A 57,671-nucleotide genomic window follows, 5' to 3' on the forward strand; every position below is an offset into this window, starting at 1 on the left:
GAGAAGCCCCGACCCCTACCCCCCGACCTCAACCCACCCGCTTCAACCCGGTGCGAGCGCGCCAGCGCGAGCGTGCGGGCGCGAGTGCGCCCGCCAACCAGGCGCGAAGCGCCGGCGCGCTTCGCGCAGCGAAGCGCCTCCCTCGCGGAGCGGCCCCTTGGGGCCCGACGCGTGGGAGGAAAAAGAAAGAGCGTGGGAGGAAAAAAAGAAGAGCGTGGGAGGAAAAAAGAACAGCGCGGGAGAAAAAAGAACCAGCATGGGAGGAAAGAAAAGAGCGCGAGCGTGCGGGCGCGGCTGCGCCCCGCGGCTTGTCATCGCGGCACGGAAACCGGAAGGATCGACGCATGAACCTGGAACGCGTCTCCCTCGGTATCGCGGCTGCGGCCGGTCCCGACATCGCCCGCCGGATCGCGCCTGCGATCGAGGCCGCCGGGATGCGGGGGCTGTGGGTGAACGAGACGCCGGGTCACAGCGCGCTCGAGGTGGCGGCGGCCGCGGCCGAGGCGACCGAGCGGATCGTGGTGGCGACCGGTGTCATCGCCGTCGACCGGCGTCCGGCGAACGAGATCGTCGCCGAGGTCGATCGGCTCCGGGTGCCCCGTGAGCGGCTGGTGCTGGGCATCGGTTCGGGAGCTGCGCGCACCGGCGTGCTCGGGCTCGTCCGCGGCGCCCTCGACGACCTTCGTCCCGTGGGCGCGGCGGGCGTCGTGGTGGGCGCGCTCGGCCCGCGCATGCGTCGGCTCGCCGCCGTGCGTGCCGACGGCGTGCTGTTGAACTGGCTCACGCCCGAGCACGCGGCCGAGCAGGCGCGCGAGCACCGCGAGATCGACCCGGACGGGCGCGTGACCCTGTACGTCCGCACCGCGACCGAGCCCGAGGCGATGACCCGGCTCACCGAGGAGGCGCGCCGGTACGGACGCTTCCCCACGTACGCCGCGAACTTCGCCCGCCTCGGCGTGGATCCGCTGGACACGACCATCGCGCCCGCGCGCCTCGCCGAGCGGCTCCCCGCCTACCTCAACGCCGTCGATGAGGTGGTGCTGCGAGCGATCGTGCCGTCCGACGACGCCGACGCCTACGTGCGCTTCGTCGATGCCGTCGCAGGCGCCGTCGCCGGGGCCTGACGCCGCGGCTCAGGGCTCGGGAGCGGCGTCGTCCTTGGTCGGCGCGTCGGCGATGGGGACATGGGGCATGACGGCGGCGGTCGCGAGCATCAGCACGGCGGCGATCCCCGCGCCGATGTAGACGCCCGTGCCGCCTGCGCCGACCGCTCCCGGGACGTCCGCCCCGCCGCGAGCGGCGACCATCGCGGTCGCGACCGCACCGAACACCGCCACGCCTAGCGAGCTCCCCATCGAGCGGGAGAGCGAGTACGTGCCCGACACGACGCCGCGGCGCCGCGTGGCGACGGACGACTGGGCCGCGATGAGGGACGGTCCGGCGCTCAGCCCCAGGCCGATCCCGACGATGAAGCAGCCGATCGCCGTCAGCGGGATCGACGGCCAGGAGGAGGCGACGGCGAGCCAGATCGTCCCGATGATCACGATGGCCGCGCCCATGACGATCGTCCTGCGGAAGCCGACGCGCAGGTAGACGCGCCCGGCGAGCGCGCCGGCGAGCGGCCAGCCGATCAGGAGCGTCGCCACCGTGAGACCCGATGCGACCGGCGGCACGCCGAGCGTCCCCGCCAGGAACGTCGGCGTATACGACACGATCCCGATCGTCACCATGCCCACCGTCATCGACACCAGTGCCGCGCTCCGGACGATCCCGCTGCGGACGACCCACGGCGCGATGATCGGGTCGGGTGCCCGCCGTTCCACGAGCACGAACGCGGTCAGCAGCACGGCGCCGCCGCCGAACACGGCGACGGTCTGCCAGGATGCCCACTCCCACGCGTTGCCGCTCTCGAGCACGCCGACCGCCAGCAGCACGAGCGCGGCGGTCAGCAGCAGAGCCCCCGGGGCGTCGATGCGGGCGGGGCGCGGGGTGAACGACTCGCGGTAGTTCCGCCACAGCATGAACAGCGCGAGCAGACCGAGCGGCAGGTTGACCCAGAAGATCCACCGCCACGAGAGGAACTGCGCGAAGAGCCCGCCGATCGTCGGGCCGGAGACGGCGGCGATGGCCCACATGCTCGACAGGTACGCCTGGACGCGGGCGCGCTCCCTCACCGTGTAGATGTCGCCCGCGATCGTCAGCGCCATGGGCATGATGGCGCCCGCGCCGAGGCCCTGCAGCGCGCGGAAGGCGATCAGCGAGCCCATGTCCCATGCGGTCGCGCACAGCACGGACGAGACGATGAACAGACCGATGCCGGTGAAGATGACCGGTCGTCGGCCGAGCGTGTCGCCGAGCTTGGCGTAGACCGGCACGGTCGACACCTGCCCCAGCAGGTATGCCGAGAACAGCCAGGGGTACGAGGCGAAGTCGCCGAGCTCCCCGACGATCGTCGTCACCGCGGTCGAGAGCACCGTCGCGTCGATCGCGAACAGGAAGATGACGAGCATGAGTGCGAGAAGGATGGGCCCGCGCTCGGATCGCAGGCCCACGTCGCTCATCCGCACCAGTAGATCACATCCGGCGCCCTCGTGGCCGCGCAATCCGCGGGGTGGAAGGCGGCTCGCTGCGGGTCAGCGTCGCGCGGCGTACTGCTCGCGGATCACCGGCCGGGTGTCCCGCGCGGGCTCGGCCGCCAGCGCCACGGGCCAGGCGGGGCGGCGGTCCGTGAGAGCCCACGCCGCCTGCGCCGCCGCGCCGGCGGCCACGTACTCGTCCGGCTGCGGGACGACGACGGGCGCGTCGAACACCTGCGCCGCGACGGTCGCGACCGCCTCGCTCTGCGCCGCGCCGCCGATGAGGAGCACGCGCTCGGCCGCGACACCGTGGGCGCGCACCGCATCGAGCCCCTCGGCGAGCCCGCACAGCACGCCCTCGATCGCCGCGCGGGCGAGGTTCTCGCGCGTGGTGGAGGCGAGCGTCATCCCGAACAGGGTGGCCGTCGCATCCGGCAGGTTCGGTGTGCGCTCGCCCTCGAACCACGGCTGCAGCACGAGGCCGCCCGCGCCGGGCGCCGCGGCCAGCGCGAGCTCCGAGAGCCGGGCGTGGTCGACGCCGAGCAGTCCCGCCGTGGCATCCAGCACCCGCGCCGCGTTCAGGGTGGTCACGATCGGGAGGTGCCCGTCGGCAGCGTCGGCGAAGCCCGCGACGGTCCCCGACGCGTCCTGCACCGGCACGTCGGTCACGGCGAAGACCGTGCCGCTCGTGCCGATCGAGACCACGACGTCCCCCGTCGCGGCGCCCAGCCCGAGTGCCGCGGCCGCGTTGTCTCCGGCCCCCGCCGACACGATCATGCCGCCGAGGCCGGCGACGGATCCGCTCGGCGCGAGGACCCGGGGCAGGACGATGCCGGACGCCGGGCGGCGCAGCGCGTGCGCCAGCAGACCGCGGTCGTACGCGTCGTGCGACGGATCGAAGTACGCGGTGCCGCTGGCTTCGGAACGGTCGGTGATGAGCTCGTCGAGCACCGGCCCGAGCGCCGATTCGCCCGCCGGGCCATAGCCGCGCAGGCGCCAGGTGAGCCAGTCGTGGGGGAGTGCGATCGCGGCGATGCGGGCGGCGTTGTCCGGTTCGTGATCGGCCAGCCAGCGGAGCTTGCTCGCCGTGAACGACGCGACCGGTACGACGCCTGTCCGGCGCGCGTACTCGGCGGCGCCGATCTCCTCGGCCAGGGCGGCGGCCGCCGCGGCGGACCGCGTGTCGTTCCACAGCAGTGCGGGGCGGATGACGCGACCGTCCGCGTCGAGCGCGACGAGGCCGTGCTGCTGGCCCGCGACGCCGACCGCGGCGACGTCGTCGAGCCCGCCCGCGTCGGCGATCGCCGCCTGCATCGCGTCCCACCAGTGCCGAGGCTCGACCTCCGTGCCGTCCGGGTGTGCGGCGCGGCCCCGGCGGGCCGCACCGTCCGACGCGCGTGCAATCTCGCCCGTATCGAGATCGCGGACGACGACCTTGCAGCTCTGCGTCGAGGAGTCGATGCCTGCGACGAGCGTCACGTCGGCGCCCCGCTCAGCGAGCGCCGAGCAGGTGCTCGGTCGCGAGCTGCTGCAGGCGCACGAACCCGAAGCCCTTGCCCCCGAAGTAGGCGTCGGCGTCGAAGTCCTCGAACGCGCTGCGGTCGGCCAGCAGGTCGGCGACAGTCTCGCCTTCGCCGAGCGTGGGCTGAGCGAGCTCACCGAGCTTCGCGGCGGCCAGAGCCTCCTGCACCTCGGGGTCGGCGCGGAACGCCCGTGCGCGCTCCTTGAGGAGCAGGTAGGTGCGCATGTTCGCCGCCGCCGACTCCCACACGCCCGACTCGTCCTCGGTGCGCGAGGGCTTGTAGTCGAAGTGGCGGGGGCCGTCGTACGCGGGGCCGCCCGCGGGCCCGCCGTTCTCGAGCAGGTCGACGAGCGCGAAGGCGTTGTGCAGGTCGCCGTGTCCGAACACCAGGTCCTGGTCGTACTTGATGCCGCGCTGGCCGTTCAGGTCGATGTGGAACAGCTTGCCGTGCCACAGCGCCTGGGCGATGCCCGCCTCGAAGTTCAGGCCGGCCATCTGCTCGTGGCCGACCTCGGGGTTGAGGCCGACCAGCTCGGGGTGCTCGAGCTCGTTGATGAACGCCAGCGCGTGACCGACGGTCGGCAACAGGATGTCGCCGCGCGGCTCGTTCGGCTTCGGCTCGAGCGCGAAGCGCAGGCCGTAGCCCTTGTCGAGCACATACTGGCCGAGGAGGTCGACGGCCTCCTTGTAGCGATCGAGGGCGAGGCGGATGTCCTTGGCCGAGTCGTACTCGGCGCCCTCGCGGCCGCCCCACATCACGAACGTCTCGGCGCCGAGCTCGGCGGCGAGGTCGATGTTGCGCAGCACCTTGCGGAGCGCGAAGCGGCGGACGTCGCGGTCGTTGGACGTGAAGCCGCCGTCCTTGAACACCGGTGCGCTGAACAGGTTCGTGGTGACCATGGGGACGACGAGGCCGGTGGCGGCGAGCGCCGCCTTGAGGCGGTCTATCTGGGTCTGGCGCTCCGCATCGGTCGAGCCGAAGGCGAACAGGTCGTCGTCGTGGAACGTCAGGCCGTACGCGCCGAGCTCGGCGAGCTTCTCGACGGCGTGCACGACGTCGAGCGCGGGCCGGGTCGGGCCGCCGAACGGGTCGGCGCCGTTGTAGCCGACGGTCCAGAGACCGAAGGAGAACTTGTCGTCCTTGGTGGGGGTGAGCGACATGGGACTGCCCGCTTTCAGCGTCGTCGGTGAATTGTTGTGACACCAAACATATCAACCGCGGCCCGGCTGCGCAACGCACGCGCGCGACGCGTTCGCCCACTATCGTCGGGGGATGCCCGACGCGCCCCATCCGATCCCGCACATCCGCAGCGCGCGACCGGAGGGCGACGCCGCGGTCGCCGCGCTGACGTTCGACGACGGCCCGGAACCCGGCACGACGCCGCAGCTGCTCGAGCTGCTGGCCGAGCACCGCATCCCCGCGGTCTTCGCGGTCGTGGGGGAGCGGGTGCGGGCTCCTGGCGGTGCCGACCTGCCCGCCGACGTGTGAGCTCGGTCAGGCGATCACGAGGTACAGCGCCCCGGCGACCGTCAGGGCGATCACGATGCGCTCGAACGTGCGCTGGTCCAGACGCGACAGCAGCGACCTGCCGAGGAACGCGCCGGCGACGACGCCGGGCACGAGCAGCAGGTCCATCAGCAGCGTCTCGGGCACGATGATGCCGAGGCCGACCGAGAACGGGATCTTCGCCAGGTTGATGCCGGCAAAGAACCACGCCGCCGTCCCCAGGAATTCGCGCATGGGAAAGCGTGCAGCGAGGAAGTACATCGACATCACGGGGCCCGCCGCGTTGGCGACCATGGTCGTGAAGCCGCCGAGCGTGCCGTACGTCGTGGCCGCGACCAGGCCGCCTCCGGCCGTGGCAGGATCCGCGCCGCGGCGGCGCCACAGCGTGACCCCCACGACCAGCAGCAGGATGATGCCGATCACCCTGCGCGTCCACGCGTCCGAGGCGAAGGCCAGGAAGGCGGACCCCAACACGAGCCCCACGAGCACGGCGGGAATGAGCGGCACGAGCGCCCGTACGCGAGCGTGCCGTCGATGCATCCACAGCGCGAAAGCGTCGCCCACGATGAGCAGGATGAGCAGCGCACCCGTCGACTCCTTCGCCGGCAGCACGGCTGCGAACAGCGCGATCGCGAGCGTGTTCGCGCCGGGAAGCGCCGCCTTCGACACGCCGACCGCCACGGCGGCGAGCGCCAGCGCGGCCCACGCGATGCCGCTGAGCTCGGTCATCCGCGAGCCTCAGTCGTCGTCGCGGCGGTGGTCACGAGCGACCACGCTATCCGTCCCGTCCTCGGCGGACGGGACGCCGCGCCCGGCTCGCCGCGCCCCGGCGCGCGTGTCGGATCAGGTGAGCGCGACCGTCGCCGTCGCAGCGTTGCCGAGCGCGAACGCCGCCGCCGCGCCGTCCGCGCTCACGCGGTAGTCGCCGCGCCAGCCCTCGACGCGCACGAGTCCGGCCTCGTCGGTGCGCAGGCGCGTGGGGGAGAGCCACCACTCGCCCCGGATCAGCGCCCGCAGGCGGTCGTACGACGGTTTGCGAGTGCCGTCCGAGCGCAGCAGGCCGATCGGCGCGCCGAGCCACGCGCCGGCGTCCGTGATGCCCCAGTACGTGATCGCCTCGACCGCCGGGTGGCTCACGAGCGCGCGGTAGTGGCGCTCGATCTCGTCGGCCTGCCGGGCCTCACCCTCGGGCGTGCTCGGCCACGACTCCGGCTGGAAGTCGTTCAGGTCCTCGATCTCGGGCGGCATGAGGGCGCCCGACACCAGGCTCGTCTCGGTGAAGTGCAGCGGCAGCCCGAACCGCGCGAAGCGATCCGCGACCTCGAGCAGCTGCTCCTCGCCGCGGAAGCCCTGGTGCATGTGGGTCTGCAGGCCGATCGCGTCGATCCGCACACCCGCGGCGAGCGCATCCTCGATCACCCGCTCGTACCGCTCCGACAGGTCGAAGTCGTTGATCAGCAGCGTCGCAGCGGGGTTCTCGGCCCGCGCGGTCTCGAACGCCAGTCGCACGATCTCCGTGGGTCCGAGCGTCCGCGCGAGCCGGGAGACGGCGTTCGGCACTCCGTCGGGCTCGTTCGTGAAGACCGGCATGATCGCCACCTCGTTGATGGCGTCCCACGTGTCGACGAGGCCGGCGAACTCGCGCACCTCGCGCGCGACGCGTCCGCGCACGATCCGCTCGACGTCGTCGGCCGGCAGCGCGTCCAGCCATCGTGCCTTCACGGTGTGCCACACGAGCGGGTGACCCTTGACGCGCACTCCCCGCTCGGCGAACCAGCGCGCCGCGGTGCGCAGTCGCGTCGTGTCCGGGCGTCCCTGCTCCGGCTCGAAGTCGCCCCAGTAGAACGGCAGCGTCGCGGTGTCGAACAGCGCGAGCCAGTCGTCGGCGAGCTGCGACCGATCGACCTCGCCGTTCGCGTGAGGCACCAGGTCGAACCCGATGTTGCCGAACGCGAACGCGTGCCTGGTCTGCTCGACCACGACGTCACGATGCGCGAGCGGGCTGCCGTCCGCCGCCGTGAGCTGGAGGTCGGCGACACCCGTGCGGTGCGCGAAAGCGGAGGTCATGTGTGCTCCGGGAGGGGACGGGTCGAGCCGCGGACGATGAGCTCCGCGGGCATGCGGTGGTGCCCGGCCTCCCCGCCGTCCAGCATCGTCAGAAGCAGCTGGACCGCCGCGGCGCCCATGCGGTGCAGCGGCTGGCGGACGGTCGTGAGGCTCGGCTCGCACGCGGAGGCCTCGGGGATGTCGTCGAAACCGACCACGGAGAGGTCGTCGGGGATGCGCAGGCCCCGGGTGGCCGCCACGCGCACGGTCTCGATGGCGGAGAGGTCGTTCGCGGCGAACACGGCGGTCGGCCGGTCGGCGAGGTCCAGCAGCGTCGCCGCGCCGCGCGAGGCCTCGGGCGCGCGGTAGCCGCCCTCCGCGATCAGCGCGGGGTCGAACGGGATCCCCGCATCCGCCAGCGCGTCGCGGTAGCCCTGCTCGCGCAGTCGCGCGGACTCGAGGTCGCCGCGCCCGCGCAGGTGGGCGATCCGGCGGTGGCCGAGCGCGATGAGGTGCTCCGTGGCGAGGCGTGCGCCCGCCAGGTTGTCGGTGTCGACGGTGGCGGGGCCCGCGGAGCCCGTGTGGGGATCGATCGCCACGACGGGCACGGAGGCGCTCGGCAACGCGACCGTGGGCGTCACGAGGACCGCGCCGTCGATCAGCGTGCCGGCCAGGCGCGAGAGGGAGCGTCGTTCCCAGCCGACGTGATCGCCCGCGGACACGCTCCCCGCGTACGCGAGCACGTCGTAGGACGTGTCCGCCAGGGAGTCGGAGACGCCCTGCAGCAGCTGGAGCGCGAACGGCTCGAACTCCGCCACGAGCACGCCGATCACGTGCGTGCGCCGACGGCGCATCGAGGCAGCCACGAGCGAGCTCTCGTAGCCGAGGTCCTCCACCACGCGCAGGACGCGTGCGCTCGTCGCCTCGGCGATCCCATCCCGCCCGTTGATCACCTTCGAGACCGTCGCCACCGACACCCCCGCCGTGCGCGCGACGTCCCGGATGGTGACCCGGCTGGCTCGCCGAACGCTCCGCTCCGGGTGCGCGGAGGCCGGTTCGGGGGTGGGGGTCGTCCTCAGCTCGGTCATCGTGCTCAGCGTACCTTCTGTTTCGAAAACGATATCGATATCGATTGACATTTGTTGGCGACGGTGACAAAGTCGTGCTCGGCGCCCCGGAGGCCTCGGTGACTGGAGCCGGGCGGTGCGCATACTCGACGAGGAGGATTCACGCCCATGAACGTTCGCAGGACATGGATGGCCGCGGGGGCCGTCGCGATGGCCACAGGCCTGGCGCTGACCGGCTGCGCCGGGACGGGTAACACCGGCGGGACCGCCGACGGTGACGACGACACCATCGTGTGGTGGCACAACTCGAACACCGGCGAGGGCAAGGAGTACTACGACAAGGTCGCCGCCGACTTCGAGGCCGCGAACCCGGGGGTGACCGTGCAGGTCGAGGCCATGCAGCACGAGGACATGCTCACCAAGCTGCAGGCGGCCTTCCAGAGCGGCAACCCCTCGCAGATCCCCGATGTCTACATGAGCCGTGGCGGCGGCGAGCTGCGGGCCGAGGTCGAGGCCGGCCTCGTCCGCGATCTGACCTCGGACGCGGCCGACACGATCGACACGATCTCGGCGTTCACGGATCAGTACACGGTCGATGACAAGGTCTACGCACTGCCGTACTCGATCGGGCTCGTGGGCTTCTGGTACAACAAGGACCTCTTCGCGGAGGCCGGCATCGACGAGGTTTCGCCGAGCCCCACGATCGAGGAGTTCACCGGGTACATCGAGCAGCTCAAGGCGGCCGGGACCACCCCGATCTCGGTCGGTGCGGGGGACAAGTGGCCCGCGGCGCACTACTGGTATTACAACGTCGTGCGCCAGTGCGACTTCGACACCGTGGAGAACGCCATCGAGACCGCCGACTACTCGGACGAGTGCTTCATCACGGCCGGCGAGAAGCTCGAGGAGATCATCGCGCTGGAGCCGTTCAACGCGGGCTTCCTGAGCACCCCGGCGCAGTCGGGTCCGACCTCCGCGTCCGGCCTGCTGGCGACCGGCAAGGTCGCCATGGAGCTCGCGGGCCACTGGGAGCCCGGCGTCGCCGGCGGCCTCACGGAGGACGGCAAGGTGCCGCCGTTCCTCGGCTGGTTCGCCTACCCGACGTTCAGCGGCCAGGCGGGTGACCCGGCCGACCAGATGGGCGGCGGCGACGCGTGGTCGGTGTCCGCGGCGGCCCCGGACATCGCCGTGGACTTCGCCGAGTACCTCCTCTCGGACGAGGTGCAGATCGGCTTCGCGGAGCTCGACATGGGCCTGCCGACCAACCCGGCCGCAACCGACTCGCTCGCGAACGAGACGCTGGCGCAGCTCATTCCCGTGCGTGACAGCGGCGGCAAGGCGCAGCTGTACCTCGACACTCGCCTCGGGCAGTCGGTCGGCAACGCCATGAACGATGCGATCGCCCTCGTGTTCGCCGGTCAGGCGGGCCCGCAGGACATCGTCGACGCCATCCAGTCGGCAGCCGAAGCGCAGTGACCGGCGTGGCAGACGACGTGGCCGCCCCCGCGGCCGCCTCGCCTGCGGCGTCCCTCCGTACGGCGCCCGCCCCGCGTGCCTCGACGCGTGGGGCGGGCGCCGCCCCGGGCGGGCGGCGCAGAGGTGCGGGCGCCCGGTGGCGCAAGCGCGCGGAGATCGCCTTCTTCGTGACGCCGGCGCTGGTGCTGTTCGCACTGTTCGTGGTGTGGCCCATCGTCACCGCCGTGCAGATGTCGCTGTACCGGTGGCGCGGCTTCGGGCCGATGGTGGACTTCGTCGGCCTCGGCAACTACGTGTCGGTGCTCACGAACCAGGTCTTCACCGACGCGCTCATGCACAACCTGATCATCGTGGTGGGGTCGATCGTGCTCCAGCTGCCGCTGGGGCTGGCGATCGCGCTGCTGCTCAACCGCAAGATGTGGGGCCAGGGGCTGCTGCGCACGATCATCTTCGTGCCGTATGTGCTCGCCGAGGTGATCGCCGGCGTCGTCTGGTTCCAGATGCTCCAGCCCCAGTACGGCGTGATCGACACGGTCCTCCAGGGCATCGGCCTGTCGGGCCCCCCGCAGGGCTTCCTCGGCACGCCGGACCTCGCGCTGGGGACCGTGCTGATCGTGCTCACGTGGAAGTACCTCGGCCTCGCCGTGATCCTGTTCCTCGCCGGCCTGCAGGGGGTCCCGGAGGAGCTCTACGAGGCCGCCCAGCTCGACGGCGCCTCCTGGTGGCAGGTCCAGCGCAGGATCACCATCCCGCTGCTGGGGCCCACCATGCGCACCTGGGCGTTCCTGTCCATGATCGGGTCCCTCCAGCTGTTCGACATGGTCTGGATCCTCACCCGGGGCGGACCGGCCAACGCCACGACGACGATGGCGACGTTCCTGATCGACCAGGGCACGCGGAGTCAGAACTTCGGCATCGCCGGCGCGGCCTCCGTGGTGCTGTTCGTCGTGGCCCTGGTGCTGGCGGTCGCCTACCAGCGCTTCGTCCTGAGCCGCGACACGCGACCGGACGACGGCCGAGCCGGCGGGACCGCGAGATTCCCCCGTCTCCCGTGGATCGCCAGGAAGCCCGAGCCGGCGCAGCAGCCGGACAAGGAAGGGGTTCTCGCATGACCGCGACGCACTCCGTGACCGTGCCCGCGAAGGGCACGCACCGTCGGCGGCGCGGCGGGCACTCCGGCGGAAACCCGCTGGTGTACGCGGTCGGCCTGCTGGTCGCCGCCGTCACGCTCGCCCCCGTGCTGTACGGCGTGCTGGGTGGGTTCCGCACGAACGCCCAGCTCGCGGCCGACCCCGCCGGCATGCCCGATCCGTGGGTGTTCTCGAACTACGCGGGGGTCCTTGCTTTCGAGTCGCCGTTCTGGCGATACGCCCTCAACTCGACGATCGTCGCGGTCATCACCACCGCGATCGTCGTGGTGTTCGGGATCATGGCGGCCTACCCGCTCGCGCGCTACCGGTTCCGGGGCCGCGAGGCGCTCTTCATGGTCTTCGTGGTGGGGCTGCTGTTCCCGGCCACCGTCGCCATCGTGCCGCTGTTCATCCTGCTGACGCAGAACTTCGGCATGGGCAACACGTGGTGGGGCGTCGCGCTCCCGCAGGCGGCGTTCGCGCTGCCCATGACGGTCGTGATCCTGCGCCCGTTCCTCATGGCGCTGCCGCAGGAGCTGGAGGAGGCCTCGATGCTCGACGGCACCAGCCGCATCGGGTTCTTCTGGCGAATCCTGCTGCCGCTGTCCGGCCCCGGCATGGTGACGGTGGGCGTGCTCGCGTTCGTGGGCTCCTGGAACGCCTATCTGCTGCCGCTGCTGCTGCTGCAGAGCGACATGAAGACCCTGCCGCTCGGCGTGGCGGACTTCTCGTCGCAGCACTCCGCCGACACCGCCGGTGTCTTCGCGTTCACCACGCTGGCGATGATCCCGGCTCTGGTGTTCTTCCTGGCGATGCAGAAGCGCATCGTGAACGGTCTGCAGGGCGCGGTGAAGGGATGACGCGCGGGGCACCGACCCACACGCAGACGACCCACACGCAAGCAAGGAGGGGCGCGGCATGACGCTCGCACACACGGATACCCACGTGCCGGCCGCGCCGGTCGTCTCGGAGCGCGTCGCGGCGCTCGTGGGGCGCATGACGCTCGAGGAGAAGGCCGCGCAGCTGGTCGGCTACTGGCTCGATCAGGGCGGCGAGGTCGTCGCCCCGATGGCCGACGAGATGGGCACCGCGAAGGACGGTCGCTCGCTCGCCGACATCACGAAGGACGGCATCGGCCACTACACGCGCGTGTACGGCACGCGGCCCGTGGATCCCGCCGAGCGCGCGGCGTGGCTGTGGAACGAGCAGCGCCGGCTCAAGCGCGACACGCGACTGGGGATCCCCGCGCTCGTGCACGAGGAGTGTCTCACGGGCCTGGCGGCGTGGAAGGCGGCCACGTTCCCGACACCTCTGGCCTGGGGAGCGTCGTTCGATCCCGATCTCGTCGCGGAGATGGGAGAGGCGATCGGGCAGTCGATGCGCGCGCTCGGCATCCATCAGGGGCTGGCGCCCGTGCTCGACGTCGTCCGCGACCCTCGCTGGGGTCGTGTCGACGAGTGCATCGGCGAGGATCCGTATCTGGTCGGCACGGTCGGCACCGCCTACGTGCGCGGGCTGCAGAGCACGGGCGTGCACGCCACGCTCAAGCACTTCCTGGGCTACTCCGACTCGCGCGCCGGACGCAATCACGCGCCGGTGCACGCGGGCCCCCGCGAGCTGGCCGACGTGTTCCTGCCGCCGTTCGAGATGGCGATCCGCGACGGCGGCGTCAGGAGCGTCATGAACAGCTACACCGAGATCGACGGCGTGCCCGTCGGCGCGGACCCCGCGCTGATGACGACGCTGCTGCGCGAGCGACTCGGCTTCGACGGGGTGGTCGTCTCGGACTACTTCGCGGTCGCGTTCCTCGAGGTCATGCACGCCGTCGCGGCGGATCGCGGCGAAGCCGCGAGCCTCGCGCTGCGGGCGGGCATCGACGTCGAGCTGCCCTCGGGCGATGCATACCTGACGCCGCTCGTCGAGCGGATCCGCTCGGGCGAGCTCGACGAGGCGTACCTCGACCGCGCCGTGCTGCGTGTGCTGTCGCAGAAGGAGGAGCTCGGGCTGCTCGACCCGGGCGCGTTCGAGGACGAGCCCCCCGCGGAGGTGGAGCTCGACACGCCGCGGCACCGCGACATCGCGTTCCGGCTCGCCGCCGAGTCGCTGGTCCTGCTCTCGAACGACGGTGTGCTGCCGCTTGCGGGCGGTCCCGACTCCGGCGGCACGGTTCGGCCCGGTCCGGACCGCATCGCGCTGATCGGCCCCAACGCTGATCGCACGGCCGCCCTGCAGGGGTGCTACTCGTTCGCGAACCACGTGCTCGCGCACTTCCCCGACCACGAGGTCGGGTTCGCGATCCCGACCGTGCGCGAGGCGCTCGCGGCCGCGCTTCCGAGGACCGAGATCGTCTACGAGCCGGGGTGTGAGGTCGAGGGCGACGACCGATCGGGATTCGACGCGGCGGTCGCCGCCGCCCAGAGCGCCGACGTCGCGGTCGTGGTGGTGGGAGACCAGGCCGGCCTGTTCGGCCGCGGCACGGTGGGCGAGGGCAACGACGTGGAGTCGCTCGAGCTGCCGGGCGTCCAGCGGGAGCTCCTCGATCGGCTCACGGCGACGGGCACGCCGGTCGTGATGGTGCTGCTCACCGGCCGTCCCTACGCGATCGGCTGGGCGCTCGACGGCGAGGGCGCCGACGGTGCGGGCGGCACGACGACGCCTCCCGCGGCCGTGCTGCAGGCCTTCTTCCCCGGCGAGGAGGGAGGAACCGCGATCGCCTCGCTGCTGACGGGCCGCACCGCGCCGTCCGGCCGGCTTCCGGTCAGCCTCCCGAGGTCGTCCGGATCGGCGCCGTACAGCTACCTGCACCCGATCCTGGGCGGGCCGTCCGACGTGACGTCCACCGACTCCACGCCGTCACGTCCCTTCGGGTTCGGCCTGTCGTACACGTCCTTCGCGTACGAGGGCCTCGAGGTCGATGCCGAGGCCCCGACGGACGGAGCGATCACCGCGGCCGTGACGGTCACCAACACGGGAGAGCGGGACGGCGTGGACGTCGTGCAGCTGTACGGCCGCGACGTCGTGGGGTCCGTGACGCGCCCCGTCGCGCAGCTCCTGGGCTACGCGCGCGTGGCGCTCGCCCCGGGCCAGTCCCGCCGCGTGACGTTCACGGTGCCGACGCAGCGGCTGTCGTTCACGGGGCGCGATCTCGTGCGGATCGTGGAGCCGGGCGACGTCGAGATCTGGGTCGGCGCGCACGCCGAGGCCTCGGCACCGACCGTCGTGGCGGAGGACGCGACCGGCGGGGCGATCTCGAACGAGAAGGGACGGGGCGGGCGCGTGCTGCCCGGTGCGGCGACCCCGCGCGCGACGGTGACGCTCACGGGTGGCGTGCACGTCGTGACCCCGACCGATCCGCGCACGGTCGCCGTCTCGATCGCCTGAGCCGTCGCGCCCGAGGTCCCGGTGCGGCGGACTCCGGCGCGCGTGCCGTCGCGGGCGAGCGCGCGACGATATGGTGAGGCTCGCAACATAGGCGGGACGACGGGACGGGCATGAGCGCGACGAGCGTCGAGGGGGTGCGTCGCGCCAACCTCGGAGAGGTGCTTCGGCTCGTGCACCACGAGGGGCCGCGCTCGCGGGCCGTCATCACGAGCGAGACCGGCCTGAACCGGTCGACCGTCGCCGACCTCGTGGCCACGCTCGGCGCGCAGGGGCTGGTCGTGGAGCGCGACCCCGATCCCACGCGGCGGGTCGGGCGCCCCTCGCCGATCGTCGCGCCGAGCGACGACGTCGTCGCCATCGCGGTCAACCCCGAGGTCGACGCGATCGATGTCGGCGCCGTGACGCTGGGTGGGCGCGTCCGCCTGCGTGCGCGAGAGCCCGTGCGCGGCGCGGTCTCGGTGGCCGACGTCGTCGCGGTGGTCGCGCGCCTGGTGGACGAATGGCGCTCGGGGCCGCTCAACGGCTGCCGACTGGCCGGGGGAGGCGTGGCGGTGCCGGGCCTGGTGCGGGCGAGCGACGGCATCGTGCGTCTCGCGCCGCATCTCGGCTGGCGGGACGAAGACCTCGGCGGCCGCCTGGCGCACGCCACGGGGCTGTCCTTCGCGGTCGGCAACGACGCGTCCCTCGGCGCGCGCGCCGAGCGGCTCTTCGGCGCCGCGCGCGACCACGCCGACGTCGTCTACCTCAACGGCGGCGCGAGCGGCATCGGCGGCGGCCTCATCCTGCACGGCGTCGCCATCGGCGGGGCGGGCGGCTACGCCGGGGAGTGGGGGCAGAACCGGCCCAGCATCCTCGCCGAGGCCGACCGGCGCACGCACGACGGCGTGCTCGAGGACGAGGTCAACCGGGCGCGTCTCCTGGCGGCGGCCGGGCTCGAGACCGCGGACGACACCACTCTCGCGCGGGCGCTCGCCGCGTCCGCCGACCCGGCGGCCCAGGCGGAGGTCGCGCGCCAGCGCCGGATCCTCGCCGCGACCCTCGCCAACGCGGCCAACGTCCTGAACCCGTCCGTCATCGTGCTCGGCGGGTTTCTCGCCATCCTGCGCGACGGTGACCCGGAGGGCCTCGCGGAGGCCGTCCGGAGCCAGGCGCTCGCGGCGCCCGCGGAGGACCTCGAGATCCGCGCCGCGGCGCTCGGCGAGAACCGCCTCCTCATCGGCGCCGCCGAGGCCGCGTTCGGGCCGCTGCTGGCCGACCCGCTGTCGCGCTGAGAACACGTGTCCTCAGCGGCGACCCGCCGTTTGAACACGCGGATCGCGTGCCGGCGTTGAGACCACGTGTTGTGGACGGCGGCAGGGACCACTCGTGCACAGGCCGCCGGCGGGGCGCGATTGTTCGCGAGGGGCGGCCGTGCCGCGCTCGCGGGGGGCCCGGCGCGGGAGAGTCGGCGCTATGGCGACGATCGGCGAGCTCACGCAGTTCCTCATCCCGCGCGCGGCCCTCGAACGTGACGGGGATGTGCGCCCGGGGCGCACGGTTGACGAGGGAGCCTTCCATCGCGTGCGCAAGGGCCGCTTCGTACGCGCGAGCATCTGGCAGAGGCTGTATCCGGAGGACCGACATCGGCTGGAGGTCGCCGCCGCGGCGCAGGATCTCGCGGACGGTGAGGCGGTGTTCTCCCACGAGTCCGCCGCGGTGATCTGGGGCCTCCCGCTGTATCGCCACGTGCCGGATCGGGTGCACGTCACAGCTCCGGAGGGACATCGCGGTACGAGCAGCGCGGTGGTGCTCCGCCATCGGCTGGAGCTGCCGCCGGAGGACATCGCCGAGGTGCACGGGCTCCGCGTGACGTCGCTCGAGCGGACGGCGTTCGACGTCGCACGCACGCTGCCGACGACCGCGGCACTGAGCTGTCTCGATGCCGCCATGGCGATCGCGTGCGTGCGGGAGCACGACATGGATCCGGATGAGGCGGAGAGCTGGCGCAAGGGCCTACGCGATCGCGCCGCGGCAGCGCCCGGCGGACGCGGGATCCGGCGGGCACGCGCGCTGATCGAGTTCGCCGACGGCCGGGCGCAGCTGCCTGGCGAGAGCGTGAGCCGGCTCTTCCTGCACCGCCTGGGATTCGCACCGCCGCGCCTGCAGGTGCGCCTGTCGGGTCCGAACGGGGGCTGGATCTGGGTGGACCTGGGCTTGGACGACGTCGGGTGGTGGGGGGAGTTCGATGGCAAGGGCAAGTACGTCGACGAGGCCCAGCGCAGCGGTCGCTCGATGGAGCAGGTGATCTACGACGAGAAGCGGCGGGAGGACTGGATCCGCGCGCGCACCTCGCGAGGCGTCGCCCGATGGCGCTCCGAGGACATCCGCAGCCTCGACGCCTTCGCCGCACGCCTGCGTGCGTTCGGCATCCGGCCTCCGACGGCGGTGGGCTCCCGCCCGGTCATCCTGCTCTGACCGGCGCACCGACGCCCCGGACACGTGTTCTCAGCGTGGACACGCGATTTGAGCGCGCAGGCGACGTGTTGGCGTTGAGAACACGTGGTGTGGGAGAGGGTCAGTCCTTCAGGCGCACGAGCCGCTCGTGCCCGCTCTCCTGCACTTCGGCGATCGCGTCGCGCGACTTGACGAAGTCCGTGAACGAGCGGAAGCCCAGCGTCTTCTCGCTGAACGACGGATCCATGCGCCGCATGTGCTGCTTGACGGCGGAGGTGTGCAGCCACTCCGCATCGTCGCCCTTGTCACGGCCGAGGCGCAGTGCGCGCTCGAGCAGGCGCGTGGCGGCGGCGTGCAGATCCTCGGGCGGGATCTCGTCGAACGGCACCCCGCTGTAGAGAGGGGCGTCCGGCTCCTCCGCGGGCTGCTTCGCGCGCGACGCGCGCCGGCTGCGCTGCTTGGCCTCGGCGGCGGTCGCGGGCACCGGTTCATCGCTCTCCGGCGCGGCAGTCTTGGCCGGTGCGGCGGCCGGTGCCTTGTCGGGGAGGGAGATGCCCGGCAGGGTGTCGTAGGCCTCGAACTCGTCGCACGCGGCGGCGAGGGACTTCGCGGTCGACCCTGCCACGCCCATGCCGATCACGTACCGGCCGAGGCGCTTGCAGCGCTGGGCGAGGGGGACGTAGTCGGAATCGCCCGCGACGATCACGACGTGCGTGAGATCGGGCAGTCGGAACATGTCCTCCACGGTGTCCACAGCGAGGCGGATGTCCGCGCCGTTCTTCGCGTAGGCGGCCGCGGGGAACAGCTGGACGAGATCCACCGCTCGTCCCACGAGCTGAGACCGGTACAGCGCGTTGACGGGGGAGGACCAGTCGGCGTAGGCACGCGTCAGCACGAGCGTGCCGAAGGACGCCGCGTAGTCGATGATGGCCCCCACGTCGATCGCGGCGCGGTGCAGCCGCTCCGCGATCTCCGGGTCCTTGGGGTCGTCCGCGATCCGCTGGCGGTCCTTGCTGTAGGCGTTGCGGCCGTGCACGCGGTCGTACCAGCTCATGACGATGTTGTCGAAGTCGAGGTACACCGCCACGCGGGCGTCGGGGGCGTCGGCCATGCTGAGTGCTCGTCCTCTTCCGGGTCGTGATCGTGCGCGGGCTCCGCCCGCGCGCTCGACGGTCGTTAGCTCACCGGTCGTCGGCGCGGATGTGCCGCCAGGGCGAGCCTACGCCGCCTCGACTGGGGGCGGGATGGGCGCGGCGCGCCGCATGCGCGAAGAGGCTCAGGGGACGACGATGAGCTTGCCCGGGGCGCCCTCGCGGCTCGCGCGCTGCGCGTCGGCCGCGCGCTCGAGCGGGTAGTGCTCGCCGAGCTCGACCGAGAACCGCCCGGCGGCGATGAGGGCGAGGGCCACGGGGACCGCCTCGAGGCGCCACGCGTTCTGCTGATCCGTGAGGGGCTCGGGCGATCCGCCGCCGAACGCCCGGATCCCGAGGCCCGCGGCGTCGGCGCCCCGGACGATCGTCGCGATGCGGCTGCGGTCCTCCAGCAGCTCGACCGAGGTCTCCAGCGCCTCGTCCGTGCCGGCGCAGTCGAGGATCACCGTCACGCCATCGGGCGCCGCGTCCCGCACGCGGCCCGCCAGGCCGTCGCCGTACGCGACGGGATCGGCGCCCAGGTCGGCCACGCGCGGTGCTCGGGCCTCGCTCGTCGTGGCCAGCACGCGGGCGCCCGTGAGCAGTGCGAACTGGATGGCGGCCTGGCCGACGGATCCGGAGCCGCCGTGGATGAGCAGCGTGTCGTCGGCGCGCACGGCCAGGGAGCGCACGGCCTGGTACGCCGTGCCGATCGGCACGCCCAGCGCCGCACCCTGGGAGGCGGTGACTCCCGCCGGCCGGCCGAAGACCTTGTCCGCGTCCACCGCGATATCCGTGGCGTACGCCCCGAGCCGGCCCGTGAAGACGACGGGGTCGCCCGGCCGGAAGCCGTCGACGCCCTCGCCGGTCGCGACCACGTGACCGGCTCCGTCCGTCCCCGTGCCGCGCGGCTTCGTGATCTCCGCGGAGGCGCGGATGCCCTCACGCAGCTTCCAGTCGATGGGGTTCACCCCGGCCGCCTCGACGCGGATGTGCACCTGGCCCGGCCCCGGCTCGGGATCCGGGATCTCGTTGAGGGTGAGCACCTCGGGGCCGCCGAACTCGGTGTACTGGATCGCCTTCGCCATAGTGCACAGGGTAGCGGCCCCAGACGCCGAGCGCCCCGGTCCTCCGCGGAAGAGGACCGGGGCGCTCGGCGGGGTCTCGCTCAGAGGGACGCGAGGGCGCCGTTGAACGTCGCCGACGGGCGCATCACGGCCGCAGCCTTGTCGGGGTCGGGGCGGTAGTAGCCGCCGATGTCGACGGGGTTCCCCTGCACGGCGATCAGCTCGTCGACGATCGTCTTCTCGTCGTCCGCCAGCTTCTGCGCGAGTGGGGCGAACGCCGCGGCGAGCTCGGCGTCGTCCGACTGGCGGGCCAGCTCCTGCGCCCAGTACAGAGCGAGGTAGAAGTGCGAGCCGCGGTTGTCGATCGTGCCGATCCGGCGGCCGGGCGAGCGGTCCTCGTTCAGGAACGTGCCGGTCGCGCGGTCCAACGTGTCGGCCAGCACCTGCGCCTTGCCGTTGCCCGTGGTCTGCGCGAGGTGCTCGAACGACGCCGCCAGCGCGAAGAACTCGCCCAGCGAGTCCCAGCGCAGGTAGTCCTGCTCGACGAGCTGCTGCACGTGCTTGGGGGCGGAGCCGCCCGCGCCCGTCTCGAACAGCCCGCCGCCGGCCATGAGCGGCACGATCGAGAGCATCTTCGCCGACGTGCCGACCTCGAGGATCGGGAACAGGTCGGTGTTGTAGTCGCGCAGCACGTTGCCCGTGACCGAGATCGTGTCGAGGCCCTCGCGGATGCGGGCCAGGGAGAACAGCGTCGCCTCGGCCGGAGCCATGACGTGCAGCTCGAGACCGTCCGTGTCGTGCTCGGGCAGGTACTTCTCGAGCTTCGCGATCAGGTTGGCGTCGTGCGCGCGCTGGGCGTCGAGCCAGAACACGGCGGGCGTCTCGGACAGCCGCGCGCGGGTCACGGCGAGCTTGATCCAGTCGCGGATGGCGGCGTCCTTGGTCTGGCAGGCGCGCCAGATGTCGCCGGCTTCGACGTCGTGCGACAGGAGCACGTCGCCCGCGGCGTTCACCACGCGCACCGTGCCGCGCGCGGCGATCTCGAACGTCTTGTCGTGCGAGCCGTACTCCTCGGCCTTCTGCGCCATGAGGCCCACGTTCGGCACGGTGCCCATCGTGGTGGGGTCGAGCGCGCCGTTGGCCTTGCAGTCGTCGATCACGGCCTGGTAGATGCCCGCGTAGGACGAGTCGGGGATGACGGCGAGGGTGTCGGCCTCCTTGCCGTCGGGACCCCACATGTGGCCCCCGATGCGGATCATGGCGGGCATCGACGCATCGACGATGACGTCGCTCGGCACGTGCAGATTGCTGATGCCCTTGTCGGAGTTGACCATGGCGAGCGCGGGACCCTCGGCCAGGACCGCGTCGAACGCGGCCTTGATCTCGGCGCCGTTCGGCAGCTGGTCCAGCCCGGCGTAGATCGCGCCGAGACCGTCGTTGGGGGAGAGGTCGGCCGCCGCGAGGTCCGCACCGTACTTCTCGAAGACGGGCTTGAAGAACGCCTTGACCACGTGGCCGAAGATGATCGGGTCGCTGACCTTCATCATCGTGGCCTTGAGGTGCACGGAGAACAGCACGCCCTCCGCCTTGGCGCGCGCGACCTGCTCGTCGAGGAAGGCGTCGAGGGCCTGCGCGCTCATGAAGGTCGCGTCGACGACCTCGCCCTCGAGCACGGGCAGCTTCTCCTTGAGCACCGTGACCGTGCCGTCCTCGCCGACGTGCTCGATCCGCAGCGTGTCATCGGACGGCATCACGACCGACTGCTCGTTGGAGAAGAAGTCGTCGTGGCCCATCGTCGCCACCGCCGTCTTCGAGTCGGCGCTCCACTCGCCCATCGAGTGCGGGTGGGCCTTGGCGTACGCCTTCACCGAGGCGGGTGCGCGGCGGTCGGAATTGCCCTGGCGCAGCACGGGGTTCACGGCCGAGCCCTTGACCTTGTCGAAGCGGGCGGCGAAGTCCTTCTCCTCGTCCGTCTCGGGGTTCTCCGGGTAGTCGGGGATGTCGTAGCCGAGGGCCTGCAGCTCGGCGATCGCGGCCTTGAGCTGCGGCACCGACGCGGAGATGTTCGGCAGCTTGATGATGTTCGCCGACGGGTCGTGCGCGAGCTCGCCCAGCTCGGCGAGGGCGTCCCCGATCCGCTGCTGCTCGGTCAGCCGCTCGGGGAACTGCGCGATGATGCGCCCCGCGAGCGAGATGTCGCGCGTCTCGAACTCGACGCCCGCCTTCGCCGCATAGCCGGCGATGATCGGCAGGAGCGAGTACGTCGCCAGGAGCGGCGCCTCGTCGGTGTGCGTGTAGATGATCTTGGACATGCGGAAGAAGCTCCAGGGATCGCGGGACTTCGACGACGAGCGCGCCGACTCTCTCGATATGAAGATACCCGAGCGCCCGCGCGCCGCGAGCCGCCGAGGGGCGGGCGTCAGCCGCGCAGAGCCTTCTGCAGACGCTGCACCGAGACCGCCTCGGCCGTGCCGAGACGCTGCGCGAACAGCCCGACGCGCAGCTCCTCGAGCAGCCACCGCGCGCGCACGAGGCGCTCGGGGGCGTCGGCGGGCAGGGGGATGACGCCACCGGCCTCCTCGAAAGCCGTACGCGCGCGCTCGTACTCCGTGAGCCAGGCGCGGTCGCGGCCGGGATTGTCGGGCAGTGCCTCGAGGCGCAGGCGCGCCCCCTCGAGGTAGCGCGGCAGGTGCTGCAGGCGGGCGAGGCCCGTCGCGGACACGAATCCGGGGTGCACGAGCCCGGCGAGCTGGGCGCGGATGTCCCCGAGCGGACCGAGCAGGGCCATGGAGCTCGAGGTCTTCAAGCCTCGCTCGATCTCGCGGGCCGCGGTCAGGATGCGCGCGACGAGCGACACGCACGCGAACACGTCGTCGACCGAGCCCCGCGACACCTCGTCTCGGAGCCGCTCGAACGTGGCGCGCGTGCGCGGCAGCGCCCCGGTCCGCTCGATCACGCCATCGGCGACGGCGGCGCGGCAGTCCTCGATGAGCGCCTTCGCGGACGGATACGGGGAGGCCGCGAGGGCGAGCTTCTCGTTCGCGGTGAGGTGCTCCTGCACGTACCCGGCGGGCGACGGCACCTGCAGCAGCAGGAGGCGCCGCACGCCGCGGCGCGTCTCGAACGCGGCGCGATCGGGGGTGGCCTCGACGCGCAGCGCGACCGAGGAACCCTCGTCGACGAGCGCGGGATAGCCGCGCACCACGCCACCGGCGACCCGGGTGTCGACGACCTCCGGAAGCTCCTCGAAGTCCCAGGACGTCAGGCCCTGGCGCTCGCGGACGTCCGACCTCGCGGGCGCGGCGGCGACGTCCGCGGGGTCGGACGTCCGCGCGCGACGGTCGAGCGAGCGGGCCACGCTCTGGCGCGCCCGTCCCGCGAGGCGCTTCTGGAGCGCGCGCAGGTCCCGGTCCGCCCCGAGCGTGCGGCCGCGCTCGTCGACCGCGCGGAACGACATCGTCAGGTGCGGCGGGACGCGCTCCAGCTCGAAGTCGCCGGCCGTGACCGGCTGGTTCGCGACCCTCTGGATGCGTCGTGCGAGCGCCTCGGCGAGGGGCAGCGGCGGACGGCCCGCATGGTCCTCGGGGCCCGCGCCCTCCAGCTCGGCCGAGAGCCTGTCCGCCCAGTCCGCCGCGGGCACGACGTGCCGGCGGATCGCCTTGGGCAGCGCGCGCAGCAACGCCGTGATCAGCTCCGGCCGCATCCCCGGCACCTGCCAGTCGAACCCCACGGGCTCGAGCGACGCCAACAGCGCGACCGGGACGACGACCGTGACGCCGTCGTCGGGAGCGCCCGGCTCGAAGCGGTACGCGAGGTGGAGCGTCTGATCGCCCTGCGTCCAGCGCGTCGGGAAATCCCTCGCGTCGGCCGTGGCCTGGCCTTCGACGAGGTCCGCCTCGCGCATCGTCAGCAGCTTCGGCGTGCGCTCGAGCGCGTCGCGCCACCACGCCTCGAACGAGCGGACGTCGAACACGTCGGCGGGGACGCGTGCGTCGTAGAACGCGAACACGGCCTCGTCGCCGGCGAGGATGTCGCGCCGCCGCTCGCGCTCCTCGAGCTTCTCGAGCCGGCGGCGCAGCTCGGCGTTCTGCCGCAGGAACGCCGTGACCTTCGACGGCAGCCGCGAGGGGTCCCAATCGCCCTCCACGAGCGCGTGACGGACGAACAGCTCCCGCGCGCCCGCGCGATCGATCCGCGCGAACTGGATGCGTCGGCGCGGCACGATCTCGACCCCGTAGAGCGTCACCTTCTCGTAGGCCACGGCGGCGCCCGCGTCCTTCGACCAGTGCGGCTCCGTCACCTGCCTCTTCGCGAGGTCGCCCGCCAGCTGCTCGGCCCAGGCCGGGTCGATCTGCGCGACCGTGCGCGCGAACAGGCGCGACGTCTCCACCAGCTCTGCCGCCATGACGGCCTTCGGTCGCTTCTTGCGCAGTCCCGATCCGGGGAAGATCGAGAACCTCACGCCCCGCGCGCCGCGGTACTCGGCGCCGCGCCGGGGGTCCTTCGCCTTCTCCCGCTCGTCCTGCACCCCGATCTGAGACAGCAGGCCGGCCAGGAGCGCGCGGTGGAGGTCCGCCGGATCCGCCGCCGCCCGGGGTTCCGCGCCGCGGCGATCCTGCTTCCGATCCCGCCCCCCGAGACCGGAGGCCAGCCCGCGCAGCTGGCGGTGGACGTCGAACCACTCCCGCACGCGCACGTAGTTCAGGAACTCCGCGCGGCACAGACGGCGGAACGCGCTCGATCCCAGCTCGGACTGCTTCTCCTGCAGGTGGTTCCACAGGTTCAGCAGCGTCACGAAGTCGCTCGTGGGATCCGTGAAGCGCGCGTGCGCCTGATCTGCCTGCTCGCGGCGGTCCTCCGGTCGCTCCCGCACGTCCTGGATCGACAGCCCCGACACGATCGCGAGCACCTCGGCCACGGTGCCCGTGCGGTGGGCCTCGACGAGCATGCGGGCGAAACGGGGGTCGATGGGCAGCCGCGCGATGTCGCGGCCGATGCGCGTGAGCCGCGGCGATCCGTCCCGCGTGAGCACCACGGCGCCCAGCTCGACGAGCAGGTCGAGCGCCGCCTTGACGCCGCGCGAGTCGGGCGGGGTGAGGAAGGGGAAGTCGTGGATGTCCCCGAAATCGAGGGCGAGCATCTGCAGGATCACCGACGCGAGCGAGGTGCGCAGGATCTCGGGCTCGGTGAACTCCGGCCGGCGCGCGAAGTCGTCCTCGCCGTACAGGCGGATCGCGATGCCCTCGCTCGTGCGGCCCGCCCGGCCCGAGCGCTGCTGCGCCGACGCCTGCGAGATCGCCTCGATCGGCAGCCGCTGCACCTTCGCGCGGTTGCTGTAGCGCGAGATGCGGGCCGTGCCCGTGTCGATCACGTACTTGATGCCCGGCACGGTGAGGCTCGTCTCGGCCACGTTCGTGGCGAGCACGACGCGCCGTTTGAGGCCGGGCACCGTCGACCGCTCGAACACGCGGTGCTGCTCGGCGGCGCTCAGCCGCCCGTACAGCGGCAGCACCTCGGTCGGGGACCGCTGGTCCGAGAACGCGCCGCGCACGGCATCGGCGGCATCCCGGATCTCGGCCTCGCCCGGCAGGAACACCAGCACGTCGCCCGGCGCCTCGCGGTCGAGTTCGCGCAGGGCCGCGACGATCCCGGAGACCTCGTCCTCGGCCTCGTACCCGGCACGGGAGGGGGCGCCGTCGGGCGCGGCGTCCTCGGACGCTGCCGTAGCGGCGTCGGCGACGAGGGGACGGTAGCGGATCTCGACCGGGAACGTCCGGCCCGAGACCTCGATGATCGGCGCGGGCGTGCCGTCCGGCTCGGCGAAGTGCTTCGCGAACGACTCGGGGTCGATCGTGGCCGAGGTGATGATCACCTTCAGGTCGGGACGCTGGGGGAGCAGCTGCCGGAGGTACCCCAGCAGGAAGTCGACGTTGAGCGATCGCTCGTGCGCCTCGTCGACGATGATCGTGTCGTAGCGCGAGAGCGTTCGGTCGCGGTGGATCTCGTTGAGGAGGATCCCGTCGGTCATGAGCGCGATCCGGGTCTCGTCCGACACGCGGTCGGTGAAGCGCACCTTGTAGCCCACGACGCCCCCGAGGGGCACCTGCAGCTCGTCAGCGACGCGCTCGGCGATCGTGCGCGCCGCGAGTCGGCGGGGCTGCGTGTGCGCGATCCGCTCTCGCCCCAGCTCGAGCGCGATCTTCGGCAGCTGCGTCGTCTTCCCGGATCCCGTCGCGCCCGCGACGATCACCACCTGATGCTCGCGCACGGCGCGCGCGATCTCGTCCCGTGCGCCGCTGACGGGCAGCTCGGGAGGGTAGGAGATCACGGGGGAGGGCATAGCCCTCCAGTCTACGGGCGCGGCCGAAACGCCCGCCGCCGACGGCGTCGCCGATTGTTTCACGAGCGTGTGTTCTGGGCGACATATCCATCGCGTACTATCGCCGCACCGCACAGGGAGCGCCGCCGTGGCGCGACCCGCCGACAGCCTGTCAAGAGGAGCCGACATGTCCCGCCGACTCGTCATCGTCGTCCGCGCCGATCCCGTGATCTGCGGGCATTCGGGCGAGGGTCGCAACCTCGCGGAGGCGGCGTTGCAGCGCGGCTTCGACGAGGTGCGCATCGTGACGTGGCCCATCGAGCGCCTCGAGGCCGCCGGACTGCCGCTCAAGCCGCTCGAGTCGGTCCTGCCGTACAGCGACGGCATCCACGTCGAGCGCCCGGAGCCGGTCGGCGACTACAAGGTGGTGGACGGGCGGTACATCCAGGGGCTCGTGGGCCGGCTCGTCGAGCTCTTCACGGACGGCGTGCCGACGGTCGCGATGTCGCTCTATCTCAGCCCCCACACGACGGCCGTCACCGACGCGGTCGCGGTCGCCCGCAAGACCGGGCTACCGGTCGATGTGGTGACGATCGCGGAGGCGGTCGGCTCGGACGTCACGAACGTCGTGCGCCAGTGCGTCACCGAGGGGCGATTCGGGGCCGCCGCGCACGTGCTGGAGTCGTACCTCGCGAACGATGTCTGCGTCGCCGTGTCGCAGTACACGAAGGACCTGATCGTCGAGGAGGCCCGCCTGCTCGACGCGGAGCACGGCACGCGCTACGCCGAGCGCTGCGCAGAGCGGATCACGGTGTCGTACCCGGCCATCGACGCGTCGCTGTTCCTCGGGCTCGACGACCGCGACATCGATCGTCACCTGTCCGCGCGCGGCCTGGTGCGCGACGGCTACGTCTTCTACCTCTCCCGGCTCGCACGGGCCAAGGGCGTGGAGGATCTGATCGCCGGATTCGCCGCCTCCGAGGGCGCCGCCGGCCGGCAGCTCGTGATCGCCGGCCGCGGCCCCGAGGAGCAGGAGCTGCGCGGCATCGCGGCGGCGTCGCCCGCGGCGGACCGCATCCGCTTCCTCACCGACGTCGACGACGCCGAGAAGCCGTTCCTGTTCGCGGGCGCCGCCGCGTACGTCCTGCCGACGAAGCCGCGACCGGAGTTCATCGAGACGTTCGGGATCGCGCTCGCCGAGAAGGCGCTGTCCGGGGGAGGGCCCGCGATCACGACGCTCACGGGCGGCGTGGGCGAGGCGGTCGGCGACACCGCGATGATCATCGACGTCGACGCGCCCGAGCAGATCGCCGACAGCATCGACCGTGCCCTCGCCATGGGCCCGGAGGAGCGCCGGGAATGGGAGGACCGGGCGCGCGCCCACGCGCTGCAGTTCGACCGGCTGAGCGTGTTCGATCGGCTCTTCGCGCGGGTCGACGCCCTCGAGCGCGTGCCGGTGTGACGATCCACGGACCTCCCGCGGACCCGGCGCCCTAGGCTGAGAGCATGACCGTACCCACCATCACGCTCAACTCCGGATTCGAGATCCCCCAGCTGGGCTTCGGCGTCTTCCTGGTACCGCCGGCCGAGGCGGAGGCGGCCGTCAGCGCCGCGCTCGAGGCGGGCTATCGCCACATCGACACGGCGGCGATCTACCGCAACGAGGAGGGCGTGGGCGCCGCGATCGCGAAGAGCGGCATCCCGCGCGAGGAGCTGTTCATCACGACCAAGCTCTGGAACGACCGCCAAGCGGGAGACGAGCCGAAGGCCGCGATCGCCGAGAGCCTCGAGAAGCTGGGGCTCGACTACGTCGACCTGTACCTGACGCACTGGCCGACGCCCGCCAAGGACACGTACGCGAACGCGTGGCAGAAGCTCGTCGAGATCCGTGACCAGGGGCTCGCGAAGAGCATCGGCGTGTCCAACCACCTCGTCGAGCACCTCGAGCGCATCGTGGCGGAGACCGGCGTGACCCCGGCCGTCAACCAGATCGAGCTCCACCCCGCCTATCAGCAGCGCGAGGTCACCCAGTGGGCCGCGGACCACGGCGTGTTCATCGAGTCGTGGGGCCCGCTCGGACAGGGCAAGTACGACCTGTTCGGCGAGAAGGCCGTGGCCGACGCCGCGACCGCGCACGGCAAGACGCCCGCGCAGGTCGTCATCCGCTGGCACCTGCAGAAGGGCTTCATCGTCTTCCCGAAGTCGGTGCGCCCCGAGCGCATGGCCGAGAACCTCGACGTGTTCGACTTCGAGCTCACCGAGGCCGAGCTCGCCGCGATCGACGCCCTCGACCCGCTGGACGGCTCCCGTCGGGTCGGCGCGCACCCTCTCGACGTCAACTGAACCGGCCCACCTTGCGCGTTGACGAGCGCTCGTGTGCCGTTGACTAGCGTTCGTGCCGTTCACTAGCGCTCCCCGCGCTAGTGAACCGCACGGCGGCTAGTCAACGCCGCTTCGGCCGGGGCGTGCGGCCGCTACATGCGAGCGTTACACCCAGCCGGGCAGCCAGTTGTGCAGGCGCCACAGGGGGTACGGCTCGAGGATGCCGGTCGACAGCGGCAGGAAGAACAGCGCCGTGAGGACCGCCACGACGAGGAAGACGAACACGACGGCACGCCAGGCGCGCGCCTGCGCGTCGGCCGCGCGTGTGCCCGCGGCGAGCTCGGCAGGACTGGGATCCGGAAGCGTGATCGGGTCGCGCGGACGCGTCAGCCGCCCGAGCACCAGCGCGAGCACGATCACCAGGAACGGCAGCATCGCGACGGTGTAGAACTGGAACACCGTGCGCTCGGGGTACAGCAGCCACGGCACGTACGTCGCCGCGAGCCCCGTGAGGGCCAGAGCCAGCCCGGACGCGTCGCGGCCGGCGCGGCGTGCGATCAGCAGGACGGCCGCGAGGATCACCGCGGCCCACGCTGCGTACCAGGTGACGGGATTGGGATGGCTGCCGATCACCGCGATGCAGTCGCCGGGATCCCACAGCGGCGCCCAGCCGCAGTCCGCGGCGCCGTGCTCGGGGCGGTCCACCCACATCGCCGTCGGGCGCAGCAGCAGCGGCCACTGCCACGCCGGACTCGCGTACGGATGCGGACTGGCCAGGCCCACGTGGAAGCCGTAGATGGACGTGTGGTAGTTCCACAGCGCCGCGAGCGGGTTCGGATCGGATCCGCGGTCGTAGCCGCCCGATGTCGACAGCCACCCGGTCCACGACGCGAGATAGACCGCGAGGGCGGCGGGCACGAGCAGCAGGAACGTCACGGGCCCCTGCCGCAGGGTCGCCGCCGGGAGCCAGCGTCGGACGCCGGCGCGGCGGCGCTCCAGCGCGTCCTGCACCACGAGCAGGATGCCGACCGCCGCGAGCACGTACAGCCCCGACCACTTCACGGCGGAGGCCGCGCCGAGCGCGACGCCCGCGGCCAGGATCCAGGGACGTCGCCACAGCACGGGGCCGCCGGGGCCCGCGGATGTCGCGAGGCGCCCCCGGGTCCGTTCGCGGTCGAGCAGTACGAACCAGAACGCGAGCGTGACGAAGAACGCCAGGAAACCATCCAGCAGCGCCACGCGGCTCAGCGCGATCGCGAGCCCGTCGAGCGCGAGCAGCCCGCCCGCGACGGCGCCCACGGCGACCGAACCCGACAGCCGCCGGGCGATCCCGTACACGAGCGGCACGAGCAGCGTGCCGAACAGGGCCGCCGAGAACCGCCACCCCCAGCCCGACTCGGCGCCGAAGACCGCGAGGCCGACCGCGATCAGCCACTTGCCGAGCGGCGGATGGACCACGTACGCCGGATCCGTGCCGAACGCGCCCGTATCGCCTGCGAGGAAGCGTGCGTCGGCCTCCTCCGGCCAGCTGCCCTCGTACCCGAGGTGCAGCAGCGTCCAGGCGTCCTTGACGTAGTACGTCTCGTCGAACACGAGCGTGTGCGGGTGCCACAGCGCCGTGAAGCGCGGGACGGCGGCCAGCACGGTCAGGGCGAGCGGGACGAGCCACCGCACGAGCGACTCCGGCACCGCGTACCGGGGAGTGCGGACGGGGGCGTCGTCGCCACCGCGAGGGGCCCCGGTGCGTCGTTCGCGCGTCACCCCACCAGCGTAGGGGGCGGCGCCGCGCGGACCCGTCGGCGTCGGGGCATCGGGGACCCGCGCCGCTGGGCCGGGCTGCGCGGCGCCGGGCTACGCTGGGCCGGTGATCATCCTCGCCGGCACGCCGATCGGGAACCTCGGCGATGCCTCCCGGCGCCTGGTGGAGGTGCTGGAAGCGGCCGAGGTCGTCGCGGCGGAGGACACCCGCACGGCGCAGCGGCTGTTCGCGGCGCTGGGGATCGGCAACCGGCCGCGGCTGGTCGCGATGCACGATCACAACGAGCGGCAGAAGGCGGCCGAACTCGTCGAGCTGGCGCGCGAGCGAGACCTCGTCGTGCTGACCGACGCGGGCATGCCCACCGTGAGCGATCCCGGATACGGCCTGGTGGCCGCGGCCGCCGAGGCCGGCGTGCTCGTGACCGCCATTCCCGGGCCGAGCGCCGTGCTGACCGCGCTCGCCGTCGCGGCGCTCCCGACCGACCGCTTCACGTTCGAGGGCTTCGTGGCGCGCAAGCCGGGGGAGCGGCGCCGCGCCTTCGAAGCGCTGGCGGCCGAGGCTCGCACGATGGTGTTCTTCGAGGCCCCGACGCGCGTCGCGCAGACGCTGGCGGACATGGCCGCGGCGTTCGGCGACGACCGCCGCGCCGCGGTGTGCCGGGAGCTGACCAAGCTGCACGAGGAGGTCGCGCGGGGCACACTCGCCGAACTGACCGCGTGGGCGGAGGCCGGCGTGCGCGGCGAGCTGGTGATCGTGGTCGCCGGGGCGTCCCGTACGGCGGTGCCGCTGGCCGATGCGGTCGCGCGGGTGCAGCAGCTGGTCGCGAGCGGTGCCCGGCTCAAGGAGGCGGCCGCCGAGGTGTCCGCACGCACGGGCCACTCGTCGCGCGAGCTCTACCAGGCGGTGCTCGCCGCCCGCTGAGGCGCGCAAGGGGAAGGCCGCCGGGAGAACTAGACTTCCAGGGTGACTTCCGGCCGATCCTTCTACATCACCACGCCGATCTACTACCCGAGCGACGTGCCGCACATCGGCCACGGGTACACGACCGTGGCGGTGGACGCGCTCGCGCGCTGGCACCGCCAGGCGGGCGACGACACCTGGATGCTGACGGGCACGGACGAGCACGGTCAGAAGATGATGCGCGCGGCCGCCGCGAACGGCGTCACGCCGCAGGAATGGGTCGACAAGCTGGTCGCGGAGTCCTGGCAGCCGCTGCTGGAGACCCTCGACGTCGCCAACGACGACTTCATCCGCACGACGCAGGAGCGCCACGAGCGCAGCGTGCAGCTGTTCCTGCAGGCGATCTACGACAGGGGCTTCATCTACGCGGGCGAGTACGAGGCGCTCTACTGCGTCGGCTGCGAGGAGTTCAAGCCCGAGAGCGAGATCGTCGACGGCACGGGGGCGTTCGAGGGGCTCAAGGTCTGCGCCATCCACTCGAAGCCGCTCGAGCTGCTGCAGGAGAAGAACTACTTCTTCAAGCTGAGCGAGCTCCAGGACCGCCTGCTGGAGCTGTACCGGGATCGTCCGGACTTCGTGCAGCCCGAGTCCGCCCGCAATGAGGTCGTCGCCTTCGTCCAGCAGGGGCTGAAGGACCTGTCGATCTCGCGTTCCGCGTTCGACTGGGGCATCCCGGTGCCGTGGGACGACAAGCACGTCATCTACGTGTGGGTCGATGCGCTGCTCAACTACGCCACCGCCGTGGGCTTCGGATCCGACCCCGACAACTTCGCGCGCCGCTGGCCCGCCCACCACATCGTGGGCAAGGACATCCTGCGCTTCCACGCGGTGATCTGGCCGGCGATGCTGATGGCGGCGGGCATCGAGGTGCCGCACCGCGTCTTCGCCCACGGCTGGCTGCTGGTGGGCGGGGAGAAGATGTCGAAGTCGAAGTTGACGGGCATCGCGCCGAACGCCATCACCGACGTCTTCGGCTCCGACGCCTACCGCTTCTACTTCCTGTCGGCCATCGGCTTCGGCCAGGACGGCTCCTTCTCGTGGGAGGACCTGTCGGCGCGCTACCAGGCGGAGCTCGCGAACGGCTTCGGGAACCTCGCGTCGCGCACCATCGCGATGATCGGCAAGTACTTCGACGGCGCCGTGCCCGCCCCCGGCGCCTACACGGACGCCGACGCGGCGATCCAGGCGGTCGTGTCGGACGCCGCTTCCCACGCGGATGCCGCGATCGAGCGGTTCCGCCTGGACGAGGCGATCCGGTCCGTCTGGACGATCGTCGACGAGCTGAACGGCTACATCACCGACAACGAGCCGTGGGCGCTCGCGAAGGACGACGCCCAGCGAGAGCGGCTCGCGACCGTGCTGTACACGTGCGCCGAGGGACTGCGCGCCCTTGCGGTGCTGCTGTCGCCCGTCGTGCCGCAGGCGACCGCGAAGCTCTGGACGGCGCTGGGCGCCGAGGCGGCGCTGGGCGCGCTCGCCGACCAGCCCATCCGCGAGGCGGGGACGTGGGGTCTGCTGCCGGCGGGCACGCCGACGTCCGCGCTCGTGCCCCTGTTCCCCCGCATCGAGCAGGCCGACTGACCGTGAGCGGGTTCGCGCCCGGAGGCGAGGGTCCGAGCACGTACGTCCGCGAGCGGGCGAGGGACGGGCGCAAGGATCTGCGCTACCCCGCCGCCCCCGAGCCGCTCGCGGTGCCGGTGTACGACAACCACTGCCACCTGGAGATCACGGACGGCGACGAGCCGCTGGACCTGGCGGAGCACCTGGACCGCGCCCTCGCCGTCGGCATCGCCGGCGTCGTGCAGGCGTCGGGCGACATCGAGTCGTCGCGCTGGGCCGTCGCGGCGGCCGAGGCCGACCCGCGCGTGCTGGCCGCCGTCGCCGTCCACCCCAATGACGCGCCGGTCTATGCCGCGGCCGGCCGGCTCGACGAGGCGATCGCGGTCATCGACGAGCTCGCCGCCCACCCTCGCGTGCGCGCGATCGGAGAGACGGGGCTCGACCACTTCCGCACGCCCGACGCCGCCGAGGAGGGGGCGCCGGGCCGGCGGGCCCAGCACGCGTCGTTCGAGGCGCACATCGCGCTCGCGAAGAAGCACGGCATCGCGATGCAGATCCACGATCGCGACGCGCACCGCGACGTGCTCGACACCCTGCGGCGCGTGGGCGCGCCCGACCGCACGGTCTTCCACTGCTTCTCGGGCGACGCCGACATGGCGCGGGAGTGCGCCGACGCCGGCTACTGGCTCTCGTTCGCCGGCAACATCACGTTCAAGAACGCGCAGAACCTGCGGGACGCGCTCGCGGTGACGCCGCTCGCACGGATCCTCGTCGAGACGGACGCTCCGTTCCTGACCCCCGTGCCGCACCGTGGCCGGCCCAACGCGCCGTACCTCGTGCCGGTGACGGTGCGCTTCATGGCCGCCGAGCTCGGCATCGACGTCGACGAGCTGTGCGCGCGGATCGCCGCCAACACCGTCGAGGTGTACGGCGAGTTCTGAACGCCCGATGCCGGTCGCCGCGGTAGGCGGACGTCGTACGAACGGCGACGGTGGAACGGCGACGGTGGAACGGTGACGGTGCACTCCGCTCGCGTTTCCAGGCGCACTCCGGACCGGATCGTCCCCAGGCGCACTCCGGACCGGATCGTCCCCAACGGGTCGGGGATCCGCCGTGCCGGAGGCGTTCGCCTCCTAGCGTTGGAGGCGTGTCCCGGTGACAATGAGGAGGTGATCCCGATGGACAGCGCCCAGGTGTGGACGGTGATCGGCGTGCTCAGCGCCGGCCTGTTCGGCATGATGACGCTCATGTCCACCATGTTCCTGCGGGTGCTTCGTGCCGAGATCGGCAGCGTGCGGGCCGAGATCGGCAGCGTGCGGACCGAACTCGGTGGCGAGATCGGCAGTCTCCGCAATGAGATGAACGCCCGTCTCGACGGGCTGGATCGCGACGTGCAGTTCCTGATGAGGCGCGAGGCGGACCGGGGCTGACAGCACCCTGCCGGACACCTTGCGGTTACCTGGCGTTCATCCGCCCCTGTGAGCGTGACGGCGAACCCCCCATCCTGACCCGAGGGAATGCCATGTCATCTGCTCGCAGCCGAGGCCTCCTGGGCCTCGGCGTCATCGCGGCGCTCGTCGCCGCCCCGCTTTCCGCCCTGCCCGCGGCCGCCGCCGGCGGGGCGAAGGTCGTCGTCAACGAGGTCGAGACCTCCTCCGACTGGGTCGAGCTGACCAATGTCGGCGACGTCGCGGCCGACCTCAGCGACTTTGTCCTCAAGGACGACAACAACTCCCGCAACCTCCGCATCCCGGCCGGCACCGTGCTGGAGCCGGGCGCCTTCCTCGCCATCGACGTCGATGTGCCGGGAGGCTTCGGGCTGGGGCGCGCGGACGAGATCCGCCTGTTCGAGCCGGACGGCTCGACGCTCGTCGACGGTCACCGCTGGACGGAGCACCCGTCGCCGACATACGGGCGCTGCCCCGACGGGACGGGCGAGTTCGTCACGACCGTCGCGGCGACTAAGGGCGCCCCCAACGCGTGCACGGTCGATCCTGCCGACGTCGTCGTCGTCAACGAGGTCGTCTCGACCGGCGGTCAGCCGGGCGATTGGGTGGAGCTGAAGAACACCGGCACCGTGGACGTGGACGTCTCGGGACTCGTGCTGCAGGACAACAATCCGAGGAACCGCTACACGATCCCGGCAGGGACGACCATCGCCGCGGGCGGGTACCTCGTGCTCGAGGAGGCGGCGTTCGGCTTCGGACTCGGAGGAGCGGACTCGGCGATCCTCTATGCGGCCGACGGCACGACCGTGATCGACCGCCACGACTGGACGGCACACGCGCCGACCAGCTGGGGGCGCTGCGCCGACGGCGTGGGCGAGTTCCGCCAGACGGTGCAGACCACCAAGGGCGCCGTCAACGACTGCCCGGCCAGCGAGGCCGGAGCCGTGGTCGTGAACGAGGTCGAGTCCAACGGCGACGCGACCGATTGGGTCGAGCTGTACAACACCGGCGACACCGCCGTGGACGTGTCCGGTTTCCTCTTCCGCGACAACGATGTGACGCGCGCGCCGTACGCGTTGCCCGCCGGTTCGATCATCCAGCCCGGCGGCTTCTACGTGATCGACCAGGCCGTGGGCATCCAGCCCGGCTTCGACTTCGGCCTCGGCGCGAACGACGAGGTGCACCTGTTCGAGCCGGACGGCGCGACGCTCGTCGCCTCGTACGCCTGGACGACGCATGCCCCCGTCACCTACGGTCGCTGCCCCGACGGCTCCGGCGACATGGTCGCCACCTCGGTGTCGACCAAGGGCGCGCCGAACGACTGCGCGCTCCCGGTGCGGATCAATGAGGTCGAGAGCCAGAACGGACAGCCCGGAGACTGGATCGAGCTGGTGAACGTGGGCGCGACCGTCGCGGACCTCGGCGGACTGACCGTCACCGACAACAACCCCGCCAACCGCTACACGATCCCGGCCGGCACGACGCTCGCCCCCGGCGCCTACCTCGTGCTGGACGAGGTCGTGGCCGGCGCGGGCCACTTCGACTTCGGTCTCGGCGGGAACGACGCCGTGCGCCTGCTCGACGGCGACGTGGTCATCGACGAGTTCGCGTGGACCTCTCACGCCGCGACGACCTACGGTCGCTGCCCCGACGGCACGGGCGCGTTCGAGACGACGCTCGAGCCCACGAAGGGCGCCGCCAACCGCTGCGAGGGCGTGCTGCTGCCGCAGCCGTGGCCCGGCGGCACCGGCGTCGAGCCGCTCGACGCCCCCGGGACGTTCAGCGCCGACCTGAGCGGGCTGGACTTCGAGGGCTTCGACGCCACGGGCGGCGTGCTGTGGGCCGTCGAGAACGGCAACGGCCTGCTCTTCCGCATCGTCCCTGACGGCCAGGGCGGATGGGCTCCCGATACCGCCGAGGACTGGGCCGCCGGTGCTGTCCTGCGCTACACCGACGGCACCGGCACGCCGGACGCCGAGGGCGTCACGGTGACCGACGCGGGTGCCGCCGAGGGCGTCTACGTCGCGACCGAGCGCAACAACGCCGCGAGCAGCGTCAGCCGCCCGGCCGTGCTGCGGTACGACGTGACGCGCGGCGGCGGCGAGCTCACCGCCACCGCCGAGTGGAACCTCGCCGCCGACTTCCCCGGGCTCGGCGCGAACCAGGGCCTCGAGGGCATCACGTGGATCTCCGACGAGTTCCTCGTGGAGCGCGGCTTCGTCGATCACTCCGGCGACGCGTATGACCCGAACGCCTACCCCGGCCACGGCGACGGCCTGTTCTTCGTCGGAGTCGAGGGCACGGCCGCGGTCTACGCATACGCGCTGATGGCGGACGGCTCGTTCGAGCGCGTCGTCACGATCGAGACCGGCTTCTCGGTGGTGGCCGACGTGCAGTTCGACCACGAGCGGTCGGCCCTCTGGATCGTGTGCGACAACGCGTGCGACGGCCGCACCGCCATCTATGAGATCGCCATGGATGGGGAGGACGCCGGCCGATTCGTGGCCACGGCGATCTACGAGCGCCCGTCCGGAACGCCGAACTACGCGAACGAGGGCTTCGCGATCGCGCCGCAGGCGCAGTGCGTGGACGGCCTGAAGTCGACGTTCTACGCCGACGACAGCGACACCGGCGGTCACTCGTTGCGACGCGGCACGATCGAGTGCACGCCGCTCGAGGAGCCCGGCGAGCCGGGTGGCGAGAATCCGGGTGGCGAGAATCCGGGTGGGGAGAACCCGGGTGGGGAGAACCCGGGTGGGGAGAACCCGGGTGGCGAGAATCCGGGTGGGGAGAACCCCGGTGGCGAGAACCCGGGCCAGCAGCCGGGGGAGCAGCCGGGTCCGGGTCAGCAGCCCGGCGGTGAGCTGCCCGGCACGGGCGGTCCGGCCGAGCCTCGACCCGCCGACGAGGGGGATCTCACGGACGCCACGCGCGGCTCGATCCTGGTCGACGAGACGGTCGTTGCCGGCTCCGCGGTGACGATCCGGCTCGGTGCGGAGCTCGCGGGCCAGGACGTGCACGTGTGGCTGCACTCCACGCCCGTGCTGCTCGCCTCCGTCACGGTCGGCGCCGACGGGGTGGTGAGCGTGCGGATCCCGGCCGATACCCCGCTGGGTGCCCACCGGATCGTGGTGACCTCCGCCACCGACGGATCGGTGCTCGCATGGGCCGACGTCCGGGTGGTGGCGCCCGGACCGGCCGCGCTCGCGGCCACGGGCGGCGCTCCCGCCGGCATCGTATGGGTCGGCGGCGTACTGGGGCTGCTGGGGCTGGCGGCCTTCGCGGCGACGCGCGCGCGACAGCGCGGCCGTCAGGTCGGTCGCCAGGGCGCGATCGGCTGATCCGCCGCTCACTCCGCGGGCGCGCGACGGACGGGGAAGCCCTCCGTTGCGCGCCCCGCGGGCGTCGGGATGCCGGCGCCCTGCCATGTGCGGGTCAGTTATCGACGCCCACGGCCGCTACTCGACGAGCTTGCCGGTCGTGGACACCTCGCGCATGAGCGCCGCGATCTCGGCGGGCACGGGCGGGATCTCCTCGCGCGTGACCGTGCCGTCGGCCGACCAGACGAGGTTCACCTGCAGCGTCGGGTCGAGCTCCGGGTAGTCGCTGCGATTGTGAGCGCCGCGGGTCTCGCGGCGCTCGAGGGCGCTCTGGAGCGTGGCGCGGGCCGCGAGCGCCGAGGCCTTCAGGTCGAACGCGTGCGCGAGGTCCTGGAACCCGGCGATGTCGGGGTGGACGCCGACGTCGTCGATGCGGGACTCGATCGACGCGATCTCCTCGAGCCCGCGCAGCAGGCCCGCCTCGTCCCGGACGACGCCCGCGTGCTCGGTCATGGTGTCGCGGATCGCGCGCTGCAGGACGCGCACGTTCTCCGCGCCGTCCGCCGCGAGCAGCTCGTCGACCTCTGCCCGCGCCTCCGCCACGGCCTGCGCCGAACGGCGGTGCGCGTCGAGACCGGCCGCGTACTCGGCCGCGGCCTGCGCCGTGATGCGCCCGTATACGAGCAGTTCGATGAGCGAGTTCCCTCCCAGGCGATTGGCACCGTGGAGCCCGCTCGACGCCTCGCCGATGGCGTACAGGCCGGCCACGTCCGTGGAGTGGTCCTCGGGGCGCACCGAGACGCCTCCCATCGAGTAGTGGGCGGTGGGCGCGATCTCGATCGGCTCCTGTGTGATGTCGCGCATCTGCAGCTCGAGCATCGTCTGATACACGCGCGGCAGCCGTCGCATGATCGTCTCGCGGGGCAGGTGCGAGACGTCCAGCCAGACGCCGCCGTTGGGGGTGCCGCGGCCCTCCCTGATCTCCGTGAACGCCGCCAGGGCCACGCGGTCGCGCGTGGACAGCTCCATGCGCTCGGGGTCGTACCGCTCCATGAACCGCTCCCCGAGGCCGTTGCGGAGGATCCCGCCCTCGCCCCGCGCGGCCTCCGAGATCAGCGTGCCGGCGGCGCTCTCCGGCTCGATGATGCCCGAGGGATGGAACTGCACGAGCTCCGCGTCGCGCAGCCGCGCGCCTGCGAGCACCGCGAGACGGAACGCGTCGCCGGTGTTCTCGTCGCGGCGTGACGACGTGCGTCGCCAGATGCGGTTGTGCCCGCCCGCGGCGAGGATGACGGCGTCGGCGTGGATGACGTACCGGGTGCCGTCCTCGATGTCGAACCCATACGCGCCGAACACGGCGCCGTCGCGGGTGAGCAGACGCGTCACGTAGAGCGAGTCGATGACGGGGATGCTCAGGGCGGCGGCCCGCGCGACGAGCGTGCGCTGGATCTCCAGGCCCGTGTAGTCGCCGCTGAACGCGGTGCGCCGATAGGTGTGCGCGCCGAAGAACCGCTGCGAGATGCGGCCGTCCTCCTCGCGCGCGAACGGCATGCCGTACCGCTCGAGGTCCTCGATCCCGCGGGCGGCGTTCCTGGTGACGGTCTCGACCGTGCGCGGATCGGCGAGGAGGTAGCTCTCGGTGATGGTGTCCGCGGCGTGCTGCTGCCAGGAGTCGTCCGCGTCCATCGTCGCCAGCGCGGCGTTGATTCCGCCTGCCGCGAGGCTCGTGTGTGCGTCGGAGCGCGGTCGCTTGCTCGTGACGAGCACGTCGACGCCCGCCTCCGCGAGCTCGATCGCGGCGCGCAGTCCCGACCCGCCGGCCCCGATCACCAGGATCGTGGTGGCCAGGCGCCGCTCCGTCGGCTTCGTGGTGCCGGTCATGTCTCCCCTTCTCGTCGGCCTCTCGCAGGCCCGTCCCGCCATCGTGCGCGATCGCGAATTGATCGTCAACCTTGATCGGATCAAGTAGGTTGATCAGATCAAGTAGACTGGCGCGCATGGACGAGGGGCTCACGGCGGCGCAGGCCGCGGCCCGTCTCGGCGTGAAGGTCGAGACGCTGTACGCGTACGTCAGCCGCGGGCTGCTCCCGCGGACGCTCGACGACGCGGGTCGCAGCCGCTTCGCGGCTCTCGACGTCGAGGCGCTGGCGCGCAGGTCGACGCGGCGGGCCTCCGTCGCTCCCGAGGGACGGCCCCTGCCGATGATCGACACGGAGATCACGCTCGTGGACGACGCGTCGATCGCGTACCGGGGCGAGGACGTCGTGGCCCTCTCGCGGCAGCGGACGTTCGACGCCGTCGCCTGGTGGCTGTGGACGGGATCGTGGGACACCCCGCCGCTGCCCACGTGGCAGGCGCCGCTGCCCGAGTTCCCGCCCGCCGCCCGCCTGATCGACCGTCAGCGCGTGGCGCTCGCCCTCGTCGCGGCGGCCGATCCGCTGCGCGGCGACCTCTCCCGGCATGCCGTCGCGCGCGCGGGGCAGCGCGCGGTGGCGGCGCTCGCGGACGCCCTGCCGCGCACGCGTCCCGGCCCGTCTGACGTGGCGGCCAGCACCGCCGAGCGCCTGTGGCACGCGCTGAGCGCAACGGAGGCGACGCCGGAGCGGGTCGCGACGATGGATGCCCTGCTGGTCCTGTTGGCCGACAGCGATCTGGCCGTCTCGACCGTCGCGGCGCGAGTGGCGGCGTCGGCCCGGGCGGCTCCGTACGCGGCCGTCTCCGCCGCGCTCGGCGCGTTGGACGGGCCGCTTCACGGTGCTGCGAGCACGCGCACGCACCAGCTCGTCCGCCGACGGCTCGAGGGCGAGGCCGTCGAGCGGATCGTCGACGAGACGCTGCGCGTGGACGCGACCATCCCCGGCTTCGGACACGCCGCCTTCCGCGGCGAGGACCCGCGCGCGACGCGGCTGCTGGAGCTGCTCGACCGTGATCCGGAGACGAGCCCGGCCGCCGCGGCCGTGCGCGAGCTGGAGGCGATCGTGACGGATCGCACGGGCCGGCATCCGAACGTCGACCTCGCGATCGGCGCCATGACCGCCGGGTACGGCATGACGCCGGACGCGGGCGAGGCCGTGTTCGCCGTCGCGCGGGCGGCGGGCTGGATCGCGCACGCGATCGAGGAGTACTCCGCGCCACCCCTCCGCTGGCGTCCCGCTGCGCGCTACGTCGGCGCCCGCCCCGCCTGATCCCGGCACGGCGGCCGTCGTCGCGCCGGGGATGCCGGATGGGAGAATGGGGGGATGGTCACTCTGCTCGGGCCCGCCGAGATCCGCTCCCTCGCCGCGGCGCTCGACGTCACCCCCACCAAGAAGCTGGGGCAGAACTTCGTCGTGGACGCCAATACGGTGCGCCGCATCGTGAGCGTCGCGGGCGTCACGGAGGGCGACCGCGTGGTGGAGATCGGTCCCGGCCTCGGGTCGCTCACGCTCGCGATCCTGGAGAGGGGCGCGCGGGTGACGGCGGTCGAGATCGACCACCGCCTCGCCCAGCGCCTGCCGGCGACGGCCGCGGAGCACGGCGTGCCGGAGGGCGCGCTCACCGTCGTCGACGCGGACGCCCTGCGCGTGACGGAGCTACCGGGCGACCCTTCCGTGCTGGTGGCGAACCTGCCGTACAACGTGTCGGTGCCCGTGTTGCTGCACTTCATGCAGACGTTCCCCGGTCTGCGGCGCGGCGTCGTCATGGTGCAGGCGGAGGTGGGAGAGCGCCTCGCCGCGGCCCCCGGCGGGAAGGTCTACGGGGCTCCGAGCGCCAAGGCCGCGTGGTACGGCGCCTGGCGACTCGCGGGCAGCGTTTCGCGTCACGTGTTCTGGCCCGTGCCGAACGTCGACAGCGTCCTGGTCGCGTTCGAGCGGGACGCCCAACCGCGCGGCACGGAGCAGGAGCGGGCGCTGACCTTCCGGATCGTGGACGCCGCGTTCCAGCAGCGGCGCAAGATGCTGCGGCAGGCGCTCGCCGGCGTGCTCGGCGGATCGGCGGGGTCCGCGTCCGAGGTGCTCGAGGCCGCCCGGGTCGCGCCGACGGCGCGCGGCGAGGAGCTCGGCATCGAGGACTTCCTGCGCGTGGCGCGCCTCGTCCTGTCCCGTGGCGGCGCGTGACGCGGATGCTCGCCGGGCGAGCCGGCGGTGGGTAGCCTGAAGGCGTGATCGACGCCGCGTCCCGCCTTCCCCGTCCCGTCGCGCGCTCGGGAAGATGACGGGCGCCCGGGGATCCGCGTCGGTGCGCGTTCGCGCCCCGGGAAAGATCAACCTGTACCTGGAGGTCGGGGCGCTGCAGCCCGACGGCTATCACGAGCTCGCGACGGCCTTTCAGGCCGTGTCGCTGTTCGAGGACGTCGTCGCCCGGCACGCCCCGGACTTCACGATGGACGTGTCGGGAACGGTCGACCTGTCGGGCGTGCCGTCGGACGATCGCAACCTGGCACTGCGCGCCGCGCGCCTGCTGGCGCGGGAGACGGGGTACACGGGCGGCGTGCATCTGGACGTGCACAAGCAGGTGCCCGTCGCCGGCGGCATGGGCGGCGGGTCCGCCGACGCTGCGGCTGCCCTCGTCGCCTGCGACGCGCTGTGGGAGACGCGCCTGTCGGGCGCCGAGCTGCACCGGCTCGCGGCGCAGCTCGGCGCCGACGTCCCCTTCGCGCTCAAGGGCGGCACGGCGATCGGCACGGGGCGCGGTGACGTCCTGAGTCCGGCCCTCGCGCGCGGCCGCTTCGACTGGGTGCTCGTCACGAGCGACGAGGGCGTGTCGACGCCGAAGGTGTACGGGGAGCTCGACGCGCACCGCGACCGGCATCGCCTCGACATCGGGCCCGTGCCCGCGCGCCCCTCCGTGGCGACCGAGGTGCTCCACGCCCTGCGCGCGGGTGACGCGGACATGCTGGCGGCAGCCGTGCGGAACGACCTCCAGGTCGCGACCCTGCGCCTCCGGCCCGACCTGGCGGAGGTGCTCGAGCTCGGCGAGTCGTCGGGCGCGCTGGTCGGCATGGTCTCCGGCTCCGGGCCGACGCTGGCCTTCCTGTGCCTCTCGCCGGAGCACGCGCTCGAGCTGCGGGCGACGCTCGCGGCCGCCGGTCACCGGGCGCGCAGCGTCCACGGGCCGGTCCCGGGCGCACGCGTCGTCGCGTGAGCCGCGGCACCCCCTCCCGTTTCGCGGCGCGGGGGGTTACCCTCGCAGCATGCGCGCACTCTGGCGAGACCACGTGGTCGCAGACTCCCCGGACGACCGGGTCGTCGTGATCGAGGGGAACCGGTACTTCCCGCCGGACACGCTCGACCGCTCGCTGTTCCTGGCCAGCCCCACGCCGTACATCTGCCCCTGGAAGGGGGAGTGCCAGTACTGGACGCTCCGCAGCGGGGACGACGAGGCGGTGGATGCGGCGTGGAGCTACCCGACGCCGCTGCCGAGCGCGATCGAGCGCGTGGGCGCCGACTTCTCGGGTTACGTCGCCTTCGGCGAGGCCGTCACGGTGCTGCCGTCCTGAGCCACGCCGCGCTCGCGGCCGCGGGTGTCCGCGCCTCGCAGTAGAGTCCGGGGAGGCGCTCGCGCGTCCGCGCGCCCGAGCGACGAACGGAGGCGCCCATGATCGAGTTCCGAGCCGTCCGCAAGACGTACCGCGACGGCGCCGGCGAGAGCGTGGCGGTCGACGATGTCAGCCTGATCGTGCCCTCCCACCGGACGGTCGTGCTGGTCGGGTCGTCCGGCTCGGGCAAGACCACGCTGCTGCGCATGGTGAACCGGATGGTGGAGCCGACGTCGGGTGCGGTCCTCATCGACGGGGAGGACGTGCGCCAGCGGGACCCCGTGAAGCTGCGCCGCGGGATCGGATACGTCATGCAGCAGGCGGGCCTCCTGCCGCACGTGCGCGTCATCGACAACATCGCCACCGTCCCGGTGCTCCGAGGCACGCCGCGCCGCGACGCGCGCGAGCGGGCCCGCGAGCTGATGGAGACGGTCGGCCTCGACCCGCGGCTCGCGTCCCGCTATCCGGCCCAGCTGTCGGGCGGGCAGCAGCAGCGCGTGGGCGTCGCGCGGGCCCTCGCGGCCGACCCGAACATCCTGCTCATGGACGAGCCGTTCGGCGCGGTGGACCCCATCGTGCGGCGGGAGCTGCAGCAGGAACTGCTGCGCCTGCAGGAGCGCCTGGGCAAGACCATCGTGTTCGTGACCCACGACATCGACGAGGCTCTCCTGCTCGGCGACGAGATCGCGATCCTCTTGCCGCGCGGGCGGATCGTGCAGCACGGCCGACCGGAGGAGATCCTCACGGCCCCCGCCGACCCGTTCGTGGCGGAGTTCGTCGGGCTCGCGCACGGCCGGCGCGAGCTGCGCCTGCGCAGCACCCCCGCGGGCACCGTGATCGTCGACGCGGCGGGCCGGGTGCAGGGCGTGCTGCGCGAGCCGGCGGAGGACTCCGGATGAGCTGGGTGCTCGACAACGTCGGCCTGATCGCGGCGCTGACCGTCGAGCACGTGCGGCACAGCGTCGTCCCGATCGCGTGGGCGCTGGCGCTGTCGCTCCCGCTCGGCTGGGCCGCTCATCGCTGGCGCGTCGCGTGCGGTCCGCTCGTGGCCGTCACGGGCGTGCTGTACACGCTGCCGTCGCTCGCGCTCCTGCCGCTGCTGCCGACGGTGTTCGGGATCAGCGCCCTGAGCGAGCTGAACCTGATGCTCGCGCTCGCCGTGTACGCGGTGGCGATCCTCGTGCGCGCGGTCGCGGACGGATTCGGGTCCGTGGACCCGGAGGTGCGGCGCGCGGCCGTGGCTGTCGGCTACGGGCCGCTGCGCCGGTTCTGGGGCGTCGAGCTGCCCCTCGCCGGTCCCGTCATCCTTGCGGGCCTGCGGGTCGTGGCCGTGAGCACCGTGGCGCTCGCGACCGTGGGCATCCTGATCGGCGTCACGAACCTCGGGTACCTGTTCACGAACGGCTTCCAGCGCCGGATCGTGGAGGAGATCCTCGCGGGCGTCGTCGCGGTGGCGCTCGTGGCGCTCGTGCTCGATCTGGTGCTCGTGCTCGCGGGCCGGATCCTGATGCCGTGGGCTCGGGGCGTGCCGGCCGGAGGCCGGGCGGGGAAGGGCGGCGTGCGGTGACCGTGTTCCTGGACGCGTTCGGCTGGCTGCTCGCGCCCGAGCGTCTCACCGGGTCGAACCCGCTGCCAGGCGCGATCGGGGTGCACCTGGCCTACACGTTCGCGGCCGTGGCGATCGCGGCGGCTGCGGCGATCCCGGCCGGGTGGGCGATCGGGCACACGGGCCGCGGTCGCGAGATCGCGGTGGGGCTGTCCGGCACTGCGCGTGCCGTACCGGCGTTCGGACTCATCCTGCTGCTCGTCCTGCTGCTGGGGGTCACGCGGAAGCCGGAGGCGGCGCTCATCGCGTTCGTGCTGCTCGCGATCCCGCCCGTCCTCGCGGGCGCCTACGCCGGAGTGGAGGCGATCGACCGCAGCGTCGTGGACGCGGGGCGCGCGCAGGGGATGACCGAGTGGCAGATCCTCTGGCGCATCGAGGTCCCGCTGGGCCTGCCGCTGCTCGTGGCCGGACTGCGCTCGGCCGTGCTGCAGGTTGTGGCGACCGTGACGCTCGCGGCCTACGTGGGCCTCGGCGGGCTGGGCTTCGACATCATCCAGGGCATCCCGTTGCGCCGGTTCGAGCAGGTGCTGGGCGGCGCGATCCTCGTCGCGCTTCTCGCGCTGGCGCTCGACGGCGCGTTCGCCCTGCTCCAGCGGGCCGCGGTGCCGGCCCACCTCCGTGGGGCTGACCGCCGGAAGGCGTTCCGCCCCGGTGTCGGCGAGGCGGCGTAGGCTCGTCACCGGTCGGGCGCGTCACGACGTCCGAGAGCACGCAGCGGCGGGAGGGCGGGCGTCATGAGGCTCGAGCGGCAACGGTGGATGAGACGGGGCGTCGCCGCGGCGGCGCTGGCGAGCGTCGCGGTAGCGCTCGCGGCCTGCGGCTCGAACGATCCGCTCGCGGCTCCCGGCGACGAGCGGGCACCGGACGACACGATCGTCGTGGGATCGCAGGCGTACCCGTCGAACGAGATCATCGCGGAGATCTACGCGCAGGCGCTCGAAGGCGCCGGCTTCGCCGTGGATCGTCGGCCCAGCATCGGCCAGCGCGACGCGTATCTGCCCTCGCTGGAGAGCGGCGAGCTCGATCTCTTCCCCGAGTACACCGGCAACCTGCTCCAGTACTACGACCCCGACACGACCGCGCGCACGGCGGACGACGTCTACGCGGCGCTCGCCGCGGCGCTGCCCGATGGGCTGACGGTGCTGGAGCAGTCGTCGGCCACCGACCAGGACTCGTACACCGTGACGGAGGCCTTCGCGGCGGAACACGGCCTGGAGACGATCGCCGACCTCGCGGACGTCGACGGGCCGCTCACGCTCGGCGGGCCGCCCGAGCTCGAGGAGCGCCCCTACGGTCCGCGCGGCGCGCGCGAGGTGTACGGCGTCGAGCTGGACTTCTCGGCCACGGGCGACACCACGGTCGAGGAGCTGCTCGCCGGGACGATCGACGTCGCGAACGTGTTCACGGCAGACCCCCGGATCGAGACCGAGTCGCTCGTGCCGCTCGCGGATCCGGAGGGGCTCTTCCTCGCGTCGCACGTCGTGCCGATCGCGCGAAGCGACGTGGCGGAGGAGATCCGCTCCGTCATCGATCCGGTGAGCGCCGCGCTGACCCCCGAGGGGCTCGTCGCGCTCAATGTGCAGAACACGGTCGAGCGCCGCTCTGCGCGCGACATCGCGGCGGACTGGCTCGCGGAGCACGGCCTGTCCTGACCGTCTCCGCCCCGTGTCGTGGGCGCCCGCGCGACGGCCCTATCCTGAGCATTATGCGCACTGTGCCCGACAGCCCGTCGCGCACCGAGTCGCGCGCCCTGACGGTGGCGCTCGTGACCGGTCTGATCGCTGCGATCGCGGGGCTGCTGATCTTCCCGAACGAGGGGATCCCGCTCTCGTCGCAGCGCACCGGGAGCGTGCCGTCCTCGCTGCTGCCGGTCGGGGAGGTCTCGATCGGCGGCATCTCCTCGCTCGCCGCCGGAACTCTCGGCGCGGCCTCCTTCGCGCTGGCGTATCTCCACGGCAATCGCCGGCACGCGCGCTGGCGCCGCCAGGGAGCCCTGCGGCGGCTGATCGACACGGTCGGCGTGACGCTCGCGGGCAGCGTCACGGCGGCGCTCCTGATCGCGTCGACGTACACCGTGATGGCGATGGCGTTCCAGGACCTGCTGCTCGATCGCATCGCCGCGGCGGGCCTCGTGGCTGCCGGGACGGCGGTGGCCGCCTACGTGCTGCATCTCGTCGCGAGCGAGCTCGACACCCGTCAGCTCGCGTCGCTGCTGGCCCTCTTCCTGGTCGCCGGCGTGGTCGCGGCGATGCTCACGGCCGAGAACCCCGGCTGGTGGCAGGACAACTTCTCGGCGCTGGGCATCGGGACGGCCCCCTCGGCGCGCACCTTCAATCTGACGATCGTCATCGCCGGCGTCGTACTCATGACCCTCGCCGACTACCTCACGATCGACCTGCACCCGCGCGGGCATCACGGGCGCACGGTCGACGACATCCGCATCGTGCGCTGGATCCTCGTGGTGGTGGGGCTGGCGCTCGTCGGCGTCGGCGCCGTGCCGATCAACACGCTGGAGACGCTCCACAACGCCTTCAGCATCGTGGCGCTCATCGGCTTCGAGGCGCTGTTCCTCGTCACGCCGATCGTAGTGCGGGATCTTCCCCCGGTCTTCACCGCGACGAGCTTCGGGTTCGCGGTCGGGCTCGTCCTGGTCGTCGTGCTGTGGGTGCCCGTGGGCTACTACAACCTCACGGCCACCGAGCTCATCGCCATGCTCATGCTCTTCGCGTGGCTCGTCCTGCTCGCCCGCAACGCCGCCGCGACGCCCGAGGCCGCAGCGGAGCGTGCCGAGCACGCGATCGCGCAGGCGGAGGAGGCCGCGGCCGAGGCCGCCGCGCACGGCGAGGCCGAACGCCGTGACGGAGCGGCCCTCGACCCCGGTCACGACGGTCCGGTCCTGAAGGCGGGCTGAGCCGCTCGGGCCGCTCGAGACGGATCAGTACGCGCCGCGCGGCCGCACGACCGCGAGGACCGTGCGCAGCAGGAGCAGCAGGTCGCCCGGGAGCGTGCGGTTCTCGACGTAGTGCAGATCCAGCCCGACGGCCTGCTGCCAACTGAGCTCGCTGCGCCCGCTGACCTGCCAGGGGCCGCTGATCCCGGGGCGGATGGCCAGGCGCCTCGCCTCGTGCGGCCGGTAGGCGGCGACCTCCTCGGGGAGTGCCGGACGGGGACCGATCACGCTCATGTCGCCCCGTAGGACGTTCCAGAACTGCGGCAGCTCGTCGAGCGAGTAGCGCCGCAGGATTCGCCCGACCCGCGTGACGCGAGGATCGTCGCGCACTTTGAACAGCGGCCCCGCGCCCTCGTTCGCGTGCGACAGGAGGGCGCGATCGCGCTCGGCCGTGACGGTCATCGAACGGAACTTGAGCATCCGGAACGGCCGGCCTCCCTCGCCGATCCTCACCTGGCGGAACAGGACGGGCCCGGGCGAGTCCATCCGGATGGCGATGCCGATCGGGACGGCCGCGAGGGCGACGGGGACGAGGAGGACTGCCGCCACCAGGATGTCGAAGGCGCGCCGGACGAACCGGTCGGCGCTGTCCTGCAGGGGCATCGTCACGCGCAGGAGCGGCGTGTGCCCGCTCCAGCGCACCCGCAGCCGGGGCGCCGAGAGGCCGGACAGCCCGGTCCACACGACCGTCTCCGCCGCCACGCCCTCGAGCGCCCACGACAGCTGCCGCAGGAACTCGGGGTCGCCCTGCGGCGAGCCCGCGACGATCACCGTGTCGGCGCCCCGCAGCGCGCAGGCGTCCGCGACGCGGCGGGTCACGCCGGCGGGGGCCTCGTGGTCTTCGAAGCCGATCGCGTCCGCCACCTCCACCGCGTGGATGCGACCGAGGGCGTCTCCGACGGCGGCGAGCTGCTGCTCGCGGGCGAGCACGACCGCTCGCGACACGTGTTCGCCCGCGCGCGTCCGCGTGCGCAACCGGTGCCTCCAGGCGGCACGCGCACCCGCCATCGCCACCAGCCCGAGCGGCGCGGCCGCGAGCAGGGGACGGTACTGCTCGGGGGAGAGCAGGAGCGCGCCGATCGCCAGCGTGCCGAACGCGGCGCCCGTCGCCATGCACACGCGGCCCACCTCGTCCGCGAACGACAGCAGCGGGTCGCGCGACCTCGCGGTGGCGAGGGCGAGCAGCCAGACCGACGCCGTGACGACGGCCGCGGAGAGCGTCGCGGCGTCCACGGCGGCGGTGCCCGCGACCGACGCGAGGAGCGCCGCGGCGGTTGCGATCACGGCGTCGGAGGCGAACACGCGCGTACGGTGGGCGGCCTCGCGGCGTCGCCGGAGGGACAGCGGCGACTCGGCGATCGCGGGGGACCCGGCGGCGGGCGTGGTCACCGCCCGCAGGGGGCGCCGGGCGCGGCCGATCGGCCGCGTCAGGATCCGGGTCGCGCTGTGGTCGATCGCCATCTGGTCTCCTCGAACGGGCCGCGGGACGTTCCCGAGACGCCCCCGATCGGGCCGTGATCCCGACGACGCGGTCCCGACGAGGCGATCCCGACGAGGCTGTCCCGACGAGGCTCAGGAGCGCGCGCGGCGTGAGGTGATACACCCGAGGCCGCGGCGTCGTGGGCCGCGCCCGGTTACCACATCGGCCGTCGTCATCCCATCCCCTGGAGGGCTCCGCGGGCCTTTGCGACAGTGGGTGCATGACTCGCATCCTGCGTGAAGACTCGATCTCGCTGCTGGCTCGCGGTTACGACTTCGGCGCGCACGTCTGGCGTCGGGCGCGAGAGGGGGCGAGGGCGGCGCCCATGCGGCTGCTCGCACGCGACGCGCTGTTCGTGCGCGGAGCGGAGGGCGTCGCGCTCTTCTACGACGGCGACCGCATCGCGCGGCACGGCGCCATGCCTCTGATCGTGCAGGACACCCTGTTCGGTCGCGGATCCGTGCACAGCCTGGACGGCGAGGAGCACCGCCATCGCAAGGCGACCTTCGTCGAGGCCCTCTACCGCGACGAGCACGTCGACCGGCTGCTTCCGCTGCTCGAGCGCGAGTGGCGCGGCGAGCTTGAGGAGTGGATCGCCGGCGGCGACCGGTCGGCCTACGACGCCGCGGTGGGCGCGCTCGGCCGCGCCATCATGCGCTGGGCAGGCCTGCCCGGGACGCCCGCGGCCAAGACGCGGTGGGCGGCACGCCTGGCGCAGATCGTGGACGGGTTCGGGGTGTTCTACTCGCCTGAGTACGTTCTCGCGACGGTGAACCGGATATGGTCGGACCGACACGCCAAGCGGCTGATCGAAGCGGTGCGTGAGGGTAGCCTCGACGCGCCCGAGGGCACCGCGCTGCACGCGTGGGCCTGGCACCGCGACCTCGAGGGCGAGCTGCTGCCGCCTCGACTGGCGGGTGTCGAGCTGCAGAACAGCTTCCGGCCGATGATCGCTGTCGCGCGCTTCGTGGCGTTCGCGGCAAAGGAACTCCACGATCGCCCCGAGTGGCGGGAGCGGATCGCCGCGGAGACCGAGGCGCGCGGGTCGCTCGTCGGGGGCGAGCTGGCGACGATGTTCGCTCAGGAGGTGCGCCGCACCGCGCTGTTCGTGCCGATGCTGCCCGGATGGGCCACGACCGACGTCGAGCTGGACGGCGAGCGGCTGGGCAAGGGCGGCCGGGTGGTCCTCGACATCCTCGGCACGAACGTCGACGAGCGCTCGTGGGAGCGCGCCGAGGAGTTCGACCCGGAGCGGTTCCGCGGCGTCGACTACGAGGCGCTCGCCGCTTTCGTGCCCCACGGCGGGGCGGATGTCGCGACCGGGCACCGCTGCCCGGGGGAGAAGGAGGCCATCGCCGGGCTCGCGGCCGGCATCGCGGCGCTGAGCGATCCGCGCGTGACCGTCCTCGGCGACGGGCTCGAGATCAATCGGCGCCGGCTCCCCACCATGCCCACCTCGGGTGGGCGCGTGCGCGCGGCCGGTGCCGGGGCGCGCTGTCCGTTCCACTGAACCCCGCCGGTCGGCGGGCCGGGCAGGCCGGCCCCGGCCGGGCTGTGCGCGTCGCCGGTCAATAGGCTGTGCGCATGCGCTCGCCTCTCAGCGTCAACGCCGACGACCTCCGGCTCCTCATCGCGGTCGCCCGCACCGGGCGGATGGTCGCGGCGGCGGCCGCCCTGGGTCTCGACCACACGACGATCGGCCGGCGCATCCGACGTCTGGAAGCCGATCTCGGGGCGACGCTGCTCGTGCGTTCCACCGACGGGTGGGAACTGACCGAGCTCGGCCGGATGATCGCCGACCGTGCGAACGAGATCGACGTCATCGTCGACGAGGTGCGCGGGATCGCGGCCGGAGAGGCGGGCGCGCTGAGGGGCACGGTCCGCATCGCGGCGCCCGACGGCTTCGGCACCGCGTTCGTCGCGCCCGTGCTCGCGCGCGTGCTGCGGGAGCATCCGGGCGTCACCCCCGAGCTCGTGACGAGCTCGCGTCCGGTCTCCGCGCGGGGGACGGGTTTCGATCTGTCCGTCAACATCGGCGCCCCGCCCTCGGGGCGCGTCGCGAGCGAGCATCTCACGCGGTACACGTTGGGTCTGTTCGCCAGCCGGTCGTACCTCGCCGAACGCGGGCCGGTGACCGCCCAGGCCCACCTGAGCCGCCATCCGCTGGTCTTCTACGTCGAATCGCTGCTCTCGGTCGAGGAGCTCGACCTGCTGCGGTCGTTCTCCGGCCCGCGCATGGGCCTCGGATCGACGAATGTCCTGGCCCAGGTGGCGGCGACGCGGGCGGGCGCCGGCATCGGGCTGCTCCCGCACTTCCTCGCGGGGGACGGGACCGGCGCGGGCACGCCCCAGGAGGCCGGGGACGAGCTGGTGCCCGTGCTGCCGCGCGAGGTGCGCTTCGATCTCGAGTTCTCCCTCAGCGTGCGGCGAGAGAGCCGGGACTCGGATGTGGTGGCCGTGGTCCGGCGGGAGCTGCATCGAGAGGTCGCGGAACGCCGCGGCGAGCTCCTGGGTCCCTGAGCCCGTCGGCGCGGTCGGCGGGGTCGGTCCGTCGCAGTGTGCGTTTCTGCACATCCGCTGTGCCGGTCTGGACGTTGACCGCACAGCCTTCGGGCCCGGAGACTGGCGTCGACGACGCGAGGAGGCTGTCATGCCCGTGCCCCCGATCATGCGCGCCGCCGTCCTGGTGACGGACGAGCCGCGACTGCAGGTGATGGAGATCCCGACGCCCGTGCCCCGCGCGGGGGAGGTGCTCGTCCGGGTGATCGCCTGCGGCGTGTGCCACACGGACCTGCACGTGATCAAGGGAGAGGTCGCGTTCCCCCGCCCCGCGGTCGTCGGGCACGAGGTGAGCGGAGTCGTCGTCGCCCTCGGAGGAGGGCTCGACGCGAGCGGTCTGGCCGTGGGCGATGTGGTGGTCAGCGGCTTCATCATGCCGTGCACGACATGCGACGCGTGCCGCCGAGGGCGCGACGACCTGTGCGCGAACTTCTTCGCGCACAACCGGTTGCGCGGCACGCTCTACGACGGCGAGAGCCGCCTGGCCATGCCGGACGGGTCCTTCCTCGCGATGTACTCGATGGGGGGACTTGCGGAGTACTGCGTGATCCCCGCCGCGGCCGTCACACCCCTGCCCGCGGGACTGAACGAGCAGAATGCCGCGATCCTCGGCTGCGCGGGGCTCACAGCATACGGCGCGACGTTCCGGCAGGCGGCCCTGTCGCCGGGTGCACGCGTGGCCATCGTCGGCGTGGGAGGCATCGGATCGAGCCTCATTCCGATGGCGCGGGCCGCGGGCGCGGCGCAGATCATCGCCGTCGACATCGCGGACGAGAAACTCGACCGCGCGCGCGAGCTGGGGGCGACCGACACCGTCAACGGCCGCGCGCTCGACGCGGTCGCGGAGGTGCGGAGCCTCAGCGGAGCGGGCGTCGATGTCGCGTTCGAGGCGCTCGGCAACCCGGCGACCTTCCGCCAGGCGGTGGACATGCTGGCGGACGGCGGGCGCATGGTGGCGATCGGCATCGCGGCGGGGCGCGCCGAGGCCGCCGTCGAGATCACCCCGCTCGTGCGCCGCGGCTACGAGATCGTCGGCTCGTTCGGCGGCCGCACCCGGACCGATCTGCCGGAGGTGGCGCGGCTCGCCGCCGACGGGACCTTCCGCACCGACGAGCTGATCACCCGCCGCTACGGCCTCGATGACGCCGACCAGGCCTACCGCGACCTCGCCCGCGGCGCGATCACCGGGCGCGCCCTCATCACCATGCAAGGAGCCGCATCATGAGCGACACCCTCCCCGTCGTCCCGCACTGGATCGGCGGCGCCGAGCGCGCCTCGTCCGGAGGCCGTCTGGCCGACGTGTTCGATCCGGCACGCGGCGTCGTGACGAAGCGCGTCTCGCTCGCGGACGGCGACGATGTCGCCGCCGCCGTGGCCGCGGCCAGGAGCGCCTTCCCGGCGTGGCGGGACCTGTCCCTCGCACGCCGCCAGGCGGTGCTGTTCCGCTTCCGCGAGCTGCTCGAGTCGCGCAAGGGAGAGCTGGCCGAGATCATCACGAGCGAGCACGGGAAGGTCCTGGACGACGCGCTGGGCGAGATCACGCGCGGTCAGGAGGTCGTCGAGTTCGCGTGCGGGCTCGCGCACCACCTGAAGGGCGAATTCAGCGAGCAGGTCTCCACCGGGGTCGACGTGTACTCGACCCGGCAGCCGCTCGGCGTCGTCGGCATCGTCTCGCCGTTCAACTTCCCCGCCATGGTGCCGATGTGGTTCTTCCCGATCGCGATCGCGGCCGGCAACACGGTGGTGCTCAAGCCCAGCGAGAAGGATCCGTCGGCGGCGAACTGGCTCGCCCTGCTGTGGCGCGAGGCGGGGCTGCCGCCGGGTGTGTTCAACGTGCTGCATGGCGGCAAGGAGGCGGTGGACGGGCTGCTCACGAGCCCCGACGTGGCGGCCGTGTCGTTCGTGGGTTCCACGCCCATCGCGCGGTACGTGTACGAGACGGGTACAGCGCACGGCAAGCGCGTGCAGGCCCTCGGCGGCGCGAAGAACCACATGCTCGTGCTGCCGGATGCGGACCTGGACCTCGTCGCGGACTCCGCCGTCAATGCCGGCTTCGGATCCGCGGGGGAGCGCTGCATGGCGATCTCGGTCGTGGTGGCGGTGGACCCGATCGGCGACGACCTCGTCGAGCGGATCGCCGCTCGGATCGCCGGGCTCCGCGTCGGCGACGGCCGGCGCGGCTGCGACATGGGGCCGCTCGTCACCGCGCAGCACCGCGACCGCGTGGCCTCGTACATCGACGTGGCGGAGGCCGACGGCGCCACGGTCGTGGTCGACGGCCGGAAGGTGCGGGCCGACGGCGAGCCCGAGGGCTTCTGGCTCGGCCCGACCCTGATCGACCGGGTGCCCGCCACGAGCCGGGTGTACACCGAGGAGATCTTCGGCCCCGTGCTCGCGGTCGTGCGCGTCGACTCGTACGAGGAGGGCGTCGCGCTGATCAACGGCGGCGCGTTCGGCAACGGCACCGCGATCTTCACCAACGACGGCGGCGCGGCCCGCCGCTTCCAGCACGAGGTGCAGGTCGGCATGATCGGCATCAACGTGCCCATCCCGGTGCCGGTGGCGACCTTCTCCTTCGGCGGATGGAAGGACTCGCTGTTCGGGGACACCAAGGCGCACGGCGCCGAGGGCGTGCGCTTCTACACGCAGCTGAAGGCCATCACCGCGCGCTGGCTGGATCCGAGCCACGGCGGCGTGAACCTCGGGTTTCCGCGCCACGACTGAGCCCCTCGCGCGGTTCCGGCTCCGTGGAGCGGGGCGCCAGGCGCGCGCCCTACGCTGGAGGGGATATGGCGCATCTCCTGGGGGCCGAGGCCCTGCACCTCGAATACCCGACCAAGGTCGTCTTCGACTCCGTCTCGCTCGGTGTGAACGAGGGCGACCGGATCGGCATCGTCGGCCGCAACGGCGACGGCAAGTCGAGCCTGCTCGCGATGCTCGCGGGCCGGCGCGAACCGGACGGCGGCCGCGTCACGGTGCGCGGCGGCGTGCGCATCGGCGTGCTCGATCAGGGCGACACGCTCGACGACGGCGACACGATCGGCGGGGTCGTGGTGGGCGACGCGGCCGAGCACGAGTGGGCAGGCGATGCGCGGGTGCGCGACGTGATCGCGGGGCTGCTGGGCGACCTGCCGTGGGACGCGCCGCTCGGGACGCTCTCGGGCGGACAGCGTCGCCGCGTGGCGCTCGCGCGGCTGCTGGCGGGCGACTGGGATGTGCTCGCGCTCGACGAGCCGACCAACCACCTGGACGTCGAGGCGATCGCGTGGCTCGCCGACCACCTCAAGCGGCGCTGGGCCGCGAACGCCGGCGGCCTGCTCGTCGTGACGCACGACCGCTGGTTCCTCGACGAGGTCTGCACCGTGACCTGGGAGGTGCACGACCGGATCGTCGAGTCGTTCGAGGGCGGCTACGCCGCGTACATCCTGCAGCGCGTGGAGCGCGACCGGCAGGCGGCGGCGATCGAGGCCCGCCGTCAGAACCTCGCCCGCAAGGAGCTCGCGTGGCTGCGCCGCGGCGCGCCCGCCCGCACGTCCAAGCCGAAGTTCCGCATCGACGCGGCGAACCAGCTGATCGAGGACGTCCCCGAGATCCGCGATCGCGTGGCGCTTCAGTCGCTTGCCGTCTCGCGGCTCGGCAAGGACGTCGTAGACCTGCTCGACGTGTCCGTCGCGTACGACGACCGTCAGGTGCTGCGCGACGTCGAGTGGCGCATCGCGCCGGGGGAGCGCACGGGCATCCTCGGCGTCAACGGCGCCGGCAAGTCGACGCTGCTGGGACTGATCTCGGGGGACGTCGAGCCGACGGCCGGCCGCGTCAAGCGCGGCAAGACCGTCAAGGTCGCCACGCTCACGCAGCGGCTCGACGAGCTCGAGGAGCACCTGGACGAGCCGGTGCGCGTCGTGATCGGGCGCCTGCGCACGACCTACACTTTCGGCTCCGGCTCCAAGGCGCAGGAGCTCACGCCCGGTCAGCTGCTGGAGCGCATGGGCTTCTCCAGCGCGCAGCTGTCGACCCCGGTGCGGGACCTGTCGGGAGGGCAGAAGCGCCGGCTGCAGCTGCTGCTCATCCTGCTCGACCAGCCCAATGTGCTGATCCTGGACGAGCCGACCAACGACCTCGACACCGACATCCTCGCGGCCATGGAGGACCTGCTCGACTCGTGGCCCGGCACGCTCATCGTCGTGTCGCACGACCGCTACTTCCTCGAGCGGGTCACCGACCAGCAGTACGCGATCCTGCCGGGCCCCGACGGCGCGGGACGGCTGCGGCACCTTCCGGGCGGCGTGGACGAGTATTTGCGCCTGCGGGCAGGCGTGCGGGACCGGGAGGCCGCTCCGCGACGCGGGGCAGCGGCGCCCGAACGCGCATCCGCGGCGGGCGGCTCCGGGTCCGGCGACGCGGCCCCGGCCCTCGCGGGCGCTGAGCTGCGTGCGGCCCAGAAGGAGGTCGCCGCGCTCGAGCGCCGGATGAGCCGGCTGCAGGAGCAGATCGACGGCGCGCGGGCCGCGCTCGCCGACCACGATCAGTCCGATTACGTCGGGCTCGCGGCCGAGATGCAGCGGATCTCCGGGATGGAGGCCGAGCTGGGCGCCCTGGAGGAGAGCTGGCTCGCGCTGAGCGAGTCGGTCGAGGCCGCCGGAGGCTGACCCGGGCACGCCAGCCTATCGGCGCTCCGGCTCGGCGGTGCGCCCGGTCAGCGGCGGCACGGTCAGCGGCGGCGTGCCAGCACCACGACATCGTCGAGCGTCGCCGGCTCGCCGTCGGGAGCGGTCGCCTCCCGCCGACGGGTCTCGGCGGCGAGGACGTCCCACTCGTCGGCGTCGAGCGCGAGCTGGGCGAGCTCCTCGTCGGGGGTGAGGAACCGGTGCTCGTGCCCGTGCGGCGCCTCCGCCCAGGGCGGCGCGCCCGCGTGCGACGTGATCAGCAGGTGCCCGCCGGGGGCTACGCGCTCCGCGGCCCGCCGGAGGATCTCCGCGCGGGGAAGCTCGACCGGGGAGTGCAGGAAGCTCGCCGTGACCAGATCGTAGGAGTCCGCCGGCAACTCGGCGAGATCGGCCGTCAGGAAGCGGGCGCGGGTGCCGTCGAGCCCGGCGTCCTGCGCCGCGGCGGTCGCCCGGCGGATGGCGGTGGGGGAGATGTCGATGCCCGTGGCGTCCCAGCCCCGCTGCGCGAGCCAGATCACGTCCGCGCCCTCGCCACAGCCGAGATCGAGTGAGCGGCCCGGCGGGAGCGAGCCGGCGACGGCGGCGAGCACGGCGTTGACCCTGCCCGACCACACCCGGTCCGACCCGGCGTAGCGCTCCTCCCAGAAGTCCGCGGGCGCAGCCTGCGGCGCCGGGTCGCGCACGGCGGCGTCGAAGTCCCACGTGACGAGCGCGCCGTTCACCGCCGCGCCCGCGAAGGCACCCGCGCCCATGGACAGGGGCACGTTGGCGGCGGGGTTGACGACGTTGCCGACGGCCCAGATCCGGTCGTCGCTGGTCTTCCCCATCGCGTCGACGGCGAGGAAGGAGCCGAACGGGGACTCGCTGCGCGCGAGGTCCAGCGGGGCGAGGAAGCCGTCGTGCGGCCGCGGTGCACCCGCCGTGAAGATCGCGTCGACCGAGACCTCGCTGCCGTCGGCGAGCCGGACCGCGGCGATCGAGGTGCCCTCGCCGACGAGCTCCGTGACCGGCGCGGGCACGAGGACGATGCCGCGTGCGCGAAGGCGCCGCTCGGTCTCGGGCGCGAGCGGCCCGAGGTCGGCGCTGAAGACCGTGACGTCGTCGCTCCACTGGCGGACGAGCTCGGCCTGGTGCAGTCCGAGCGGGGACGTGGTGAGCACACCCAGACGCCGGTCCCGGACCTCCCAGCCGTGACAGTAGGGACAGTGCAGCACGGTGAGTCCCCAGCGTTCGGCGAGCCCCGGGACGTCGGGCAGCGCGTCCGTGAGTCCGGTCGCCACGATCAGGGCGCGGGTGTGCGCCTCCCTTCCGTCGGCCGTCACGATCCGCAGGCCGTGGGCCACGCGCTCGACGTGCTCGACGCTCCCGTCCGCGAAGTCCACGCCGTAGGCGGCGGCCTCGGCGCGGCCCCGCTCGAGCAGCTCGGCGGGCGGGACGCCCTCCTGACCGAGCACGCCGTGCATGTGCGCGGCGAAGCGGTTGCGGGGGCTGCCGGCGTCGATCACCCGCACGCGGCGCCGGGAGCGGCCCAGCATGAGCGCGGCCGACAGGCCCGCAGGTCCGCCGCCCGCGACGATCACATCCCATGAGTTCGGATCCATGCGGCCATCCTGTGCGCGACAATGAAGTCTTGCAAACGGTTTTGCCGGATCGGCAAGGAGATGGGATGCGGGCGGAAGTGGAGCAGGTCGGCGCGCGGCTCAGGGCGGCGCGGCGGTCGCGGGGCCTCACGCTGGAGGAGCTCGCGGCGGCCGTGGGGATGTCGGCGAGCACGCTGTCGCGGCTCGAGGCGGGCAAGCGGCAGGCGAACCTCGAGCTGCTGCTACCCCTGACGCGCCGGCTCGGCATCCGGCTCGACGATCTCGTGC

The 57,671-nt window shown here is 72.7% G+C and carries 44 protein-coding genes (1 of these 44 running past the window's edge); 30 read left to right on the forward strand and 14 right to left on the reverse strand.

The window, feature by feature from the left end; translation table 11 throughout:
• Positions 1-344: 344 nt before the first annotated feature.
• A complete protein-coding gene (locus tag IEX37_RS04060) occupies positions 345-1,124 on the forward strand; it encodes an LLM class flavin-dependent oxidoreductase (protein ID WP_188754959.1) in 780 nt (259 codons plus the stop codon).
• Between the two features lie 9 nt (positions 1,125-1,133).
• On the opposite strand, the gene IEX37_RS04065 is transcribed toward IEX37_RS04060, so the two are convergent.
• The 3 genes from IEX37_RS04065 to xylA all read right to left on the reverse strand — a co-directional run bounded on the left by IEX37_RS04065 (position 1,134) and on the right by xylA (position 5,259).
• Entirely contained in the window at positions 1,134-2,561 is a 1,428-nt protein-coding gene (locus IEX37_RS04065; RefSeq protein ID WP_188754960.1) for an MFS transporter, read from the reverse strand.
• Positions 2,562-2,633: 72 nt separating this feature from the next.
• A complete protein-coding gene (xylB, locus tag IEX37_RS04070) occupies positions 2,634-4,055 on the reverse strand; it encodes a xylulokinase (RefSeq protein ID WP_188754961.1) in 1,422 nt (473 codons plus the stop codon).
• 13 nt (positions 4,056-4,068) lie between these two features.
• Positions 4,069-5,259 (reverse strand): xylose isomerase, encoded by a 1,191-nt coding sequence (gene xylA / locus IEX37_RS04075; RefSeq protein WP_188754962.1) that lies wholly within the window; start codon positions 5,257-5,259, stop codon positions 4,069-4,071.
• A gap of 112 nt (positions 5,260-5,371) precedes the next feature.
• On the opposite strand from xylA, the gene IEX37_RS04080 reads away from it, so the two are divergent.
• The gene (locus IEX37_RS04080; protein ID WP_188754963.1) at positions 5,372-5,587 is read left to right on the forward strand and encodes a polysaccharide deacetylase family protein; all 216 of its coding nucleotides are present in this window, start codon (positions 5,372-5,374) and stop codon (positions 5,585-5,587) included.
• A 6-nt stretch (positions 5,588-5,593) separates the two neighbouring features.
• Here IEX37_RS04080 and IEX37_RS04085 read toward each other — a convergent pair whose 3' ends face one another.
• The 3 genes from IEX37_RS04085 to IEX37_RS04095 form a co-directional block, all read right to left on the reverse strand.
• Complete coding sequence (locus IEX37_RS04085) at positions 5,594-6,334, reverse strand: sulfite exporter TauE/SafE family protein (protein ID WP_188754964.1); 741 nt, start codon at positions 6,332-6,334, stop codon at positions 5,594-5,596.
• A gap of 114 nt (positions 6,335-6,448) precedes the next feature.
• Positions 6,449-7,672: an endo-1,4-beta-xylanase gene (locus IEX37_RS04090; protein ID WP_188754965.1), complete on the reverse strand. Its 1,224-nt coding sequence runs from the start codon at positions 7,670-7,672 to the stop codon at positions 6,449-6,451.
• A complete protein-coding gene (locus IEX37_RS04095) occupies positions 7,669-8,739 on the reverse strand; it encodes a LacI family DNA-binding transcriptional regulator (RefSeq protein ID WP_188754966.1) in 1,071 nt (356 codons plus the stop codon). The genes IEX37_RS04090 and IEX37_RS04095 overlap by 4 nt, the downstream gene beginning before the upstream one ends.
• A 147-nt stretch (positions 8,740-8,886) precedes the next feature.
• Here IEX37_RS04095 and IEX37_RS04100 point away from each other — a divergent pair, with 147 nt between their 5' ends.
• The 6 genes from IEX37_RS04100 (at position 8,887) to IEX37_RS04125 (ending at position 17,159) form a co-directional block, all read left to right on the forward strand.
• Positions 8,887-10,194: an ABC transporter substrate-binding protein gene (locus IEX37_RS04100; protein ID WP_188754967.1), complete on the forward strand. Its 1,308-nt coding sequence runs from the start codon at positions 8,887-8,889 to the stop codon at positions 10,192-10,194.
• 5 nt (positions 10,195-10,199) lie between these two features.
• Positions 10,200-11,306, forward strand: a complete 1,107-nt coding sequence (locus tag IEX37_RS04105; protein WP_188754968.1) for a carbohydrate ABC transporter permease — start codon at positions 10,200-10,202, stop codon at positions 11,304-11,306.
• A complete protein-coding gene (locus tag IEX37_RS04110; protein WP_188754969.1) occupies positions 11,303-12,184 on the forward strand; it encodes a carbohydrate ABC transporter permease in 882 nt (293 codons plus the stop codon). The genes IEX37_RS04105 and IEX37_RS04110 overlap by 4 nt, the downstream gene beginning before the upstream one ends.
• 58 nt (positions 12,185-12,242) lie before the next feature.
• Complete coding sequence (locus IEX37_RS04115) at positions 12,243-14,705, forward strand: beta-xylosidase/alpha-l-arabinosidase (protein ID WP_188754970.1); 2,463 nt, start codon at positions 12,243-12,245, stop codon at positions 14,703-14,705.
• 110 nt (positions 14,706-14,815) lie between these two features.
• On the forward strand, positions 14,816-15,976 hold the full coding sequence (locus tag IEX37_RS04120) for an ROK family transcriptional regulator (RefSeq protein ID WP_188754971.1): 1,161 nt from the start codon (positions 14,816-14,818) through the stop codon (positions 15,974-15,976).
• 181 nt (positions 15,977-16,157) lie between these two features.
• Positions 16,158-17,159, forward strand: a complete 1,002-nt coding sequence (locus tag IEX37_RS04125) for a type IV toxin-antitoxin system AbiEi family antitoxin domain-containing protein (protein WP_188754972.1) — start codon at positions 16,158-16,160, stop codon at positions 17,157-17,159.
• Between the two features lie 100 nt (positions 17,160-17,259).
• Here the strand turns inward: IEX37_RS04125 and IEX37_RS04130 are convergent, their stop codons facing one another.
• The 4 genes from IEX37_RS04130 to hrpA all read right to left on the reverse strand — a co-directional run bounded on the left by IEX37_RS04130 (position 17,260) and on the right by hrpA (position 25,738).
• Entirely contained in the window at positions 17,260-18,249 is a 990-nt protein-coding gene (locus IEX37_RS04130; protein WP_188754973.1) for an NYN domain-containing protein, read from the reverse strand.
• A gap of 165 nt (positions 18,250-18,414) precedes the next feature.
• Complete coding sequence (locus IEX37_RS04135) at positions 18,415-19,356, reverse strand: quinone oxidoreductase family protein (protein ID WP_188754974.1); 942 nt, start codon at positions 19,354-19,356, stop codon at positions 18,415-18,417.
• A gap of 80 nt (positions 19,357-19,436) precedes the next feature.
• The gene (locus tag IEX37_RS04140; RefSeq protein WP_188754975.1) at positions 19,437-21,647 is read right to left on the reverse strand and encodes an NADP-dependent isocitrate dehydrogenase; all 2,211 of its coding nucleotides are present in this window, start codon (positions 21,645-21,647) and stop codon (positions 19,437-19,439) included.
• 107 nt (positions 21,648-21,754) lie between these two features.
• Positions 21,755-25,738 carry an ATP-dependent RNA helicase HrpA gene (gene hrpA / locus IEX37_RS04145; protein ID WP_268236512.1) on the reverse strand — a complete coding sequence of 1,328 codons (3,984 nt, stop codon included), beginning with the start codon at positions 25,736-25,738 and terminating at the stop codon, positions 21,755-21,757.
• A gap of 103 nt (positions 25,739-25,841) precedes the next feature.
• Between hrpA and IEX37_RS04150 the strand changes: the two genes are divergently transcribed.
• On the forward strand, positions 25,842-27,116 hold the full coding sequence (locus IEX37_RS04150) for a glycosyltransferase (RefSeq protein ID WP_188754977.1): 1,275 nt from the start codon (positions 25,842-25,844) through the stop codon (positions 27,114-27,116).
• A 44-nt stretch (positions 27,117-27,160) separates the two neighbouring features.
• Complete coding sequence (locus IEX37_RS04155) at positions 27,161-27,997, forward strand: aldo/keto reductase (RefSeq protein WP_188754978.1); 837 nt, start codon at positions 27,161-27,163, stop codon at positions 27,995-27,997.
• Positions 27,998-28,141: 144 nt separating this feature from the next.
• Here the strand turns inward: IEX37_RS04155 and IEX37_RS04160 are convergent, their stop codons facing one another.
• Positions 28,142-29,737, reverse strand: a complete 1,596-nt coding sequence (locus tag IEX37_RS04160; protein ID WP_188754979.1) for a dolichyl-phosphate-mannose--protein mannosyltransferase — start codon at positions 29,735-29,737, stop codon at positions 28,142-28,144.
• Between the two features lie 103 nt (positions 29,738-29,840).
• On the opposite strand from IEX37_RS04160, the gene rsmI reads away from it, so the two are divergent.
• The 5 genes from rsmI (at position 29,841) to IEX37_RS04185 (ending at position 37,044) form a co-directional block, all read left to right on the forward strand.
• Positions 29,841-30,656, forward strand: a complete 816-nt coding sequence (rsmI, locus tag IEX37_RS04165; RefSeq protein WP_188754980.1) for a 16S rRNA (cytidine(1402)-2'-O)-methyltransferase — start codon at positions 29,841-29,843, stop codon at positions 30,654-30,656.
• 42 nt (positions 30,657-30,698) lie between these two features.
• Positions 30,699-32,276, forward strand: coding sequence for a methionine--tRNA ligase (gene metG / locus IEX37_RS04170; RefSeq protein ID WP_188754981.1), 1,578 nt, complete (start codon positions 30,699-30,701; stop codon positions 32,274-32,276).
• 2 nt (positions 32,277-32,278) lie between these two features.
• A complete protein-coding gene (locus IEX37_RS04175) occupies positions 32,279-33,196 on the forward strand; it encodes a TatD family hydrolase (RefSeq protein ID WP_188754982.1) in 918 nt (305 codons plus the stop codon).
• 237 nt (positions 33,197-33,433) lie between these two features.
• Entirely contained in the window at positions 33,434-33,685 is a 252-nt protein-coding gene (locus IEX37_RS04180) for a hypothetical protein (RefSeq protein WP_188754983.1), read from the forward strand.
• Between the two features lie 92 nt (positions 33,686-33,777).
• Positions 33,778-37,044 (forward strand): lamin tail domain-containing protein, encoded by a 3,267-nt coding sequence (locus IEX37_RS04185; RefSeq protein ID WP_188754984.1) that lies wholly within the window; start codon positions 33,778-33,780, stop codon positions 37,042-37,044.
• A 117-nt stretch (positions 37,045-37,161) separates the two neighbouring features.
• Here the strand turns inward: IEX37_RS04185 and IEX37_RS04190 are convergent, their stop codons facing one another.
• Positions 37,162-38,904, reverse strand: coding sequence for an L-aspartate oxidase (locus IEX37_RS04190; RefSeq protein WP_188754985.1), 1,743 nt, complete (start codon positions 38,902-38,904; stop codon positions 37,162-37,164).
• Positions 38,905-39,020: 116 nt separating this feature from the next.
• On the opposite strand from IEX37_RS04190, the gene IEX37_RS04195 reads away from it, so the two are divergent.
• From IEX37_RS04195 to IEX37_RS04235, 9 genes are all read left to right on the forward strand, one after another.
• Positions 39,021-40,208, forward strand: a complete 1,188-nt coding sequence (locus IEX37_RS04195; protein ID WP_188754986.1) for a citrate synthase — start codon at positions 39,021-39,023, stop codon at positions 40,206-40,208.
• Between the two features lie 54 nt (positions 40,209-40,262).
• Positions 40,263-41,120, forward strand: coding sequence for a 16S rRNA (adenine(1518)-N(6)/adenine(1519)-N(6))-dimethyltransferase RsmA (gene rsmA, locus IEX37_RS04200; protein WP_188754987.1), 858 nt, complete (start codon positions 40,263-40,265; stop codon positions 41,118-41,120).
• Positions 41,121-41,214: 94 nt separating this feature from the next.
• Positions 41,215-42,147, forward strand: a complete 933-nt coding sequence (locus IEX37_RS04205; RefSeq protein ID WP_188754988.1) for a 4-(cytidine 5'-diphospho)-2-C-methyl-D-erythritol kinase — start codon at positions 41,215-41,217, stop codon at positions 42,145-42,147.
• A 49-nt stretch (positions 42,148-42,196) separates the two neighbouring features.
• Complete coding sequence (locus tag IEX37_RS04210; protein WP_188754989.1) at positions 42,197-42,502, forward strand: DUF427 domain-containing protein; 306 nt, start codon at positions 42,197-42,199, stop codon at positions 42,500-42,502.
• A 98-nt stretch (positions 42,503-42,600) separates the two neighbouring features.
• Positions 42,601-43,440 carry an ABC transporter ATP-binding protein gene (locus IEX37_RS04215; protein WP_188754990.1) on the forward strand — a complete coding sequence of 280 codons (840 nt, stop codon included), beginning with the start codon at positions 42,601-42,603 and terminating at the stop codon, positions 43,438-43,440.
• Positions 43,437-44,108: an ABC transporter permease gene (locus IEX37_RS04220; protein WP_188754991.1), complete on the forward strand. Its 672-nt coding sequence runs from the start codon at positions 43,437-43,439 to the stop codon at positions 44,106-44,108. The genes IEX37_RS04215 and IEX37_RS04220 overlap by 4 nt, the downstream gene beginning before the upstream one ends.
• On the forward strand, positions 44,105-44,818 hold the full coding sequence (locus IEX37_RS04225; protein WP_188754992.1) for an ABC transporter permease: 714 nt from the start codon (positions 44,105-44,107) through the stop codon (positions 44,816-44,818). The genes IEX37_RS04220 and IEX37_RS04225 overlap by 4 nt, the downstream gene beginning before the upstream one ends.
• A 63-nt stretch (positions 44,819-44,881) precedes the next feature.
• The gene (locus tag IEX37_RS04230) at positions 44,882-45,799 is read left to right on the forward strand and encodes an ABC transporter substrate-binding protein (protein WP_229663054.1); all 918 of its coding nucleotides are present in this window, start codon (positions 44,882-44,884) and stop codon (positions 45,797-45,799) included.
• 53 nt (positions 45,800-45,852) lie between these two features.
• Positions 45,853-47,058, forward strand: a complete 1,206-nt coding sequence (locus tag IEX37_RS04235) for a DUF998 domain-containing protein (protein ID WP_188754993.1) — start codon at positions 45,853-45,855, stop codon at positions 47,056-47,058.
• Between the two features lie 24 nt (positions 47,059-47,082).
• On the opposite strand, the gene IEX37_RS04240 is transcribed toward IEX37_RS04235, so the two are convergent.
• Positions 47,083-48,558, reverse strand: a complete 1,476-nt coding sequence (locus IEX37_RS04240) for a sugar transferase (RefSeq protein WP_188754994.1) — start codon at positions 48,556-48,558, stop codon at positions 47,083-47,085.
• Between the two features lie 239 nt (positions 48,559-48,797).
• Here IEX37_RS04240 and IEX37_RS04245 point away from each other — a divergent pair, with 239 nt between their 5' ends.
• From IEX37_RS04245 to IEX37_RS04265, 5 genes are all read left to right on the forward strand, one after another.
• Positions 48,798-50,087: a cytochrome P450 gene (locus tag IEX37_RS04245; RefSeq protein ID WP_188754995.1), complete on the forward strand. Its 1,290-nt coding sequence runs from the start codon at positions 48,798-48,800 to the stop codon at positions 50,085-50,087.
• Positions 50,088-50,161: 74 nt separating this feature from the next.
• Positions 50,162-51,097 (forward strand): LysR family transcriptional regulator, encoded by a 936-nt coding sequence (locus IEX37_RS04250; RefSeq protein WP_188754996.1) that lies wholly within the window; start codon positions 50,162-50,164, stop codon positions 51,095-51,097.
• Positions 51,098-51,227: 130 nt separating this feature from the next.
• A complete protein-coding gene (locus IEX37_RS04255; protein WP_229663055.1) occupies positions 51,228-52,361 on the forward strand; it encodes a zinc-binding dehydrogenase in 1,134 nt (377 codons plus the stop codon).
• Positions 52,358-53,860, forward strand: a complete 1,503-nt coding sequence (locus IEX37_RS04260; protein ID WP_188754997.1) for a CoA-acylating methylmalonate-semialdehyde dehydrogenase — start codon at positions 52,358-52,360, stop codon at positions 53,858-53,860. Before IEX37_RS04255 ends, IEX37_RS04260 begins: the two co-directional genes overlap by 4 nt.
• A gap of 65 nt (positions 53,861-53,925) precedes the next feature.
• Positions 53,926-55,785 (forward strand): ABC-F family ATP-binding cassette domain-containing protein, encoded by a 1,860-nt coding sequence (locus IEX37_RS04265; RefSeq protein WP_188754998.1) that lies wholly within the window; start codon positions 53,926-53,928, stop codon positions 55,783-55,785.
• 62 nt (positions 55,786-55,847) lie between these two features.
• Here IEX37_RS04265 and IEX37_RS04270 read toward each other — a convergent pair whose 3' ends face one another.
• On the reverse strand, positions 55,848-57,404 hold the full coding sequence (locus IEX37_RS04270) for a bifunctional NAD(P)/FAD-dependent oxidoreductase/class I SAM-dependent methyltransferase (RefSeq protein WP_188754999.1): 1,557 nt from the start codon (positions 57,402-57,404) through the stop codon (positions 55,848-55,850).
• 65 nt (positions 57,405-57,469) lie between these two features.
• Here IEX37_RS04270 and IEX37_RS04275 point away from each other — a divergent pair, with 65 nt between their 5' ends.
• A protein-coding gene (locus IEX37_RS04275; RefSeq protein ID WP_188755000.1) for a helix-turn-helix domain-containing protein crosses the window boundary here: on the forward strand, positions 57,470-57,671 show its 5' portion. Its footprint extends 377 nt past the window's final position; 202 of the gene's 579 nt are visible here — the first part of the coding sequence; its start codon is at positions 57,470-57,472; its stop codon lies beyond the right edge, outside the window.

This window comes from Microbacterium album (genome assembly GCF_014643695.1).
GTDB lineage: Bacteria > Actinomycetota > Actinomycetes > Actinomycetales > Microbacteriaceae > Microbacterium > Microbacterium album.

What these genes read in the sequence shown, in the direction of transcription:
- IEX37_RS04060 (WP_188754959.1), top strand. Translation starts at nt 345, where the DNA reads ATGAACCTGGAACGCGTCTCCCTCGGTATCGCGGCTGCGGCCGGTCCC.
- IEX37_RS04065 (WP_188754960.1), bottom strand. Translation starts at nt 2,561, where the DNA reads ATGAGCGACGTGGGCCTGCGATCCGAGCGCGGGCCCATCCTTCTCGCA.
- xylA (WP_188754962.1), bottom strand. Translation starts at nt 5,259, where the DNA reads ATGTCGCTCACCCCCACCAAGGACGACAAGTTCTCCTTCGGTCTCTGG.
- IEX37_RS04080 (WP_188754963.1), top strand. Translation starts at nt 5,372, where the DNA reads ATGCCCGACGCGCCCCATCCGATCCCGCACATCCGCAGCGCGCGACCG.
- IEX37_RS04085 (WP_188754964.1), bottom strand. Translation starts at nt 6,334, where the DNA reads ATGACCGAGCTCAGCGGCATCGCGTGGGCCGCGCTGGCGCTCGCCGCC.
- IEX37_RS04090 (WP_188754965.1), bottom strand. Translation starts at nt 7,672, where the DNA reads ATGACCTCCGCTTTCGCGCACCGCACGGGTGTCGCCGACCTCCAGCTC.
- IEX37_RS04095 (WP_188754966.1), bottom strand. Translation starts at nt 8,739, where the DNA reads ATGACCGAGCTGAGGACGACCCCCACCCCCGAACCGGCCTCCGCGCAC.
- IEX37_RS04100 (WP_188754967.1), top strand. Translation starts at nt 8,887, where the DNA reads ATGAACGTTCGCAGGACATGGATGGCCGCGGGGGCCGTCGCGATGGCC.
- IEX37_RS04110 (WP_188754969.1), top strand. Translation starts at nt 11,303, where the DNA reads ATGACCGCGACGCACTCCGTGACCGTGCCCGCGAAGGGCACGCACCGT.
- IEX37_RS04115 (WP_188754970.1), top strand. Translation starts at nt 12,243, where the DNA reads ATGACGCTCGCACACACGGATACCCACGTGCCGGCCGCGCCGGTCGTC.
- IEX37_RS04120 (WP_188754971.1), top strand. Translation starts at nt 14,816, where the DNA reads ATGAGCGCGACGAGCGTCGAGGGGGTGCGTCGCGCCAACCTCGGAGAG.
- IEX37_RS04125 (WP_188754972.1), top strand. Translation starts at nt 16,158, where the DNA reads ATGGCGACGATCGGCGAGCTCACGCAGTTCCTCATCCCGCGCGCGGCC.
- IEX37_RS04130 (WP_188754973.1), bottom strand. Translation starts at nt 18,249, where the DNA reads ATGGCCGACGCCCCCGACGCCCGCGTGGCGGTGTACCTCGACTTCGAC.
- IEX37_RS04135 (WP_188754974.1), bottom strand. Translation starts at nt 19,356, where the DNA reads ATGGCGAAGGCGATCCAGTACACCGAGTTCGGCGGCCCCGAGGTGCTC.
- IEX37_RS04140 (WP_188754975.1), bottom strand. Translation starts at nt 21,647, where the DNA reads ATGTCCAAGATCATCTACACGCACACCGACGAGGCGCCGCTCCTGGCG.
- IEX37_RS04150 (WP_188754977.1), top strand. Translation starts at nt 25,842, where the DNA reads ATGTCCCGCCGACTCGTCATCGTCGTCCGCGCCGATCCCGTGATCTGC.
- IEX37_RS04155 (WP_188754978.1), top strand. Translation starts at nt 27,161, where the DNA reads ATGACCGTACCCACCATCACGCTCAACTCCGGATTCGAGATCCCCCAG.
- IEX37_RS04180 (WP_188754983.1), top strand. Translation starts at nt 33,434, where the DNA reads ATGGACAGCGCCCAGGTGTGGACGGTGATCGGCGTGCTCAGCGCCGGC.
- IEX37_RS04185 (WP_188754984.1), top strand. Translation starts at nt 33,778, where the DNA reads ATGTCATCTGCTCGCAGCCGAGGCCTCCTGGGCCTCGGCGTCATCGCG.
- IEX37_RS04190 (WP_188754985.1), bottom strand. Translation starts at nt 38,904, where the DNA reads ATGACCGGCACCACGAAGCCGACGGAGCGGCGCCTGGCCACCACGATC.
- IEX37_RS04195 (WP_188754986.1), top strand. Translation starts at nt 39,021, where the DNA reads ATGGACGAGGGGCTCACGGCGGCGCAGGCCGCGGCCCGTCTCGGCGTG.
- rsmA (WP_188754987.1), top strand. Translation starts at nt 40,263, where the DNA reads ATGGTCACTCTGCTCGGGCCCGCCGAGATCCGCTCCCTCGCCGCGGCG.
- IEX37_RS04205 (WP_188754988.1), top strand. Translation starts at nt 41,215, where the DNA reads ATGACGGGCGCCCGGGGATCCGCGTCGGTGCGCGTTCGCGCCCCGGGA.
- IEX37_RS04210 (WP_188754989.1), top strand. Translation starts at nt 42,197, where the DNA reads ATGCGCGCACTCTGGCGAGACCACGTGGTCGCAGACTCCCCGGACGAC.
- IEX37_RS04215 (WP_188754990.1), top strand. Translation starts at nt 42,601, where the DNA reads ATGATCGAGTTCCGAGCCGTCCGCAAGACGTACCGCGACGGCGCCGGC.
- IEX37_RS04220 (WP_188754991.1), top strand. Translation starts at nt 43,437, where the DNA reads ATGAGCTGGGTGCTCGACAACGTCGGCCTGATCGCGGCGCTGACCGTC.
- IEX37_RS04230 (WP_229663054.1), top strand. Translation starts at nt 44,882, where the DNA reads ATGAGGCTCGAGCGGCAACGGTGGATGAGACGGGGCGTCGCCGCGGCG.
- IEX37_RS04235 (WP_188754993.1), top strand. Translation starts at nt 45,853, where the DNA reads ATGCGCACTGTGCCCGACAGCCCGTCGCGCACCGAGTCGCGCGCCCTG.
- IEX37_RS04240 (WP_188754994.1), bottom strand. Translation starts at nt 48,558, where the DNA reads ATGGCGATCGACCACAGCGCGACCCGGATCCTGACGCGGCCGATCGGC.
- IEX37_RS04245 (WP_188754995.1), top strand. Translation starts at nt 48,798, where the DNA reads ATGACTCGCATCCTGCGTGAAGACTCGATCTCGCTGCTGGCTCGCGGT.
- IEX37_RS04250 (WP_188754996.1), top strand. Translation starts at nt 50,162, where the DNA reads ATGCGCTCGCCTCTCAGCGTCAACGCCGACGACCTCCGGCTCCTCATC.
- IEX37_RS04255 (WP_229663055.1), top strand. Translation starts at nt 51,228, where the DNA reads ATGCCCGTGCCCCCGATCATGCGCGCCGCCGTCCTGGTGACGGACGAG.
- IEX37_RS04260 (WP_188754997.1), top strand. Translation starts at nt 52,358, where the DNA reads ATGAGCGACACCCTCCCCGTCGTCCCGCACTGGATCGGCGGCGCCGAG.
- IEX37_RS04265 (WP_188754998.1), top strand. Translation starts at nt 53,926, where the DNA reads ATGGCGCATCTCCTGGGGGCCGAGGCCCTGCACCTCGAATACCCGACC.
- IEX37_RS04270 (WP_188754999.1), bottom strand. Translation starts at nt 57,404, where the DNA reads ATGGATCCGAACTCATGGGATGTGATCGTCGCGGGCGGCGGACCTGCG.